The organism is Moorena sp. SIO3B2, from assembly GCF_010692525.1.
Classification (GTDB): Bacteria; Cyanobacteriota; Cyanobacteriia; order Cyanobacteriales; family Coleofasciculaceae; genus Moorena; species Moorena producens.
Window position 1 is genome coordinate 1 of sequence record NZ_JAAHHE010000042.1, and the last position, 44309, is coordinate 44309.

The window sequence follows — 44309 nt, forward strand, 5'->3', positions numbered from 1 at the left end:
TAGATGTTGTTTTTGTTATTTTGATGCAGCGGTTGGGTTGCGTGGTGTGTACTGAGAGGTGACGGGAGTTCAGAGGTGGGATTTTGGGAGCGGGAGTCTGGAGTCTGGAGTCGGGAGTCGGGAGTCGGGAGTCGGGAGTCGGGAGTCGGGAGTCGGGAGTCGGGAGTCGGGAGTCGGAAGTCGGGAGTCGGGAGTCGGGAGTCGGGAGTCGGGAGTCGGGAGTCGGGAGTCGGGAGTCGGGAGTCGGGAAGAGAGAATAGTCTTTAATCCTCAGGTGGGCAGTGCCTAGCAACCTACATTGCCAGCTTGGTGAATCTGTCTGCGACCCTGCCCACCCTACAGGAACTTAATCCTCAGGTGGGCAGTGCCTGTGTTATGGAAGTTCTCAATTCGGTGAGGTACTTTAGTCCTGGGTTTTAAGGAGTAGGGAGCAGGGAGTAGGGAGTAGGGGTAAGAATGTGGAGAGTGGGGGGAGTGGTAAAAAATCCTGTGTACCTCATGATTATGAGAATTGCTATATATTAAGTTGAGTTAATATAGCACTACGCATTAAGGTGTTTGACATTGTCTTGATGCAGTCGCTCATGGGGGAAACCCCCAAGACCGTAATGGTGCGTTTTCCGTTGGCGAATTAAATTCGCCACGGGTCGCACCTCTGCATCGCTCCTAAACTCTGAAACTCAGTCATAGCTTACTTCTGACTTCTGACTTCTGACTTCTTACTTGCGCGTAGCGCTATAACTTCGTTTATGACCGCTTGTTTGTTGTAATTTTTTATTAAATGAAGTGTGGATTAAACTACCGATAGGATGTAAGCATTCAGCTATCAGCGTGTCGCGTATCAGCTATCAGCTAATGGGCTACTTGAGGTGCTTTTGAATAAAACAAGTAAGCATTGGTTTAATCTCTGTTACATCACCTGAAGGTTCCATAGCCTGAGCTTTTAGCTGACGGCTGACGGCTGACGGCTGACGGCTGCATGCTTACGATAGGATAACGTTTATGGTCACACTATAGGGTTTTCATTCCCTATTTCGTGAGCGCTGCCCTATAACCCGTCGCCGAGTCTGAAACCACATAGAAATACCTGTAATTGCTAAGGTTAATAAACCAAAGGCATTGAGAAACGGATAAATCATTTGTAAGTTAATGGCACCAAATTTTCCTTTGTGCAGATCCAAAAGCCAAATAAATTCACTACTTTTATCAGTAAGAGCTGCCACCTGAAACAAGGAACCGGTAATCACAGTCAACAACACTGGCAATACCATAATTGGGGCAAACCAAGCGTGTAATTGACGTAAACGAAATCTATTAATAGCCATAGTAATATATATAGCAATTTTCAGGACGATTGAAGTATAAATATCTGGGTTTTAGGGAGCAGGGAGCAGGGAGCAGGTAATAGGCAAGAGGCAAGAGGCAAGAGGCAAGAGGCAAGAGGCAATAGGTAATAGGTAATAGGTAATAGGTAATAGGCAAGAGGCAATAGGCATGGGGTGCATCTCATATTTGTAAAAAAGTTGCGTAGGGTGCGTTAGGGGGGCCTCATTTTCCGCCTCGTAGCCAGGGTTTGGATAGCTCGCCCCGTAACGCACCACCGTGTCAAACAGCAAAAATGAGATGCACCCTAGGCATGCTAGCAATAGGCAAAAAATAATGTGTACATCATAGCTATGATAAACGCTATATAATAGTAATCTAATAGTAATATAAATTCTATAGGGTACCTAAATGAATTGTGATAATTTTTGATTACCGACTCCCGACTCCCGACTCCCGACTCCCGACTCCCGACTCCCGACTCCCGACTCCCGACTCCCGACTCCCGACTCCCTTTACTCTAGTAATATAATTAGAATAATGGTTGCCAAGTTTTGCCGCTATCTTTGGATTGTAATATCCCATTCTGATCATTAGCAGCGTATAAAAATTCGGGATTAGACGGGGCGATCGCCATATACAAAAATAAGTCTCCTGTTTCTGAGCTTATGGCTTCCCAATTCTTACCCCCATCGGTACTTTTAAAGAATCCTCCGGAGTCTTCGGAAAGAATGTGAAATCCATAAATTACTGTCTTTTCTGCTTCGGATTTCAGAGCCAAACTAGCAACAAGGGACTCTTGAGAATTAGGGACTAAAATCCAGCTTTTTCCACCATCCCTAGTCTCAAATAATCCCAGAGTTGTAGCGGCAAACAGGTGCTCAGGATTGCGCGGGTCAACTACTAAGTTATGGGGATTATCCTCCAGTCCCTGCGCTGGTAATTGATTCCAGGTTTTGCCACCATCTTTTGAAACCAACAAGCCTTGTTTTCCAGAAACCGCCCATCCATAAATTACCTTGGGATTAGCTGGTGCGATCGCTAAAGTCAGAAAGTCTACCCCGAGCAGGGATTGGAGCTGCCAATGTTGCCCTTGATTGTAGCTAGTCAGAAAACCGAGCTTGCCTCCTGATGGTGGATGTAAGCTAGCATAAAAGCGTCCGCTATCCTTAGGATGAGCCACAAAGCTGGTGAAATTAGAACGAGTTTCCCCAACTTGCAGCCATTTCCCTGCTTCAGAACGCTGCAATAAGCCATGATGGGTGGCTACATAGAGGATTTCCGGATTCTCTGGACTAACAGCCATAGCGTGAATATTAGTCTTCTGCCACCAGTTCTCAGGAGCATCACTAAGAATAACGTTGTTATTAGTGACATTATTGGTCACTCCTGTTATGGTTGACTGAGTGATATTGGTTTTAATTGTGGTGGTTTGACAACCCATCACCGTAATAGCAACAATACTGTAAATAAACCAATTTTTAACCATATCGTTTATCTCTACATTCATCTCTACATCAATTGCTTGATTGAAACCAGCACAAGCGACTCTACTACCAGTAATCCAAAGATGAGTTCTCCCCATCCAAGGAGTGGACTGGTAATTTCAATTCTGGTAGTTAACGTTTTACTATCCACTGTTGCTGCTTCGGAAACTGTAGCGGTTGCCACAGGATGAGTTATTGGTACTGATACCGATTCTAGATCAAGCTGGTTTGATGGTGATGGCGTAGTTGCTACTTCTGGGGTTTGTTGAGGTATGTTTGTTTGTGAAAATGTCCGGTGTGGGCAAGCAAAGGTTCTTTAATGTATTATATGTCTGGTGTATAACTCCATTATTTGGGAGTTGTCGCTCAGGAGTGGCGAGCTACAATATCTTAAAATATTAGTTAGACATTCGTTGTCTTTTTGTATCCCTTAGGATACAAGCCATGATCGAAATCCGGCAGACCGAAGCTTATTCCAAGTGGTTCAGTGGCTTGCGCGATCGACAAGCAAGGGCAAGTATTGATATTCGTATTCGTCGTTTGTCGATGGGCAACCCCGGTGATGTGAAACCAGTGGGAAGAGGAGTTTCGGAACTGCGTATTAACTATGGACCTGGCTAGAGAGTGTATTTCGTGCAGCGCGGGAGTACCTTGATAATCCTCCTTGCAGGTGGTGACAAGCGCACCCAAGACCGGGATATCAAGACAGCCCTAGATCTAGCACAAAAGGTATAGGAGATCGTGATGACCAACATCAAAACCCATCCCTGGGATGTGGCAGAACATCTGAAAACCAAAGAAGATATGGCTGCCTATCTTGAAGCTGCTCTTGAAGATGGGGATCCTGCCTTGGTAGTGGCTGCTCTACGGGATATTACTCGTTCCAAAGCAATGACACAAATTTCTCGCGAAACGGATCTCGGACATGAGAGTCTTGATCAGGCGTTGTCGATGAAAGGTAATCCAGAGTTAGCCACTTTTCTCAAGGTAATACAGGCACTTGGTCTACGGTTGCGGGCTACTCCGATATGAAGTATTGGGTAGCTCGATCATTGTGATCTCGTAGTGGACTGATTACTTTTTTGCTATTTACTTGTAAGTTAGTCAGCCCCCCGCATGGTTTTTAACGGGGTGCTGAATCTATTTAGAATACTATAGAGTTTCTCATCTTAATAAGATACAGACACATATTTTTGCCATGTTCTGTGTTCCATAAAATCTCAAACTTATGTACTTGAGCTATTTAAGAAATGCTATATATCCTTTATTAGTTACTCGCTTTACCTTCAGAACTCCTCCTAACAATCCTGCTGCCAAAATACCCACAATAGAAGCAGGCTCAGGAACAGAAGCGGGTTCAGAAATGGATGCGAAAACGCCACTAGCACTGTATGGGAGATTATCAAAACTAGGATCGAGAGAGACTAAAACATTCGGACTAAGATCTTGAATCGCTTTGGTCTGTCCTTGTGTTGTTCCTGGATCTGACTGTGTATCAACTTCAATATGCAAAGGTGTTTCAGGGGAGAAATTGGGTTCACTTAGATTTAATGCCGCAACTAAATCCCAAACGGGATTAGGGTCATTATCACTTTGGATAACAGTTAGGGCAAAGTCTAATAACTCGGCAGCAATTAAGCTCTCAGGTGTTCCAGTTTCTATCCATGCCGCTTGATCTTCACGAGTGAATTCGATTTGGTTTGTTGCATCCAGGGGAGTTAATTCAATTTTCAAGCCATTGTTTCCCGCCTCAAACACTTCTTGAGCAGCTACTGGGTCAATCCAGATGTTAAATTCAGCCACTGTATTGGTTGAAAAAGGCGGATCAGGCAGCACAGGTAGATTTCCGGGCACAAACACTGCACCACCCATGATTTGGACAACAGAGATATTTTCAACAATAGTGGGGTCAAGGCGAAGTGCTTCTGCAATATTAGTGAGTGGACCCGTTGCCAGGATAGCCACAGGAGAAGGTGAATCCTTAACGGTTTCTACAATTAATTCCGCTGCATTCCTTCTTTCAACAGATGGAGCACTATCGGGCAAGGTGACAAAGGGTGACCAAAAGGTATCCGAAGCATCTCGGATGAATGAAGGAAACTCGTTGTTTCCTGCAAGTGGATCAGGTCTGCCGATTCCCACAGGGATGCCTGTGATATTGAGTCGCCCTAGCATCCCCTCGACATTATCGACAAAGATGTTGGGGCGAGCAATCCCTTGGGAAAGAGTGAGTGCTTTAACGTCAAATTGAGGATTGCCTAGCATGTAAGCCCAAGCAGTCATTCCATCCTGGCTGCCATCATCATCAAGAATAACGGCAGTTTTTTGTGTCACCGAGGCAGCAAAGGCGGCCTGGTTAGGAAGACTGAGATTAAGCGCGATCGCTCCTGATAAAGCAGTTGTCACTGCTGCAAAGCTAAGAAAACAGGGATTGCTTTTCATGTGCTTATGTTATGGTGAATAATTACGAACTAGAAGTCTATGAGAAATCCATCCATTTCATGGAATAACTGCTGCTAACAGTAACAGTAAAGATGCGCCCAAGACATTCTACCATTAGCAATATCCCCATAAGTTAAACCTTTCTTAGTCAGGACTTACGCTACAAATTTATCTTTAGGGTCTCCCTAAAGACCCTACTACTGGGACTTGATATTAGGGTTTCCTCGATGAGTGGATCAGGCAAGAGATAATAAGTCTTGACCCTGCAGCTTGCTTATTTCCATGGAAACCACCACTCAAGATATGCGTTCGCTTCCATTGCCCCCTGGTAATGTCTGTTTACCCATTATCGGTGAGACCATCAGCTTTTTAACGGATCGAAATTTCCACAAAAAGCGGTTAGACAAGTATGGGCGCATCTACAAAACCCACATTTTTGGTAGTCCTGCGGTGACGATGACTACTGCAGAAGCGAATCAATTTCTGTTTACTAACGAAAATAAGTATGTTGCTGCTAGCTGGCCCAAAAGCACAGCAACCTTACTTGGAGCGGCCTCACTGACTAACCAAAATGGAGAATTCTACCAGAAGCGCCGCAAGTTAATGTCCCAGGCGTTTCAACCGAGAGCATTAGCTAGTTATATTCCCACCATGGCCAACATTACTAGCAACTATCTTGAGAAATGGGAAGAGATGGGAACCTTAACCTGGTATCCTGAACTGCGGGACTATACCTTTGATATCGCTAGTACCTTGCTGATGGGAACTGATGCAGGTTCCCAAACCGCTTTGGCTCAAGTATTTAAGAACTTTTGTGAGGGATTGTTCACTATCCCAATTTCTCTACCTTGGACAAGGTTTGCTAAAGCATTGCGTGCTCGTCAAGGATTGCTGACCCATATTGAAACCATTGTGCGACAGCGACAGCAACAGAAAAATTCCGGACAGGACGCCTTAGGATTATTGTTACAAGCCCGGGATGACGAGGGGAATTCCTTGAGTTTAGATGACATCCAAGACCAAGTAATTCTGTTGTTGTTTGCAGGCCACGAAACCTTAACCTCTGCGATCGCATCCTTTTGTCTGCTGACAGCGCAGCATCCAGATGTTCTTGCCCATCTCCGTGCTGAACAACAGCAGTTTTCTGGTTCAGAACCCCTAACCATGGAACATCTCAAGCAGATGACGTATCTAGAGCAAGTGCTCAAAGAAGTGCTGCGCATAATTCCGCCTGTTAGTGGTCTGTTTCGGAAGGTTATTCAGTCTTTTGAATTTAACGGTTACTTGATTCCTCAAGGTTGGACTATACTGTGCCAAATTACCGAAACCCACAAAGATGAGGAAATTTATCAATATCATCAACGCTTTGACCCAGATCGGTTTGGCCCAGAGAGGACAGAAGATAAACAAAAAATATTTGGATATATCCCCTTTGGTGGCGGTTTACGGGAATGTTTAGGCAGGGAGTTTGCCAAATTAGAAATGAGGATTTTCGCGGCTCAATTGCTCCGGGATTATGACTGGAAATTAGTGCCCGATCAAGATTTAGAAATGGTGGTGATTCCAACTCCCCATCCCCGGGATGGACTTAAGGTTAAGTTTAGCCGTAGAGTAAACTATTAACTATAGGATTTTTATTGGATAAGAAAATGTCGCCCTGTCTAAGCCATCCTAAGACACTGCTGTAGCTAAATGAACTTGTGTTAACATTTGATACAACTTATGAATCTACAGGTGCTGTTATTGACAGCTTAGATCGGTCTCCTATAGAATAACCCCGTGACTTGCTACGCTTAAACACAGGTGCAACCTTTACTGGCTCAGAACCCATAAATGATTTCTATGTAGTTTGGAGATATCTGTGTTTTGGCGTTAACAATCAACTATCTAAGGAGAAATCCAATGAACCTGAAAAAGTGGCTAACTACTGCAATATCTGTCCTGGTTGTGGTATTTCCCATTGTAATCACATTTTTGATGATCGCAGAGCCTGCACTAGCTCAGCGTAGCGATCGCAACCTCAAGCAAAACATTGCCGATGTTGATGTAGATCAGGTTTTGGCCTCTTTGCTCTGAATGTTGGCTTGGCTTTCAACTTTACCTAAAAATCTATCTAAGGAGAAATCCAATGAACCTGAAAAAGTGGCTAACTACTGCAATATCTGTCCTGGTTGTGGTATTTCCCATTGTCATCACATTTTTGATGATCGCAGAGCCTGCACTAGCTCGTACTCGTAGCGATCGCCACCTCAAGCAAAACATTGCCGATGTTGATGTAGATCAGGTTTTGGCCTCTTTGCTCTGAATGTTGGCTTGGCCGTAAACTTTAGGAAAGCGGAGATCTCGACAGGGGCTCTGCTTTCGTTTTGACCATAGATTTGTTCCAGAATGACCATTATGTTCTCAAATAAAACATGAGCATTGTTAACGACATCATGAAGCGTTTATCGCGGCGGGCAATTCCATTGTCGGCTGATCCGGAGTTTGTGGAAAATGTAGAGGCGACCAATCCTCAAGTGGTTTTGAAAAAATTAGCAGACATCCCCATCCAAACCTGGAACTATAAATCTGAGGATCCTGCAATCCGTCATATGGGGCCAATGGCACAGGATTTTTACGGAGCGTTCGGTCTTGGCAACACGGACAAGCACATATTTCATATGGACGCCATTGGTGTTTGTCTGGCTTCCATCAAGGGGCTAAATCAGCTGATTGAAGAGCAAAACCATCGCATTGCACAAAATCAGGAAAAGCTGGAGAAAAACGCCCGCTTGCTGGAAAAACTTGCCGATTTGGTGTCGGAGCAAAGTGAGGGAATAGACTAATGCTTGATACTGCTTATAATAGATTGAATGTCGGTCATAAGGATGTGTCAATTGATGATAATGGCATCATAATGGCTGCGGTCCAAGCCCTTTATAAAAAATTTCTGGAACAGGAAAAAATTATAGCCCAACAGGAACTATGCCTAAAGGAACAAGAGCAGGCAATCAGTCGGATCAAGTTGCCTGATCAGTTGCGTTGAGAAGCTCGGAGGGTGGGCAACCCTGCTGGTATTTCTGTATGGCTGTTTGATCAGAATGGGGATGGTGTTATAAGTCCTGAAGAATTTTATAATTTGCTCAAAGCCTGGGGAGTTAGCGATGAAGAATTAGAGATTGCTTGCTCTAAGCTAAATCTGAAAGCAGGTAACACTTTGTCTAAGGATCAGTTTAAAGACTTGCTTGAACAATTTCACAAAAGTGATGACCCAGATTCTCCTGGTAATTATCTTTTCGGTTCTTTCTAAGTTCGATAATTTGATATTGTAGATATCGTAGGGTGCGTTAGGCGAAGCCGTAACGCACCATCAATCATCTCAGGGCTGACTTTTTAGGTAAGTGCCATTCAGTCGATTTCTCAAACAAGGTTTCGATCGTCTAGAAATTCAACAGGTTCTTGATCTTTGCCATTTTCCCAGGTTAGTGAGAAAAACCAGATACCACTTTCACCAATACAAAAGCTAGCAGGGGTAAACTCCATTTGAGAGTCTAATGGTGGATTAGCTTGCTCAGAGGTATATTCCGCTGACCAGCTAAATGCTTCCCCTGTCCAGGTTAGCCCTTGGGCATGGAGTTGGTGGGCAAATATACGAACTTCATCCAGATTGGGAATGTAAATGGGAATAATCGGATTGTAGTTGTCGTCAATCTGGAGTTGAACTTTAGTTGCTATCACTTTTTTTCAGCTCCTTATACCAAACTTCTAAAATAAAGCTCTGATTTGCTTTTAAGATACGTTCAATTTCGTTAAGTTCATGTTGTTTGAACCCAACTGACTTAGCAAGTGCGATTGGTTCTAACCAAAATTTTGCCTCATGCTTATCCTTGTTGACATGAATATGAGGTGGTTCAGCTAGATCAGCCATATAGAACGAAAACTTATATCCTTTAACTCGCAAGACAACAGGCATAGCGCAATCATTGTGATCTTGTAGGGTGGGTTAGGCCAAGCCGTAACCCACCATTATTTATTATAAAAAACACACAACATTTATAATCTACTCAATTCAGTGATCCCAAAACAGTAGCAGCCGATCACACGAACTGCCAACAATAGTAAGCCCATTAGGTTAGCTTCCGCCTTTGCTGATGTCCGACAGACTATCACTCAGGTATGGGAAAATTCTCTGATGGGCTAGTTTTGGTGAACTTGTGGTGCCAGGGTTGGGTTGTTGCGATCCCCATTAGTTTCTTAATTTCCCTCCCGTTACACTAGCTAACTTTTTGAGTTCACAGACCCTGAAGTTTCAGAACTAATCTTACCTTTTATAGCAATTATCTATCCCATAAGGTACAAATTGATCCCCCGTTTCCCTTAATAAGGGGGACTTTGAGTTTGAAAAGTGTACCTCATAAATGCTAGAACCTCTATATAGCACTACGCATTAAAGTTAGGACATTGATACAAGCAGCAAAAGTGCGACCCGTGGCGAATTTAATTCTTAATGGTAAGAGCGCACCTAAGCTGTTGTAGTCAACTGTTGCTAGCATGCCTATTGCTAGCATGCCTTGCGCGTAGCGCTATAACAACCAACCAAAAGTTTTTTTTCGGTAAACTTAAGCTAAACTTCAAAGGTAAACTTCCGGATAAATAATCGATGCTCAAATTCTACTACAATCCCCTCTCCCCAAATGCTCGTCGTGTCTGGCTCACGTTACTAGAAAAAAACCTTACCTTTGAAACAGTATTACTTAAATTAGATGGCGATCAATTTAAACCAGAGTTTTTAGAAATTAATCCCTTTCATCACATTCCCGTTCTGGAAGATAACGGTTTGCGGTTAGTAGAATCCTTGGCAATTATGGACTACTTGGAAGCCAAATATCCCACACCTGCACTGCTGCCAACTTCACCAGAGGCATTAGCCAAGGTACGGATGGTACAATTGTTGACTGCTAATGAGCTATTTTCCCCAGTAATTCAACTAATCTGTCAAAAGGAAGATTCACCACAATTTAAACTAGCCAAGCGGAAGCTAGATAGAGTACTCAAATTTTTATCAGACTTGCTAGGAAACAGCCCTTACTTTGCTTCGGACCAGTTAACCTTAGGAGATATCGTTGCGGTCGCAGCAATATCGTTATTGCCGAAGTTAGAGATTAATCTTACTGATTATCCTAACATGGATCAGTGGTTTAAAAGATTGATGCAACGGGAACCATGGCAGAAGACAGACATGAGTGCAGAGGATTTTGAAGAATTCAAGCGCCGAATAAAAGTTCTGGTAAAACTGCGTGCTCGTGAACTGATTGGGGGAAATAAGACAAAGTAAATGTAAGCTATCAGCGGTCAGCGGTCAGCTATCAGCTATCAGCTATCAGCTATCAGCTCACAGCTTTTGAATAAAACAGGTAAGGGACTTGCATGTAAAAAAAATACCAATTAAAGTAGGGTGGGCAAAGTTATCTTATCTATAAGACTCATTTGAACCAAAATGTTTTTGCCCACCCTACAAGCTAAAATCTGGTATTTTATTTTTTGGCTACTCCCTAAGCATTGGTTTAATTTCTGTTACGTCAGCTGACGGCTGACGGCTGAAGGCTGTTCGCGTAGCGTGCGCGTAGCGCTTAAGCTGAATCCTTACCCACTAACACTTATCCCCTTGACTCTCCACTAAACTAGAGAGTTTATCCTTTAACTGTAGGGTGAGGGTCAATCATGAAACAACAAAACTTTCGTTTACAAGGAATGAGCTGCGCTGGTTGCGCCAGACGCATTGAAACGGTGATTCAAGCCGTTCCAGGTGTGGTAGAGTGCAGCGTCAATTTTGGTACAGAAGAAGCTAGTATTACCTACAATACCGAGGAAACTAACCCCCAAAAAACTAACCAGCAACTAACTAGACTGATTCAACAGACAGTCAGTGATGCTGGCTACCAAGCTTTCCCGATCGAGGATATCAGTGATCAGCCTGATGATCTCGAATGGCAACGTCAAGCGGAAACCCTTGACCTAAAACGAAAATTCATTGTCGGTGCTGTGCTCAGTACTGTCTTAGTGATTGGTTCACTACCGATGATGACAGGATTATCTATCCCCTGGATTCCATCTTGGTTACATCATCCTTGGCTACAGCTGGTATTAACCACACCGGTTCTGTTTTGGTGTGGACAGTCCTTTTTAACTGGAGCATGGAAAGCCTGGAAACACAAAACAGCAGATATGAATACCCTAGTCACCCTTGGGACTAGTGCTGCCTATGTCTATTCTCTGTTTCCCACTGTGTTGCCCCCGGTTGTTTTGAAATCTTTCCTACCCCAAGGGGTAACTCTCCCTGTGTACTATGAAACCACTGCTGTAGTGATTACCCTGATTTTGCTAGGGCGATTGCTGGAACACCGGGCTAAAGGACAGACATCTGAAGCAATTCGTAAATTGATGGGATTACAAGCTAAAACCGCTCGTGTGATTCGCCATGGTCAAGCCCAGGATATTCCCTTGGCTCAGGTGCAAGTTGGGGATGTGGTATTAGTGCGTCCAGGAGAAACTATTCCGGTAGACGGCATAGTTATAGAAGGGGCTTCTAGTGTAGATGAGGCCATGGTGACAGGAGAAAGTGTTGCGGTCAAGAAACAGCCGGGGGATGAAGTGATTGGAGCAACGATTAATAAAACTGGTAGCTTCCAGTTCCAGGCGACTCGGGTCGGGAAAGATACCGTACTGGCACAGATTGTTAAGTTAGTACACCAGGCTCAAGGGTCTAAAGCACCGATTGAAACCTTAGCAGATCAGGTGACAGGTTGGTTTGTGCCGGTAGTGATTGCGATCGCAATGGTCACCTTTGGAGTTTGGTGGATGACCACAGGAAATCCTACCCTAGCGATGATTAATATGGTGGCGGTGTTAGTCATTGCTTGTCCCTGTGCTTTAGGTCTAGCTACTCCAACGGCAGTGATGGTAGGGACTGGTAAAGGCGCAGAAAACGGGATTTTAATTAAAAATGCCGAAAGTCTGGAATTGATTCATCAACTGCAAACCATCGTCCTAGATAAAACCGGAACCCTAACGGAAGGGAAACCTACGGTAACGGATTTTATTACAGTTGGAGGCATCTATGACTCCTCCTCAGAACTGGGCAGCTTTACCGGCAGCAATGAAATCAACTTGTTGCAACTAGCGGCAGTGGTAGAGAGTCATTCGGAACATCCCTTAGCTGAAGCAGTGGTGCGCTATGCCCAATCTCAGGGAATAGGATTGCAGTTACCAACACCAGAGAATTTTACTGCTGTTGCTGGCAGTGGGGTACAGGCAATTGTTGATCATGATCATCCCCTCTTCTCTTCCGAACCGACAGATGATGGGCTCAAGGGCAAGAGATTGGTGCAGATTGGGACAAAACGATGGATGGAAGAATTAGGGATTGACACAGATGTGACGGTGCAACCGGATCGGTCTTTAGCAGACTATCAGGGGGATTGGGAGGCGAGCCGTAAAACGGTAGTTTGGATCGCAGTTGATGGTAAAGTTGAAGGCATTGTGGGCATTGCTGATGCCCTAAAACCTGCTTCAGCTGAGGTGGTGAAAGCCTTGAAGCGGTTGGGATTAGAGGTAGTAATGCTAACCGGAGATAATCAACAAACTGCTGATGCGATCGCAAACGAGGTTGGCATCCATCGGGTATTTGCTCAAGTCCGACCAGATCAAAAAGCTAGCATCATCTCTACTCTCCAAAAAGAAGGCAAAACTGTAGCAATGGTAGGGGATGGGATTAATGATGCCCCAGCTCTGGCTCAAGCAGACGTGGGCATTGCCATTGGTACAGGTACTGATGTTGCGATCGCAGCTTCTGATCTGACCCTAATCTCCGGGGATTTACAAGGCATCATTACAGCCATTCAACTAAGTCGTGCTACCTTCCGCACTATTCGCACTAACCTCTTTTTTGCCTTTATCTACAATGTATTAGGAATTCCGATTGCGGCTGGTGTGTTATTCCCGATCTTTGGCTGGTTACTCAATCCCATTATTGCTGGTGCAGCGATGGCATTTAGTTCAGTATCTGTGGTAACTAATGCGTTGCGATTACGGAATTTTCAACCTATTTCTGGGTTATGAAACAATACAAGTAAGTAAGTATTCAGCTATCAGCTATCAGCTATCAGCTGATGCACTACGCGCACGGTACTTGAGGTGCTATCAGGGGCTTTAACTGGACGGGGTCGGATCAGTAAGACTAGCAGAGATTTTCAAGCAGCCGTACCAGCCCGTAAGCTTGTTTACTACCTCCCCTTGATTAGCTGACGGCTGACAGCTGACGGCTGAATGCTTACACAAGTAATCTAACCAGTTGTTTCTGTGAGCTACTGTCTCAATCCCAACTGCCCTAAGCCTTACAATCCTGATGCCAACAAGTTTTGCCAAACTTGCGGCACTAAACTCTTGTTAGGACAGCAATACCGAGCTATTAAGCTGATTGCAGCAGGAGGCTTTGGCAGAACCCTTTTGGCCATCGACGAGGGAAAAGCCTCTAAATCCTACTGTGTGATTAAGCAGTTTTACCCCCAAGGTAATAATCAAGCTAATAATCAAGGTAACAATAAAGGTAACAATTATCCTACCAGAGCTGCTCGATTATTTCACCAGGAAGCCTTGCGCTTGGAACAGTTGGGCAAACACCCCCAGATTCCTGAACTCTTCGCCCATTTTCAACAAGATCATCACTGGTACATAGTTCAGGAATTTATCCATGGGGAAAATTTAGCTCAAGAGTTGGCAGCAACTGAACCATTCCGAGAAAGTCAGATTCGTAGACTCCTGAGTCAGTTGTTACCAGTGCTCAACTTTATCCACCAAGGTAAGGTAATTCATCGGGATATCAAGCCAGAGAATATCATTCGTCGTGGTATCCTCCGCCCCAGTGCTGGCCAAGGCATTATCACTCCCCCAGACCTGGTATTGGTAGATTTTGGTGCAGCCAAGTATGCCACACGCACTACCTTAGCCAAAACTGGCACAACTATTGGTAGTGCTGGTTATGCGGCCCCGGAACAAATCTTTGGTAAAGCAGTATTTGCCAGTGACATCTATAGTTTAGGGGTCACCTGCATTCATTTATTGACCCAAACTCAGCCATTTAATTTATACGATCCGATGGAAAATGGCTTTGTCTGGCGGGATTTTTTGCTCCATAATCCCGTCAGTAGACAATTGAGTCGGATTCTCGACAAAATGATTCAGAGTTCCATCAAGCTCAGGTATCAATCCGCGATCGCAGTGATGGACGATTTAGGAATCACCCAAGAAACCGAAGCTGGTCTGACCTGGGGGCAATTCCACCGTAATCAACAAACTCCCCAATCTACTGGTAAAACTGGTAAAACTGGTAAAACTGGTAAAACTAATGTAACAAGCAACTCTCGGCCACCAAGAGGTAATCCCAGGATTATCGTTTTTGCAGCAACCACTCTCAACGGTCATTCCGATGAAATTTATTCTGTAGCCTTTAGCCCTGATGGACGTACCCTAGCCAGTGGATGTAGGGACAAAACTATCAAGTTGTGGGAGTTGAAAACAGCCTGGGAAATCCTTACCTTTGGAGGTTGGTTTTCTAAGCATTCCGCTGAAGTGCGTGCTGTGGCATTTAGTCCTCAGGGAAAAAGTCTTGCCAGTGGTAGCGCTGACGAGACCATCAAACTCTGGAATGTGCGTAATGGTAAGGAGATTTTCACCTTCACAGGGCATTCCGGTGACGTGAATTCCATTGCCTTTCACCCCCAAGGATACCACCTTGCCAGTGGCGCTAGTGATCGCACCATTAAGCTTTGGGATGTTCGTACCCTAAAGCAGCTCACTACTCTGACCGGACATTCATCATTGATTAATTCAGTAGCCTTTAGGCCAGATGGCCAAATCCTTGCTAGTGGTAGTGCTGACGCTACCATCAAGCTGTGGGATGCCTTAAGTGGTCAGGAAATTCACACCTTTGAAGGGCATTCAGACCAGGTGCTTGCGATCGCGTTCACTCCCAATGGACAGACCCTAGCCAGTGCTAGTGCTGACGGTACTATCAAGCTTTGGGATATTAGCACTGCCCAGGAAATCACCACCCTTCACGGACATAATGGTTGGGTTTATGCGATCGCATTTGACCGTAGTGGCCAAATCCTCGCTAGTGGTAGTGCAGATACTACTATAAAGCTATGGGATGTTGATACAACTCAAGAAATTGGCACTCTCAACGGTCATTCAGACACCATTCATGCTCTTGCTTTTGGTCCGAATAACAGAACTCTTGCCAGTGGTAGTTTCGACAACACCATCAAAATTTGGCGCTAGGTACCTAGGGGGCAACAGGCAATAGGCAATAGGCAATAGGCAATAGGCAATAGGATGATTAAAAACTAATAATTATACTTACGGTCAACAGAATAACAAAGGAAAATTTTAAATACCGATGCAACTAAAAGATCAACAAAACTATTATTCTCCAGAAGACTATTTAAAACTAGAAGAAACAGCAGAATACAAGAGTGAATATCGGGATGGAGAAATTATACCAATGACTGGTGGCACTACCAATCATAATCAAATTGCCCTTAATATTGCTACCCTTTTCAAACTCGGATTAAAGGGAAAACAGTACAAAGTTTACATTGGTGATGTGCGTTTGTGGATACCTCGTTACCGTCAGTATACCTATCCAGATGTTATGGTAATTCAGGGTGAACCAGTTTACACAGGTAAGGGTACAACTACAGTAACAAACCCGATGTTAATTGTCGAAGTTTTATCAAACTATACTAAAAACTATGACCAAGGTGATAAGTTTTTATACTATCGTTCTATTTCAGAGTTCAAAGAATATATTCTAATCGAACAAAGTGAGTATCGTCTACTGCAATATAATAAAACTGCTACCAATCAATGGCAGTTCACTGAGTATGAATCAGAAAATTCCGTTATTTCTCTTAACTCCTTAGAGTTAAGCGTTTCTTTTCAAGATATTTACGAGGGGGTAAATTTTCAACTTACTCAAGATTAATTTTTGGATTAATCATTAAATTTGCTCCCTCCTCTACCATTTAACTATTCAAGCTACCCTACACCGAAAATCAAAAGCGAACAATATTTAAACGTCATAATGAGTAGTAATTTTTTTAGCATCAAAGAAAAGTTCTTTGATCTGTGGGCACCAAACTATGACATCCTGTTCACCACAGTATTTTACCAAGCACTCCATAAACGGCTGTTAGAGTTTGTAGAACTCACAAATCAGCCCAATGTATTAGATCTTGGCTGTGGCACAGGTCGTTTACTGAATCGTCTTGCTCAAGAGTTTCCCAATCTTCGAGGCACTGGGGTAGATTTATCTACTAAAATGCTCGCTCAAGCCCGACAAAAAAACCAGCATCGGCAGCGAATAATCTATCAAAAAATCCGGGAACGTGAGAACCCTGCGTCTAAAGACCGGGGATGAAACGGACGCGACGGGGTTTACCCCGCCGTATCCATTCAATTCAATTAAGCTATAATAGGAGCAATTAGGTGATAGTAACATGTATAGAACAATCCCAGTTAAGGGGACATTTACAGATGAAGAAAATGCTTTCTGGGTGTTTCAATGCGAACAGGCCAATAGCCTAATCAATTGTGCGATATATTACGCCAAGCAAAAACACTATAGTTGGTTACGTGAACAACCTGAGGGCTATACGACTTACTGGCGTGATGACGTCCTTAAGTTTGGTTGGAAGACCTACAGATGCGCAGTTAAATATCCTGAATTAGACAAGGCTCTTAAGATGAGTCCTCATTATAAGGCTATGGCTGCCCAGTCAGCTCAACAAACGTTGAAGTCTGTAGGGGAGTCGATGACTAGTTACAACCAATTAGTTAGGCAATATTATAAAGGCGAAGTTGACAGGCCAAGGCTTCCTAGATATCGCCAAAAAGGTGGCTTAGCTGCTGTTACTTTTCCAAAGCAAGCATTAACTTACAAAAAAGGGCTGTTCTATCCATCGGTTAGCAAAGAGTCTAAACCCGAGTTACTCTGCGAGATAACATTGGAACCGCCAGAATTTATAGATCCCGACTGGGTCAAAGAGGTAACTATTCGCCCCTACCTAGGGCAGCTTTGGCTCGATTGGGTTATTGACGATGGGAGGCAGTCGTACGAACACAATCCTAATCTTGATTATTCGCAGGCTTGGAGCTTCGACCATGGGGGCGACAACTGGCTCACCGGCGTCTCTACTCAGGGCAAAAGTCTCATAATCGACGGTCGTAAACTCAAGTCGATGAATCAAGGGTACGCCCGCTTGGTAGCAAAGTACAAGACCGGAAAGCCTGAATTTTTCTGGGACGCTAACCTCGATCGGGTTCAAAGAAAGCGTAATAATCAAATGCGCGATGCAATCAACAAGGCGGCCAGATTTATTATTAATCGGTGCTTAAATGATAGAGTTGGTAATATCATTTTTGGCTGGAATGAGCGGCAAAAAGATTCAATCAACATTGGGCGACGAAGCAATCAAATCTTTGTTGCAATTCCCACCAAAAGATTGATAGAGAGGTTGAAGCAACTTTGCCCCGAGTATGGCATCAAGCTAACAATCACTGAAGAATCTTATACCAGTAAAGCGTCTTACTTAGACGAGGATCCATTACCGAAACATGGTGAAAAACCCAAAGGATGGAAGCCCTCAGGAAAACGGGTAAGACGTGGTTTGTATGAAACAGCCAAGGGATATCTGATTAACGCAGATACTAACGGAGCGGCAAATATCGCGCGAAAAGTAGCCACACAGTTAGGTCTTGATCTGGCCAAGGTGGGTAGCGGGAGCTTGACACTCCCACATCGGTACGATCTTTTTAACTCTCTAAAAAAATCATACCGAACAAGAAGCGAAGCAGCACGGGTTCACCCTGCTGCGTAGCAACCTTGTAGAATCCCCCGTGCTTCAGCCGGGGGAGATGTCAAAGAAAAGGCAATGCTGAATTTCTACCCTTTGCTGACAAAGAATTTGAAGCAGTATTTAATACCATCAGCTTTTTACACTACCTAAATCCTCAACAAGTTTTCTTAGAAGTTAGTCGGGTATTGGAACCCAAAGGACATTATTACCTAGTAGATTATACTGTTAGAAAGCGAAAAAAATCTTTACCAATTTCCCCTAACCAGATTCGTTTCTATAGCCCACAGCAACGGGAAGAATTTGGCCAGATAGCCGGTTTGTCATGTTTAGGGCATTACCATCTCCTCGGACCCGTTGTGCTAAGTATCTTTGAAAAACCTTCATAACTATAATAATAATTCCCTCTCTTCACACCTCCGATCACCTACCACACCTCCTTCTCTTTCCCGATTCCCGACTCCCGACTCCCGACTCCCGACTCCCTAACCAAAGCGCTATAGTTACTGAATCACCTCACAGCACTCTGTCACAGATGCCCGTTTTTCCATAGCAGCCACCAGTGCTTCATAAGATTCCCAGTGTTCAGTAATCATACTAGTCGCTTGACGCTCAGCCCATCGTGCTTTCACTGAGTACTCACTACCAGAAAAACCTAACCCTTCCAAAGCCTCTCGGAGTTTGTCGCAGTCTTCAGCTCCTCCCTCAACATTCTCATAGACTATAGTTTCCGCAGCAATGCCTGCCATCCAAACCGTGCAAAATCGATCTAAGGTTAATCGCATTTCCCGAATACTAGAAGCCTTAGCGGATAGTGCTTCAGTATCAAAGGTCACACCACCATTACCCAGTTGTCCCTGCTTCAAAGCTTCCCAAGCACTTAAGGTATAACCAGTGATTGGAATACCAAGTAAGTAAGCCACCAGAAAATGACCCGCTTCATGGCGAATTATGCGTCCGCGATGTTCAGGATTGTTACTCGCCAATACATCTAACAGCAGCGTTAACCCTTTCCCTTGGAAGCTGAAGCCATCTAGGGTAACAAGACTCAAGACACCAAAAGTAGTTACCGCAGGGATTGCCGGAGAAATATTCAACAGTGGTCCTAGCAAAACCGAAAGGGTCATGCCAAAAACACCAATAGCAATTAAATTCAGCGCAATTTGTTGCATTTGTTCTTGGTTACTTGTTACTTCATTGTTAGTTATATCATGTTTGTTTGAACAATTGTAAATAGTAGGTAATAGGGAACAGCGAACAGGGAACAGCGAACAGCGAACAGGGAACAGCGAACAGCGAACAGCGAACAGGGAACAGCGAACAGCGAACAGGAAAGCGATAAATATTAGGAAGATTACATGCTATTTATGAACATTTTTTTTATATAATCTTTATATAAATATGATATAAATTTTTAATTATTAATTGCAACTTTTACTGTGGTTACAAGTATCGAAGCCTTTCATACTTCATATTTCAACCTTGGCCAAAAGGCCAAGCGTTCGCTGAAAGCGGGACTCCGTCCATGGCGTTAAAACAGATAACTTACCCTACGGTAATGCCTTGGCGAACAACCTTTTTTAATTAATAATTTAGGATGTATAATTCAGAATTTTTAATTCTACATTTTTGAATTTTCAATTAATAATTTATAATTACACATTCTGCATTCTGACAGAAAACCTTCATACTTCGTCCTCAAATTTTGGTGTTTCCGATGGAGGAGAAGGAGCAGGAGTAGGTTTCTTACCTTTGTAGAACGTTTCCAAGCTCTTGGTATCGCCCACAAACCTCCAGTGCCAAGGCTCATAACTAATTCCTTGGGGATTGTCTCTAGGAAAAGACAACTCAAAGCTGTAGAAAGCCGCATTCTTTTCCAACCACTTAAAAGCTGCCGTATTCTCAAACTCAGGATTCAGGTTGGTAGCTGGTGCCATGGCATCCCCAATATCGATCGCATAACCAGTGTGATGCTCACTGTAGCCAGGGGGAGCACTTACTTCAGCCCGTTTACTAGCTACCTGTCCTCGCTGTTCCTTTACTTGAAAAAACAGGTACTTTTGCTGGTCCACAGAACGGAAACCCGAAATTGGCACTAGGATTACCCCCTGTCTTCTTGCTGCTGCTGCCATTGCTTTGTATTTCCGAGCTGCAGCAGCCTCCAATTTAATCCGACCATCACGGGTAATTGGTTGCAGTTGTGAGCTTAGCACTTCAGAGTAGGGTAAGTGTCCCAGAATGTTATCAGCATTATTCCCCTGTGAACTAGCTTCTGTCTGACTTTGAGTCGATGTTGCTTTACCCGACGGGGTAAGATTGGACTGAGCTTCAGGAGTTGGTTCCATTGGAATCAGGCTAAAGGCGATTCCTCCTATTGCTAATAGTCCAATAATTAGTAAGGTGACCTGCCAACGAGACCGGGGTTTTATATCTTGTCTATCCCTTACTGCCTCGGGAATATCATCTACTGTTACCTCTGTTACCTCTGAAAGGTTTGCTGGTTCGCCCGGGAGACCTGCGTTATTCAATAGTCCACTCCTGCACTGACATCCAAATTATTACATTTATTTATGACATACTTATAGTTACTGCAAATCCCAGCAGTGTCAGCGAAGCAACTGGATTACTTGACCAATCGTTCCAGAATTGTTATAGTAAAGATACGAGTTAAGCAAAGGTGATGGCAAGGCACAAAACCTTTGACCCAGAAGATGTTCTAGAAAAAGCCATGGAAACCTTTTGGCTTTATGGCTATGAAGGAACCTCAATGCAGGACTTGGTCAAAAGCATGGGGATTAACCGAGGCAGTCTATACGACACCTTTGGTGACAAACGTTCCCTATTCATGGCTGCGATCGCTCATTACAATGATACCTGTGTAAAAAATGCGATCGCATCCCTAGAAGCACCCACAGCCTCAAAGCAAGCCATTATCGACTTTTTCTACAACCTGATCGAAGGGGCTGTAGACGATAAAGACCATCGAGGCTGCTTGCTCACCAACACCGCTGTTGAACTGTGTCCCCACGATCCACAGACTAAATCCCGGATTGCTGCTAATCTGCGCTCAGTGGAAAACGCCTTTAAAAAAGCCTTATCCACAGCAAGGGAGCAAGGGGAAATCACAACCAACCATGACCTTCAGGCATTAGCCCAATATTTCACCAGTAGTATACAAGGGTTGCGGGTTATCTCCAAAGTCAACCCAGACCCAGAAACCCTAAGAGCTATTGTCAAGGTCATACTTTCCGTTCTCGATTGACAGAGTAAATTGAGACAGTAAATTGACAGAGTAATTTTTTTTGCTCTTAATTGGAACGATTGTTCAAATATAACCTAACTAGGAGTAAATCATGACCTTAAGCCAAGACTTGATTAACCTAAATACCCAGCTTCGCGCTCAGCAACCAGAAGAAGCCAAACTCATCATGGCAAAAGCAGGAGAAGACCTCGCTAATTCTGGCATTGTAGACAATAGCCTCAATGTTGGCGACAAATCCCCTAACTTTACCCTGCCTAATGCTGTAGGTAAACTGGTAGAATTGCAAGACCTACTAGCCACCGGAGCCGTAGTAATTTCCTTCTACCGGGGTCAGTGGTGTCCTTACTGCAACTTAGAATTACGAGCATTGCAGCAATTCTTACCAGAAATTCAGAAATTAGGTGCAACCCTAGTCGCTATTTCCCCTCAAACTCCCGATAATTCCCTGTCCACTACAGAGAAAAACCACCTAACCTTTGAAGTACTAAGCGATGTTGGGAATAAGATTGCCAAAGAGTTTGGTCTAGTCTTTACCGTACCAGAAGAACTCCGACCAGTTTACCAAAACTTTGGCATTGATTTACCTGCCCACAACGGTGATGAAACCTTTGAATTACCCATTGCCGCCACCTATGTAATTAATCCCGATGGAACCATCACCCATGCCTTAGTTGACCTAGATTACACCAAGCGACTTGACCCAGAAGAGATTGTCAGCGCATTACAAACCCTGGCTGTAGCGGTATAAGTAGCTCAATAAAAATCGTAAGCATTAAGCCGTCAGCCGTCAGCCGTCAGCTAAAAGCTCAAGTAACTCAGATTAAACCAATGCTTACCTGTTTTATTCAAAAGCACCTCAAGTAGCGTGGGCGTAGCGCATTAGCACCTCAAGTAGCACCTCAATTAGCCTGGCCTACGGTCAATGACTCATAGCTGATAGCTGATAGCACCTCAAGTAGCGTGGGCGTAGCGCTTAAGCTGATAGCTGATAGCACCTCAAGTAGCGTGGGCGTAGCGCTTAAGCTGATACGCGACGCGCTGATAGCTGATAACTGTCAGTCAACACTCAACAATCATTCCTAGTTTAGGAGGAATTAAACTATGTCAGAAACAGCCAAATATATTACCCTAAATGACGATAACTTTGAAACCGAAATCCTCAACAGTTCCATTCCAGTCATAGTAGATTTTTGGGCACCATGGTGTGGACCTTGTCGGGTAATGAATCCAATCGTCACTGAATTAGCCACAGAATTTGATGGGGTTGTCAAAGTAGGCAAATTAAATGTTGATGACTACGAACAACTAGCCAGCCACTATCACATTGAAGCAATTCCTTCCCTATTTTTATTCAACCAAGGTAAAGTAGTTGAGCGGTTGGAAGGTCTTGTGCGTAAACCGACTCTAGTTGACAAAATTAATGCCCTAACTAATCTCATTTATGTTTAAGGATGTGATAACGATTCTCGGATAATGGGTAATCGGTAATGGGTAATCGGGAAAACTTTATTGGTAATAGCTAATTGCCCATTACAAATTACCTTTATAGAGTCAAAAATTGTGGCACGCACTTAGATAAAATCAGGGAGAAATTCAGGGAGGAATTTAGATCAGCGCGTTGCTCATACTGTTGAGCATACTTATCAGGTAAATTTAATTTATTACCACTACTCCCTACTCCCTACTCCCTACTCCCTAAAATCCAGAAATAAAGTCCATCACCCAATTGAGAGTTCCTATAAAATAATCATGATTGATCTATATACCTTTTCCACGCCTAACGGACGCAAACCTGCTATCATGCTCGAAGAAGTAGGACTTCCCTACACCGTTCACACAATTAACATAGCAAAGGGAGAACAGTTTACTCCCGAATATGTAGCAATCAATCCCAATAGTAAAATTCCTGCTATCATTGACCAGGATACTGGTATAAAAGTTTTCGAGTCAGGAGCAATCCTAATTTATTTAGCAGAAAAGACAGGCAAGTTGTTGCCAACCGATACAGCAGCAAGAATACAAGTGATTGAATGGTTGATGTTCCAGATGGCAAGCGTTGGACCAATGTTTGGTCAACTGAGTCACTTCCGACGCTTTGCTCCAGAACAGATTCCCTATGCTATCGATCGCTATGAAAAAGAAACCCTACGTCTGTTTGGTGTCTTAGATCAGCAATTAGCAAAACAAGAATTCATTGTTGGAGATTACTCCATTGCCGACATAGCTACCTATCCTTGGGTAGCTGCCTATGACTATTTGGGAGTCACCCTAGATAACCATCCCCACCTCAAACGCTGGGTCGAGACAATGCAGCAGCGACCCGCTGTGGAACGGGGCATGGCAGTCTGAACGTTTGTTGAAAGTTGAAAGTTGAAAGTTGAAAGTTCAAACTTCAAACTTCAAAGTTCAAACTTCACAGTCATGAATCCTAGGTGGGCAGTGCCTATCAAGCCTATTAACAGCTGATCTGATCTGTCTGGTGCACTGCCCACCCTACATGAACTTACTGAAACTCAAGGATCTACTTTTATTGAACAATTGAAAAGTAATAATTATGATTTAAAACTATTTGAAAGAGGGGATTATAAGCTATAAACCTGGCTGACCATAGAAGATATTATGGTATTGATTCCAACCGTTTTAAATAACCTTTTCCGCACCCTGATTATGAAAGTTGTTAGGATCCGGTAGACCACTATAGCTATAGTAGGAGAGTTGACCGTTGGGCTTTAGAGCGACTAGGCTTAGAAACTTTCCTCAACATTGCCTCAACATTTTCCGGACTCAAAGGGGATGTTGAGAATTTAGAGTAATCCAGCAGAGCTAATTTATAAAGTAAATATAAAGAGCTCAAATCCTTTGACAGACATGGATTTCCGGGAACAGGGCGTGCACAAGCGCCCGAATTATTGAAAGCCTTTCAGCGCCATGGTTATAGCTTCTTTTACCAATCAGCTCTGACCGCTGTGATAATTCAGCTAATTTCGTTCAAAATTAAGAGCTGATAAACTTTGCTTACAAATCTTAAAAAACTAGGTGTGGTTTATTACCCTGTAGATGTAGGAAAGCGCCAGTAAAATCCAGTTTTTGGGCTAATTTACAGTGCTTTTCACAGAAAAGAAACAAGTAGTTAATCATGGGTACTTTCAATTTAGGCACTTTCAGCGGCAATCCCATCAGCCGCAATCGGTACACACTCACTACCTCAGACGCCACTGATGTGTTTAAGTTTAGGGTCTCAAACAACCGTCAAATTAACCTAAATCTACACAATATCAGTGCGGGAGATGATGCTAACCTCAGACTCTACCGGGACACTAACAACAATGGCATCTTTGACTTGGGCGACCAACAAGTGGCTAGCTCTTTACAGGGTGGCAATGCTAACGATGTTATCAACTACAGTGCTACCAGTGGCACTTACTTTGCCCAGGTAAAACGCTACGCTCCTAGTAGCAATGGAATTGTTTCCTATAATTTAGAGTTGTCTGGAACTAGCAAACCAAATACCTATCAGCCCTTGAGCCCGAACCAAGTCTTTTCCCTCAACAGTAACTTAGAGGCAGACCACATTATCTACCTTGACTTTGATGGTCATACTACCACAGGTACCTCATGGAACAAGAACTTCGGGAGTTCCATTGTGACCCCTGCCTATGACACGGATGGGAATACTTCCAATTTCTCCACTGCTGAGAGAGAGACTATTTGGCGCATTTGGCAACGGGTGGCAGAAGACTTTAGTCCCTTTGATGTGAATGTGACTACTGCCCAACCTTCCGATGACCAACTCAAAAAAACCAGCGGTAGTGATTCCCAATGGGGCATTCGCGTTGTCATTGGGGGAGATGGTTCCTGGTATCAAAAAGGTACCGGTGGTTTGGCTTATATGGATTCATTCAACTGGGACAGTGATACCCCCGCCTTTATTTTTTCAGAGAATCGCGCTGGAGGCAGTGAGAAATCGGTGGCTGAAGCTATTAGCCATGAGGTAGGTCATACCTTGGGTTTGTCTCATGAGGGTGATTCCACCAACGACTACTACTATGGTCATGGCAATGGCAGTGTCGAAACCGGGTGGGCTCCTATTATGGGAGAGGGCAACGATCGAAATCTCAGTCAATGGAGCAAAGGTGAGTATACCGGTGCCAGCAACCAAGAAGATGACCTAGACATCATCACTGGGCAAAATGGTTTTGGCTATCGCCGGGACGATTATAGTAACCAGCTAACCAGTGCAGCAGCGCTATCGATCAATGATGGTCAGGTGGAAAATTATGGCATCATTGAAAAAAATAACGACATTGACTGGTTTGAGTTCAATTCAACAACGGGCAACATAGCCCTAGATATTAAGCCTTTTGAGCGAGGACCTAATTTAGACATTCTGGCTAAGCTATATAATGCTTCCGGTCAACTGATTAGCTCTTCTAATCCCATCGGTTCTCTGTCCGCTAGCTTTAATCTTGATCTCAGTCCAGGGCAGTATTATCTAAGCATTGATGGTACGGGTCAAGGAAACTTAGCTACCGGATACAGTGATTACGGCAGCTTAGGACAATACTCTATTACTGGCACGGTTGCTTAGACTCTGCAATCTAATGCTTTAGAAACGTTCCTCAACATCTTCTGATCTCAAAGGGGATGTTGAGAATTTAGACGAGTTTAACCCTTCCTCACCCAATTCCGAAATTCTGCTACCAACTGCAAATAATCTTTGGTGTCCACCTCTGCTAAAAATCCCTCAATTTCCCCTATAGGTAAACCAGGAAAAGCCAAACTTTATTGACTATATTCTCGATCTCGTAACTGATAAATCTCAAAAGATTCACCATCATAATGCCAAACTTCTGAAACCCCTAACTCGGCATATATAGCGCTACGCTTAGCGTCAGAAGTGAGAAGTCAGAATTCAAAAGTAAGCTAGGACTAGGTTTCGGAGTTTATAAATGTCCTAATCTTAATGCGTAGTGCTATACTGCCAAACGGTTCATAGAACTACTGGTAATATCAATTTATACTACATCTGGAGCTGGAGCGGTTTCTAAGTTAATCCTTTTTTTGCCCTTAATTATGCTAATATTTTGGATATAAAAGTTTTTAGGTAACTTCGGAATAGGGAATAGGGAATAGGGAATAGGGAATAGGGAATAGGGAATAGAGCAGTTGGCATTCAACCTAAGTATTGATTATTGCCAATATATAAGTGGACTGTATCTTTTTTGTCCAATTTTATTAATTAACTTATCTGCCAATGGCTATATGACCTACATTCAATGTTCTTAACCCTACTCCCTACTTCCTACTCCCTACTCCCTAAAACCCAGAACAAAAGTACCTCAACCAATTGAGAACTGCTATATTACTTCAGCGTCTGCTTAAAGGTATCCTCAAACTGATCTTTAGTAAGATTTCCAGCTTCTAGGTCTTCACAGAGGGTTTGAATTTTTTCTGTAAGCTGCTGATATTCATCTGGGTCTGCAAGTAGGGCTTTTTGCTTTTTCTTAAGGGGACGAAACAACCAAGGCTCGATAAATCCGGACTTCGGTTCTTGCCATAACCCTTTTCCTTGGCGTTCCGCATCTGCCTCTGCCAACAGAAGGGAAATAGCCATCTCACGAGGGCACTTACTAAAATAATCGTAATAAATCAGTGCTAATCCTTCTTTTACTAAACTATGCTGAATAAACGTGCCATCCAATAAGTAAACTTCGCCAATTCTACGATTGTAGCGAGTGTCGATGTCGGTAATTCTCAATTTAACTTTATTCCTGTTTTCTTCTACCAACTGTTTGACCCAGTCTTTCCCTTCGTTGCCCCACTTAAATTGACTTTGATAGAACGCATTGTCCTGATTTTTATCCTCAAGTTTTTTGTAACCCCACCCCTTAGGAGTTTCTGGTGCATCAATGTAAACGAACCGCACTGTAATGTCTTCTCCGGAGGCATCAATCACATCAATAGTGTCAGCATCGGAAACTTTCTTAACAGCGTAGGTTTCTAGGGACTCAAAGTATGGCGGTACTTGAGGAGCAACTGACCCTACTTTACTTAAAATTTCACTAATCAAGTCTGTCATGGCGTTAATTGTATCAGGACTGAGGTAGGAGTAGTGGATGAACAGGCAATCAGTGCCTCAAACCCACAGCCGATTCTACTCTAGATTTTAGACTAACCATAGCAAAACACTTACTAGCTGTCCATTCCCTTCAATCATCCTACAACAAAAGCAACGCCAGATGAGGGAGGTCACTTATTTCCCTGTCCGCTCCACCAGTGACCTTCAAGACAGGTGTTACCGGATTGATATACAATAAGAGATTGTGATAATTGTTAAAAACAACACCAAATAGAGAACCGTTGCTGGTGATCAGGCATTTCTTGATCTCAAACGCAGTTGAAACCCCTTGTGTACAAGCGGCGGGGATAAAAACAACTTAGGGGCGTTATTTTCCTTGTCTACGAAATTTGTGGCGAGGAATCATAAACGTCAAAAGCTAGTTTACTAGATCAGGATTTTATAGCAGTGTTTGGTGGTGAAAAAAACCCTAGCTGCTTCCCCCTGAGAGACTGCATCAAGGCTTAAGTATAGTCAAAGTCAGCCCTGGGAGTTTTGCTCCGGAGCCAACGGTACTATGTTTTAAATTATATGAAGACTTGATCTCCTAGCTTGTTTTCTTCCTGCTTTAACTGAGGGAGAGTTCAAGTTCGCACTAGCAGGTTTTTAATCAAGGCTGTTAACTAACTGCTGCTTCCGTTTTTTTACCATTTTATCAATGGGTGATTCTGCTGTTTCTAAAACGTTTATCTATAGTTCTGTAAAGTACTCAACTGTAAGACCCACTATTGGAGGAAAAACTATGATTCGAGAGTTCATGAAGAGAAATTTTCGACACTTTAATGCAGCTGTGTGTGTTGAGGCGGCTGAAGGATGGGTGAAACACCTGGAATCTGGTAATAAAATGTTTCTGACTATGGCTGGTGCCATGAGTACAGGAGAGCTGGGTATCTCTCTGGCTGAAATGATTCGCCAAGACAAGGTACATGCCATTTGCTGTACCGGAGCGAATCTTGAAGAGGATATCTTCAATCTGGTTGCCCACTCTCAATATAAGAGAGTACCGGATTATCGTTCACTGAAACCAGAAGAGGAAAAGGTTCTTTTTGAGTCCGGTATGAATCGAGTTACTGATACCTGTATCCCTGAAGAAGAAGCGATGAGGAAAATTGATCGGCATATGGTGAAACTGTGGCAAGCAGCTGATCAATCTGGCAAAAGCTTTTTCCCATACGAGTTCATTTATCAACTTATTGAAAGTCAAGAGCTTAAAGACTCTTATGAAATTGATCCTTGTGACTCATGGGTGATGGCAGCATGGCAGAAACAAATTCCTATTTTTGTTCCTGGATGGGAGGATTCAACTCTGGGAAATTCCTTTGTTTCTGAAGTTATCAAAGGCAATATCAGTCGCTTGAATGTTGTGCGGAGCGGTCTGGAGCTGATGGTATTTCTTGTGAATTGGTATCAGGAAAATACTAGAGATTTTTCCATGGGGTTCTTTCAAATTGGGGGTGGAATTGCTGGAGATTTTCCCATCTGCGTTGTGCCACTGATCCACCAGGATCTCAAGGAAGACTGTAAGTTGTGGAGTTACTTCGCCCAAATTAGCGATTGTACCACCTCATACGGTTCCTACAGTGGCGCACTACCTAGTGAAAAGATTAGTTGGGGCAAACTTGATACGGACACCCCTAGTTACGTGATTGAATCGGATGCATCAATTGTAGCTCCGCTGATTTTTACTTACGTCCTGGGTCACTAATATCATGTCCGGTTGAATACTTACACCCTTGGCCCAATCGAAGGCATGTGGCACAAGTAAAGGAATAAGGTTTAATCGGAGATGGTTTTTTATCACTAATTATCCGGACATGATATAACCCTAGAAGTGATTATTTATGGTAGTTGTGTCATAATCATTGAGCGGTCAGCTTATTTTATTCAAAGGTGCGCTTTCCGCATCTAATTATTAAATTCGCCACGGGTCGCACCTAAAAGCACCGATTGCGCTACGCGCACGCTGCGCGAACAGTACCGTGGCCACAGGCCAATCGCTGAATGCTGAATGCTGATAGCTGAATGCTGATAGCTGACCTTCTCAGGTGGTTTGCACTATGGAAATTCCCGTAGATAGGGCTATTGAGCTAACACCTGCCCGGAATCTTCCCCATGGCAATTTCCTTATGCCCACGGCCCTAATAAATTGTATGATAATAGTTTTGGGAAATCTTTAGTCAAGATAGTACACAAAATAGTAAAGAGGAAGTTATATGGCTCGATATAGAGGCCCGCGTCTGCGGGTCGTTCGCCGTCTGGGTGATTTGCCCGGTTTAAGTCGTAAAACGCCGCGCCGTGCCTATCCCCCAGGTCAACATGGTCAAAACCGTCGGAAACGCTCAGAATATGCGATCCGTCTCGAAGAAAAGCAGAAACTGCGCTATAACTACGGAGTGACTGAAAAGCAGTTAATTCGCTATGTCCGTAAAGCTCGTCGAGCCACCGGTTCCACTGGACAAGCTTTGCTGCAACTGCTAGAAATGCGACTGGATAACACAGTCTTCCGCATGGGTATGGGAGGTACCATCCCAGCGGCTCGTCAGCTCGTGAGTCACGGTCATGTTACAGTAAATGGTACAGTAGTCAATATTCCTAGCTATCAGTGTCGCCCTGGCGATGTGATTGCGGTTAGAAACCGTGATCAATCCCGCCGTCTAGTAGAACGTAACTTGGAATTTCCTGGCTTAGCAAACCTTCCTAGCCATTTAGAGTTTGATAAGAACACCTTCACCGGGAAGGTGAATGGGATTATTGATCGGGAATGGGTGGCATTACAAATTAACGAGCTACTGGTGGTTGAGTACTACTCCAGGAAAGTCTAACCCGAGTTGAAGGTTGACAACGGTTGAAAGTTAACAGGTTGAAGGTTGACAACGGTTGAAAGTTAACAGGTTGAAGGTTGACAACGGTTGAAAGTTAACAGGTTGAAGGTTGACAACGGTTGAAAGTTAACAGGTTGTTCGCCTGTGGCGTTCCTGTAGGGTAGGTTGAAGGTTATAACCTGGAACCTGCTAACCTGTAACCTGTAACCTGCTAACCTGCTAACCTGTAACCTGGAACCTTCAACCTGACTAACCTGCAACCTTCAACCTGACTAACCTGCAACCTTCAACTTGACTAACCTTCAACCTTCAACTTGACTAACCTTCAACCTTCAACTTGACTAACCTTCAACCTGCTAACCTGCTAACCTGCAACCTAAAAAACTATCCGCCGATTTGTGACATCGTCCTTGTATATGAACCATCGATACCAGAGTCTCTCTCCTTGAAATTGATTTCTGGTTTAATCATCAGCAACTGTCTGACCTGCTCTCTTAAGTCAGCGGTATCAACGCCGCTGCGTAGAGCAGTTTTTAAGTCAACTTGACCTTGTTCATTAAGTAGGCAGGGACGCAGCCAACCATCAGCAGATAGACGCATCCGATTGCAGCGATCGCAAAAACATTCTGACATCTGACTAATAAATCCCAGGGTGCCCTTGGCACCAGGAATCTGGAACACATCAGCTGGGCCATTACCCCGGACACTGGATTCTATCAAACCCCAGCGTAAGTGAATCCGTTGCCGTAATTCTTCCGAAGGTACCCACGCCCGCTGACCAAATAGCTGGGAGTTCCCGATGGGCATAAACTCGATAAATCTAACGTGCCAGGAGCGGTGAATGGTTAGAGCAGCTAAATCCAGCACTTCCTGGTCATTAACTCCTGGAATTACCACCACATTCAGCTTTAACGGGTCAAATCCAACCTGATGGGCAGCTTTTATCCCTTCCCAAGTCTGTTCCCAGCGCGAACGTCCCCGATTGCCGATAATTTTGTCAAATGTCTCTCGATTGAGGGAGTCCAGACTAATATTAATCCGCCGTAAACCCGCCTGGTAGAGTTCCTTTGCCATACCAGCCAGTAAAAAGGCATTGGTAGTCATCGCTAAATCTTGTGTTTCCGGTAAAGATGCGATCGCTCTGACTAACTCCACTACACCTGGACGCAATAGGGGTTCACCTCCCGTGAGGCGAAACTTTCTAAATCCGACCGGGATAAACACCTCCTTGACCAGAGTCAGCAGTTCTTGATCAGTGAGTAATTCTTGCCGTAGGATATAGTCAAGCTCTGCTCCTTGAGGCATACAGTACTGACAACGGAAGTTGCAGCGGTCAATCAAGCTAATCCGGAGATAGTCTACAGTATTCATATATTGCACCGGATCATGGGGTTTCAAAGGGTTTTGTTGACACTCCCCGGCCTAAAGGCGCGGGGATTCTTCAATCAACGACCCGACTTGCTGAACCTGGCCGGAACCAAGAACAGTAGAGGTCAGATCTCCTGAAGCCTTCGGGTCTATGACCCAAGTTCCGACGTGCCCCGTCGTACTTATGGCTCGATTTCGGATATTGATAGCGGCATTATGGTCTCTGTCAAGTTCACACCCACATTTACAGGCATGAGTTCTAGTAGATAAGGATTTCTTGACAGTTTCGCCACACTCAGAGCAGTTTTGACTGGTATAGGCGGGGTTTACTGCGACAGTTACCCTGCCTAACTTAGTCCCAAAGTGCTCCAACCATTTCCTGAATTGATACCAACCAGCGTCATTAATAGACTTAGCAAGGCAGTGGTTTTTAACCAGGTTTTTAACTCTTAAATCTTCGTAGGCGACCAGGTCGTTAGACCGGATTACGCAACGTGCCAGTCTCTTAGCATGTTCTTCACGTTGCCTACTTATTTTAAGGTGCTGCCTGCCTAATCTGTTAACCGCTTTCCTGCGATTGGATGAGCCTTTCTTTTTTCGAGAAACTCGACGTTGATAAAACTTTAAGCGTTTCTCCCCTTTTCTATAAAATCGGGGATTTGGTTCGGAGTGACCATTGGAATCTGTATAGAACTCTTTAAGTCCTACATCCAGCCCAATCATCTCACCTGTGTACTCTATTTCCTCTTTTACGTTAACTGCAACGCAAAATTGAACGTAGTACCCATCAGCTCGCTTAACTATCCGAACTCGGTTGATTTGCTTTTTGTCGAAGCGCCATAAATCCCAGGTACCTTTGAGCTTAAGCTTTCCGATCCCCTTCTTGTCCGTGAACGTTATTGATTTCTTGTCAGGGGATAATTTCCATCCTGACTTCTTATATTCGACAGACCGAGCATGTTTTTGGAACTTGGGAAAACCCTTTTTACCTGGGACTTTTTTCTTGCAATTATCGTAGAAGCGAACAATCGATGACCATGCCCTCTCAGAGGCAGCCTGACGGGCAGTAGAGTTCAATTCATTAGCAAAGGGAAACTCTTTAGCCAGGATTTTAGAATACCTACTAAAGTCACTTTTCCCTGTCCCTTTATTGTCTAACCATAGACGAATGCAGCTATTACGAATGAATTTAACCGTCCGGAGCGCCTCGTCTATTGCTGAATATTGGGACTCTTTACCTTTCGCTTTAAACTCTAGTATAATCATTGACCTTGACCTTGACCTTCGGTCACGCTACCCGAACGGTCACGCTACCCGAACGAATCTCGACCTCTTTCGATATATATTTATACTAACAGAATCGTATAAAACTTTCAAGTATCAATCAAGATTCTCTTCTACGCGACTTTAGTCGCTAGTCACTTTCATCCCCGGTCTTTAGACGCGGGGCTTTCAGTGTTGGGAACTCGAGTAAGCACTTACACAGAATTAATCGCCTACTCCAAATCTCTGTAACCTTTACCCTGCAAGGCTTTGAGTTTTGGAAAATGTGTAATTAATTTTGTGTACCTGCTTAATAGGTTATACCTATTCCGGAATATGTCCCTCAGCCCTTGTAGCTAATGCTATGCAGCATCTCTTTCCAAGAATCCAGTGATACTGCAACTGTTAGGGTGCATTCCTTTTCTTGCAAAGCCTATTCTGTGTCCCTCAAGGGAGTGTCACAATTGGTTACTCATGGTGTCCTCCCCTACCTAAAATCGATAAGAAACTACCAGTATTCCAGATTTAGGGGAAATGACCGACAAACCAGATTTTCTTCTATACGCACAACACGGATGGGCGGATAACTCTAAAGCGATGGCACGCCTTGCCCAATCCTTAGCCACATCCCGCACTGCCATCATTACTCCCGATCTCGGTTGGTTCAAAACTTGGCTCTGGATAGAACCCCTAATCAACCAACTCGAACACATTGTCTTAGATACCATTGTCACTTATCCCCAGACACCAATCCGAATTATTGGTCATTCCATGGGTGGCTTAATTTGGCTAGAACTCCTCAGCCGTCACCGAGACTGGTGGTCACAAGTAGAATCCTTAGTGTTGATTGGTTCTCCTATTGGTGGTGCAGATGTAGCTAGAATTATTGACCCCTTGGGCATTGGTATTGGTATCGCAAAGGATTTAGGTATCAACCGCCGACAACTAGCAGAGTCCATTGGCGCAGTGATTCCCACATTAGTAATAGCTGGTGATAGTGATCACGGTAGCGACGGCACGATTACAATAGAGACAACCAAGTTTTCTCGTAGTCAATTCGTTTGTTTACCTAATGTGCATCATGCTGCTCTCAAAAATCATCCTTTAGTCGCAGCAGAAATCCAGAAATTTTGGGCGAATCCAGTTATCACACAACCTCCTCCACCAGGAGACTTTATTACTAGCTTAATTCAACAATTACACTCAGTCCCAGGTATGACTGATGGTCATGGTAGAGATTTTCACCGAGCCAAGACCTATATAACATTTAAAAATGGCATTTCCATTCGGACTTGGAAGAATCCTTTACTAATACACCATGTATTTGTGGCTAGCCCTGAAGGAGACTGTCTCTACAGTGGTTTTGTAGGTTGGATACATAATCAAGCCTTATATCAAACCCTTGGGACTTTGACATGCTCCCTCGTTAAATCGGAGATTATAACGAGGGATTCCTAAACCTCACGACTTAGGTTTACTGCTTTTGCGGCACTTATCTAGGTTGTTACCAACCCCTGACAGAACGCCTACACAGTCAATTTCCTCCACGGTCTGCCCGACCGCAGCGATACCTCGTTGACAAATCACTTGGGCGGCTGCAACATCTCGGTGAATTTCATAACTACATTCAGGGCATTTGTGGAGTCGTTCAGATAAATCTTTCTTGCCTGTATGTGCCCCACAATTGGGGCAAATTTGACTCGTATACCTATAATCGACCTTGCCAAAATATATACCCCGTTTCCAACACACCCAAGCCAGAATATTGAAGAACTGACCAAAACCTGCATCAAGAGTATGCTTACTCAGCATTCCTTTTGCCCAGGTTCTAAAGTCTAAGTCTATGTCCTTCGGACAGGCTTCGCCAACAACAAATATCATGCCCGCTTGGTCACACAAATGATCAGCTAACTTAAAGTGGAAGTCTTTTCGGGTATCTGTGATTTTTTGATGTAGTCTAGCAATTTTATGATTGAGTTTATGTCGATTCGCTGAACCCAATTTCTTTAACTTCAGTCTACGTTGCAGTAATTTCAACTCGCCGTGTAGTTTTGTTAAAAACTTTGGACGTTCAATTAACTCACCATCAGAAGTTGCTAAGAACTTATCTAACCCAACATCAATCCCCAGTGGATGCCCCCATACTGGTGTATCAGGAACACTTACGTCACTCTGCAAAGCAATCATTGCAAAATAACCACTGGCTCGTCTAACCACTCTCACTTGCTTGATTTTGAACCCCTCAGGTATTGGTCGTGATAATCGCATCTTGACCATCCCAATTTGAGGTAATTTAATCAAATCATTGACTACGGGATTAGCCTTAAACTGAGGGAAGACAAAAGACCGCATTCGATACTTATTTTTGAATCGTGGGAACCCATGTCCCTGATTCTTCATGCTTGTAAATGCTTTGTCCAGTGTCTTAAGCACTTGTTGTAGGACTTGTGCGTTAACACGCTTCAGTTCGGGGTTAGACTTTTTAGCCTTGGTTAAACCTGCTGACTGTTCTTTGTATCCCGGATAAGGTGCATTCGCTGGGATGATGTATTCTTGCTGTAACGAACAAGAATTTATCGAACACTTTCTACTGTTATACCAGTCCTTTCTCTCCCTTAAGGCATAATTCCAAACCTTTCTTGTGACCGCTAACATTTCTTCAATGATTGCGATCTGATCTTTTGTCGGGACTAGCTTGTACTCGTAGGTTAGTGTCAACATTAGCCTATTTTAACATGATTCTATCAAAACCAGATATTCTGAGTAGAATTAGATACACCAATACTTTCAACCGTAACGCTATCCCGTTGTTAATTTATTAGTCGTGATTCATCTCACCGCTATAATCTTTGATTTAGCGGTGAGATGAATCACGACATTTTCTGATAGCAAAGGGAACAGGGAGTAGGGAGTAGGTGCGATTCGTTAGCTAGAAACCTTACCCGATCAGGGTATGGGGGATTTGCTGCCCTTGACACATGAGCCCTTACAACTTGATAACCATGCAGGTGTTAGCCCAGCCGGAGCGGAATCCGAGTGACAGCCTTACCCCTATTAGTAAGACATAACTTGCTTACTGATAAAGCGGGGTCAAGTAGTGAAGCACTGCCAGCTATCATGTGGTGTTAGTAACAGGCTTCGACTCATGGGTACACACCGAAGGTATGTTTAAATCATCGTCATGCTCACGTGGCGCAATAGGCAGCAATCGCCACAGACAAAAGTCAATGGGATTTTGACTAAAAGTTCTACTCCTTTTAGAGATTCCACTATACTATCCTCGGTGAACAGTACCGCCCTAAAAGTCCAATCAATGGTTATCAGGAACGAAGTAACCTCTGTATTTGCTCTGATGAAGGTCGATACTAGAGTAGGTAGTTAGCCGCAAGGGATAGGTCGGCAAGATTGACCTCAGAAGCCAAAGTCACCGGGTAATGCCTAGAATATGCTGACGGACTCACATTTTAGGAAAAGAAATAGTTGTAAGTACCAATTGATATGTCCCTACCTCAATCTGGATATACCTTACCGGTATTCGCCTGTGCCTCAGCAATAGCCGCCCTCCATCAGTTACGCAACGGCCAACCCTTGGAAACGGTTTCAGTGGACTTAATTAACCCTCCTGAAACCGTAGACATTCCCATTGAGCAAGTGGCTAGGATTCGAGAAGGGGTAGCGCTAGCTATTACTCACTCTAACCCTGGTGATAACCTTGACCTTACCCGTAATACCCCAATTTGGGCAGTCGTAGAATGGGGTTCCTCGGAGCAAACTGAATCGATACAGTTATTAGGGGGTGAAGGAATTGGACGACAAATCAATGCCGGAGGCAAACCAGCCATCTATGCTTATGCCGAGAAACTATTGCACCATAACTTGAGTTGTCTGCTAGCACCGTCAGAGAAAATTCAGGTGACGATTATCTTGCCGGAAGGGCGGAAGTTGGCACAGCGTACTTCTAATTCTGCCTTTGGTGTAGTAGAAGGACTTTCCCTACTAGGAACTACTGGCATTTCCCAGCCTCTGAGTGCTCCTGGTCAATTAGCTGCTTACCAGGAGGAATTAAAAGCAAAAGCCAGCAAATTGCTAAAAGAGCAAGCCTCCTCACATTCGACAACACTAGTGTTCTGTGTCGGAGAAAATGGCTTAGATTTGGCGCGAGGCTTGGGGATTAATCCCGAGCGGCTGGTTAAAACAGCCAATTGGCTCGGACCGTTGTTGGTAGCAGCTGGATACTCCCAGGTGCCAGAACTTTTGTTATTTGGCTATCATGGTAAGTTAATTAAACTGGCAGGAGGAATTTTTCATACTCACCACCACCTAGCTGATGGACGACTGGAAATACTCACCGCTCACTGTGCGCAGTTAGGAGTACCAACCCCACTGATCAGGCAAGTATTTGGCAGTCAAACCACTGAAGCTGCTCTCAATTGTCTGCGTCAATGGGATCAGACTCAGGGCACTGATTGGGTAAATCAGGTTTATCATGCGATCGCATTGACCATTGACCAACGCTGCTTTGACTACATCCGCAAACACAGTGAGCAGCATATCCAGGTGGGCTCTGTATTGTTCGATCGCGGACGCAAAATTATTGTTACCAGTCCCACAGGTTGGACATTGATTTCAAATTTGTGATAAATTTTTATAAATCTTAATATATTGGCGGGCGGATCTTGTAGCCGAACCCAATGTATGATAAATTAACCTGATTATCAGCTGAAACTTCGCATTTCAGGACATATAGACTGAAACCCTGAAAAATCTTCTGACTAGAAGTCACGAGATTGTCAACAGACATACCACTGCCAGGCAGGTCTATGAAGTGCGTGTGGGAGTGGAAACTGAAATAACCGTAAACAGATTGAGTTCTGTATCGTCGATGAGAGTCTACGACTCAGACTAACTGGTTAATGCCAGCGCTACCATCCACATCAAAGTGTTGGGGCGTTGAAGGATTAATTTACGGAAACCATCAGCTTTCAACCTATCTGTTCATAGCAATCAATTTATGCTGCCCAGAAGCACACCTAGGCAGCGACCTGTTCGTACATTCACACAACTAAACATGACGAACACAGCAGTAACCCTAAGGACCAACAAACTATCTTACCAGAAAGAGGCATTGGCTGTAGCCTCTCTAGCAGAGCAGTTGAATCGCCAGATGATTGTGATTCTGGACTTCGGCTCTCAATACTCGGAACTGATTGCTCGTCGCATTCGCGAGACTAACGTTTACTCCGAGGTGCTATCCTATCAGACCACAGCTCAACAGCTACAGCAGCTTCATCCCCAGGGCATCATTCTCTCTGGAGGTCCCAATTCCGTCTATGACGATGGAGCCCCCCTATGTGACCCAGAAATTTGGAATCTCGGTATACCCGTGCTAGGGGTTTGCTATGGGATGCAGTTGATGGTGCAACAACTAGGCGGAACAGTTACCAGAGCCAAGAAAGCTGAGTATGGTAAAGCCGCCTTACTCATTGATCACCCCACTGAGTTACTGAGCAATGTGCGAGACCACTCAACCATGTGGATGAGCCACGGAGATTCCTGTGTGACTTTGCCAGATGGCTTTGAAGTCCTTGCCCATACTCAGAATACCCCTTGTGCGACCATCGCTAACTATCATAAAAAACTTTATGGCGTGCAATTCCATCCAGAGGTTGTGCATTCAACCGATGGTCTTGCCCTAATCCGTAACTTTGTTTACAACATCTGCGAGTGTGAACCCACTTGGACCACTGCTGCTTTTATTGAGGAAGCGATTCGAGAAGTGCGTGCCAAGGTTGGGGAAAAACGGGTTCTGTTGGCTTTGTCTGGTGGAGTAGATTCCTCTACCCTTGCCTTCTTACTCCATCGCGCAATTGGGGATAAACTAACTTGTATGTTTATTGACCAAGGCTTCATGCGCAAAGGCGAGCCAGAGCAGTTAGTGAAGCTATTTCAGGAAGAATTTTGTATTCGAGTAGAGTATGTGAACGCTCGCGATCGCTTTTTGGCTCGCCTTGCTGGTGTCACTGACCCAGAAGAAAAGCGTCGCCACATCGGTCACGAATTCATTCGCGTCTTTGAAGAAGAATCCCAACGTCTTGGTCCATTTGATTATTTAGCTCAGGGTACCCTCTATCCGGATGTAATTGAATCAGCCCATACCAACGTTGATCCCAAAACCGGTGAGCGGGTAGCTGTGAAAATCAAGAGCCATCACAATGTCGGAGGCTTACCCAAAAACCTACGCTTCAAGCTGGTAGAACCATTACGCAAGCTATTTAAAGACGAAGTGCGCCAACTTGGTCGTGACCTCCACTTGCCAGAATCGATTGTGCGCCGACATCCCTTCCCCGGACCAGGATTGGCGATTCGCATCATTGGTGAAGTGACCCCAGAACGGTTGAATATTCTGCGGGATGCTGATTTCATCGTTCGAGATGAAATTCACCGACAGGGGATGTATAACGACTTTTGGCAAGCCTTTGCCGTGTTGCTCCCAATACGCAGTGTGGGAGTAATGGGGGACAAGCGCACTTACGCTCATCCGATTGTATTGCGCTTTGTTTCGAGTGAAGATGGTATGACCGCTGACTGGTCACGAGTACCTTATGACTTACTTGAAACTATTTCCAACCGAATTGTTAATGAAGTCAAGGGAGTTAATCGGGTAGTATATGATATTACCTCCAAACCTCCTGGAACCATAGAGTGGGAATAGTTTCTTCAAAGCGTGATTAGTGATTAGTGATTAGTGATTAGTGATTAGCCATTGTTCATTGGTCAGATGACGTAAGCGCTGAGCCAAAGGCTCACGCTACGCGAACAGGTTATTTTATTCAAAAACATCGATTGCGCTACGCGCACGCTGCGCGAACAGTAGCGTTGCCACAGGCCAATGGCTCATAGCTGATAGCTGATAGCTGAATGCTTACCAGATGAGTGACAGCTCCCACACTGACTCTTTGAGTTCAGTGTGGGCAACAAGCGCCAATCCAGCTATTGCGCGCGGAGGCGCTGGGCTTTAAGAACGGACTGCCCTCTCTTGATGCAAAGCGCGAGTGGGGGAAACCACGGCAGTCGCTCATGGGGGGGACCCCCAAGACCGCGCTGCCTCCCCAAGACCGCGCTGCATCGCTGCCGCTCTGTTTTCTTGGTCTTTTGTTTAATAATGTTTGACCAACTTTCCAGCATTTATGGCCTTTGGCCACGCTACGCGAACGGCTTTGAAAGTCAGTATTTCCAGTATAACACATCGATTGGTCTAAAGTGAAAGACTCTGTGCAAAATTCATCCCTGGAGACGAAACCTTAGATAGGGTCGCTTTATTACAAAAGATTTAACCCTTTTACCCATAACCGACTAACCATAAAAGCGACCCGATCTTACGGTAACTTTAAACACTCATGCTGCGCATGTTCGTTGTGGGGCTTCTTTTGCCGGAAGCTATAGTGATTTCAATTTATATTGAGAAAACTATTTATTGCTATAAAAGGGTTTCATACGAAAAAGTGTTCCATTGTTATTTGAAATGACTATAATCACTAAACAACATAAAACCGAAGTTTCCAGTTTAGTGGAACTTCGGTTGATACACTATGGCAAAAGCAATAATAAATAATTTTCAACTCTTCCTAGCCCAGACATAAACGTATTACTTGTGCTATCCGAAGCGGTACGCTCAGGCAATGTGACTCCAGAAGATCCTGCGAAATCAAGTACACCGTCATAGCTAGAGAGACCAACCTGTTCTAAAACTAGGGGCTTCACCTCAACTAGGGTAATATCAGGTTCACTCAAGATTAAGGCAATTTTAGATGCCAGATCCAAGGTTACTGTACTTGGAGCGCCTTCCTGACTTTCCGCACGGGCATTTCCCTGGACAAATCCGATCAGGTCAATCGTGACACTTTCGAGAGTCCCCAAAGCCTCATCGAATTTGGGGAGAATGAAAAATTTATCAACAGTTGTCGGTCGCCATTCAATGGTCTGAGTATGGGTGATACTAGCTGCATTAGCTGCACCAGTAGTCGCCAGCATACCAGCCAAAGTAGTCGCAGTAGTTGCTAGAAATACTTTCAGACGGGAATAGGTTTTTGCTGTGGATTGAGTCATGGTACTAACGAGTGATTAAGGTCTTCTGGTCATATCTCTGTAAAAGTCACTCCAACTTCGGATTTAGCTGGAGACAGGACTTACGCAAAGACACCAGATATGGAGTAGATTCTGATCAGACTAAATTCATAACTAAAGAAGGTTTTTTAAGTTCTTTAGTTAAATATGAATATAAACTTTGGGGCTTAATTTTATAAACTGTACATTTAGTCAAGTAAGCTAGTCTTTTCAGAAAATTCCACACCAAAATAGCACAAGCAATATGGTTTCTTTGGATTCGAGATTTACGACACTGACAAGATTGTCTGCCAGTCAATGTCTTGATGCAGTCGCTCATGGGGGAAACCACGGCAGTCGCTCATGGGGGGAACCCCCAAGACCGCGCTGCCTCCCCAAGACCGCGCTGCATCGCTTGTTTAAGTTCCCGGTGAAACTCCTCTATTTTCCAACGGTAAGAACAAGTGGATTTTACCTGTTCAATATCTGAGGCAGTTAGTTCATTTGTGGCAATGTATTCCGTTCTATTGGTAGAAATAGTAACCCGAAACAACTTCACCTTTTTCTGGTCAGGAAACTTTTTTAGTTTAATCAATTTCCCTGGTTTGACATCTAACTCACGACCCTCCAATGAGTCAATTCTTTGGGATTTTTCCTTACCTCCTGTTTCATCCACCAATCGATTCTTTTTTAAGGGACAGTAGTAGATTTTTTCCCAGTTATCAATTAAGGCCATTAGTCTTTGAGTGGCATACCAACTATCCATTAATACTCTTTTAAAGGGGAGTTTCTTATGAAACAATTTATGAGTATGTCTTCTACATGGTCTAGTTTGGTTTTTCCATCCTGTTCTGGAGCATATATCCGGTAATCTATCACCCAAAACTTACCGGTTTTACTATTAACGTATATACAATTTACTACTCCTATTCCTCGAACCACACTATGAGTATTTCCACTGTATTGTTTTCGCACCAATTCTATTTTATGGGAATGGTTTTTATCCAAAACTGTATCGTCAAATACTAGATAGCCATTTTCATCTACTTCAATATATTCTTTGACATTTAACCACAACGTCTTAGGATTAATTTTTTCGTTTTTTAAATATCGGTTAATTTGATCATGACTTATTTTTGGTAGATGCTCTGCCAAATTAGTTATGGTGTAATTGTTTTGGCTACTCAACAAATATTGACAGTAATCTAGCTTGTCCAATCTTTATTCCCATTATTTTTTTAGTTGGTTTCTCCCTTGATCTTATCATTTACTTTATCTGTTTTTCCCCTTTAGGGATTAATTTGGTTTTTCCTCGAATTGACACGCTATATATAGCGTAATTGCGTAAGTCCTGTGGAGAGCTAATTTGTCTCTCTTTGAACTAAGCAAATCTAGCGATGGCATAAATTGCCTGATTTCCGACAAAAAGCTGAAAATTTATTTAGGAATTACCGGAGTTGTACGGGTTTGTAATTATAGATGGTGTTAAGCGGTTAAGTAGTAGGATTAAATTCAATTTAACTGTTAATAAAATGTAACTTAATACAAGGCAAAAATAAACATAAAGGGATTCAATGCCTTGACAATTATTGACAACGTTAACTTTATTTATTTCCAGGTACTTACCACTGCGACTCTGTTGAGCTTGCCAAACCAGCTCAAAAAAGTTCTACAAGCTGACCATAATAGTGATGCAATTGGACGAGTAAACCGTAGCTTTATGGGATAGCCATAGGGTTAGTCATGGTGGATAAATCAGTCAATTACATTTTTTTTATCTAAAATCATCATCAAAAAATAGGCAATTTCTCAATAATCGCTGGTTGATAAATTGGATCAGCAAATTATCAGGCAGGGCTACCCACCAGTCCACGCTCTATAGCCTTTTGTCGAATCAAATCTGGTAAGGGGGGGATTTTGTCATCCCCTCGCAAGCGGGACAGTAAATACGCCCAAAAACAAATCCCTAATTTGCGACAGGTCTTTTTCAGACCAATCATGGTATCTCTGGCTTGAAGTCCGGCCTCAGAGCGAGTGCCACCACTGATTTTTCGACGGGTCACAAATTCTCGGATGTCAGAAAAGGCGGCATTATTGTGCAGAGGAATATTGGGAAAGTCGAGCACCCGGAGCAATTGCTCCTTGTTTTGTCTAAATTGGTTCAATGCGTTGCTCAGAGTGGGGTGGTGCAGATAACACCGACCAAAGATTTCATCAAAGCGAACAGATAGGTACTCCTTTTGCTCGGCACTCGGGTGATCTTGATAGGCAAATAAGCTGTTGGTAGTACTCCCATAGAAGGGTTTGGACTTCCTCAATGTTCTCTCGAAACTCAGCGGTACTCCCCTCTAATTTGCGGATGATTCGTTCAGCATGAACCCAACACAACCCATGAATGAGAATATTGAACTGTCTGGCTCCATCCTGCATGAATCAACAATTTTCGGTTAATGCCACTCTCGATTAATCCACCCAGCAGAGCGGCTTCGGTGACCCTCTGTGCCACTTTGGTCTGCACAATGCCAATCGACTCTAAATAGTCCTGCCATTGCTCAGGGCTATTCCCTAGCACCGTTGAACCAAAGCTCAATCGGTTCATATGCTTGTCGGCTAACTGATAGGAAGCTAAATATTGGTGGGCATCCTGATTGAGTACATAAATCGGGGCATTGCCTTGTAATACTGATAAGAAGTTGCGTCGAGTCTTGCGGGGGGTGCTCGCAAAGAAAGTAAACCATTCATTACCAATCACCGTGCAATACCCATTTTTCCCACTGTGTCGTGCTCCGGTATCATCCGTGTGAACATACTCTGAGCATTTTAATCCTGCCCCTAAAACCGATGCCTGAGAGAGTGTGAAACACATCTATCTTTGCCCTGAGGTATGAATTGATTTGACCGACCGATATCTCGATACCCCATTCCAGTAGCTGCTCATGAATCTTTGGTTGCGTCACTCGATTGTGATAGTACTGGTGCAAGATATATCCCACTAGTTGCGGGCCATAATGTCCAGAATTGCTGATAAGCTGTTGCGCATTTAAACTGTGATAACAGCATTGCCTTTGTTTTTTATTTTTCGTACCCATTTTATAATTAACCCTCCTTCATTTAAAAGATGATTTAACAAACATTCTAATTCTTCAATTGATTTGAAAACTCGATTGGCAATATATTCTTTTGCTGAATGCCAAACCAATTCAATTAAGTTATAATCAGGACTATACT

At 43.7% G+C, this 44309-nt stretch carries 39 protein-coding genes and 4 pseudogenes; 26 read left to right on the plus strand and 17 right to left on the minus strand.

Going from position 1 to position 44309, the window contains the following annotated elements; genetic code table 11:
- The 3 genes from F6K38_RS12800 to F6K38_RS12810 all read right to left on the minus strand — a co-directional run.
- Positions 1–292, minus strand: a 292-nt coding sequence (locus tag F6K38_RS12800) for a hypothetical protein (RefSeq protein WP_287356696.1), incomplete at its 3' end; no start/stop codon positions are given.
- A 730-nt stretch (positions 293–1022) separates the two neighbouring features.
- Positions 1023–1325, minus strand: a complete 303-nt coding sequence (locus tag F6K38_RS12805; protein ID WP_008181974.1) for a hypothetical protein — start codon at positions 1323–1325, stop codon at positions 1023–1025.
- 530 nt (positions 1326–1855) lie between these two features.
- The gene (locus F6K38_RS12810; protein WP_287267362.1) at positions 1856–2908 is read right to left on the minus strand and encodes a F510_1955 family glycosylhydrolase; all 1053 of its coding nucleotides are present in this window, start codon (positions 2906–2908) and stop codon (positions 1856–1858) included.
- 346 nt (positions 2909–3254) lie between these two features.
- Here F6K38_RS12810 and F6K38_RS12815 point away from each other — a divergent pair.
- Positions 3255–3545 (plus strand): annotated as a pseudogene (locus tag F6K38_RS12815) (type II toxin-antitoxin system RelE/ParE family toxin).
- A 9-nt stretch (positions 3546–3554) separates the two neighbouring features.
- Complete coding sequence (locus F6K38_RS12820) at positions 3555–3842, plus strand: addiction module antidote protein (RefSeq protein ID WP_008181971.1); 288 nt, start codon at positions 3555–3557, stop codon at positions 3840–3842.
- 207 nt (positions 3843–4049) lie between these two features.
- On the opposite strand, the gene F6K38_RS12825 is transcribed toward F6K38_RS12820, so the two are convergent.
- Entirely contained in the window at positions 4050–5252 is a 1203-nt protein-coding gene (locus F6K38_RS12825; protein ID WP_008181969.1) for a nucleoside hydrolase, read from the minus strand.
- 282 nt (positions 5253–5534) lie between these two features.
- On the opposite strand from F6K38_RS12825, the gene F6K38_RS12830 reads away from it, so the two are divergent.
- From F6K38_RS12830 to F6K38_RS12855, 6 genes are all read left to right on the plus strand, one after another.
- Positions 5535–6875 (plus strand): cytochrome P450, encoded by a 1341-nt coding sequence (locus F6K38_RS12830; RefSeq protein ID WP_008181967.1) that lies wholly within the window; start codon positions 5535–5537, stop codon positions 6873–6875.
- A 279-nt stretch (positions 6876–7154) separates the two neighbouring features.
- Positions 7155–7328, plus strand: coding sequence for a hypothetical protein (locus tag F6K38_RS12835; RefSeq protein ID WP_271968735.1), 174 nt, complete (start codon positions 7155–7157; stop codon positions 7326–7328).
- A 52-nt stretch (positions 7329–7380) separates the two neighbouring features.
- Complete coding sequence (locus F6K38_RS12840) at positions 7381–7557, plus strand: hypothetical protein (RefSeq protein ID WP_154659679.1); 177 nt, start codon at positions 7381–7383, stop codon at positions 7555–7557.
- A 109-nt stretch (positions 7558–7666) separates the two neighbouring features.
- On the plus strand, positions 7667–8077 hold the full coding sequence (locus F6K38_RS12845) for a tail fiber domain-containing protein (protein WP_008179841.1): 411 nt from the start codon (positions 7667–7669) through the stop codon (positions 8075–8077).
- Positions 8077–8277: a hypothetical protein gene (locus F6K38_RS12850; protein WP_008179844.1), complete on the plus strand. Its 201-nt coding sequence runs from the start codon at positions 8077–8079 to the stop codon at positions 8275–8277. Before F6K38_RS12845 ends, F6K38_RS12850 begins: the two co-directional genes overlap by 1 nt.
- A gap of 12 nt (positions 8278–8289) precedes the next feature.
- A complete protein-coding gene (locus F6K38_RS12855; protein WP_008179845.1) occupies positions 8290–8541 on the plus strand; it encodes an EF-hand domain-containing protein in 252 nt (83 codons plus the stop codon).
- Positions 8542–8651: 110 nt separating this feature from the next.
- Here the strand turns inward: F6K38_RS12855 and F6K38_RS12860 are convergent, their stop codons facing one another.
- Together F6K38_RS12860 and F6K38_RS12865 are read right to left on the minus strand one after the other, a co-directional pair.
- On the minus strand, positions 8652–8969 hold the full coding sequence (locus F6K38_RS12860) for a hypothetical protein (RefSeq protein WP_008179846.1): 318 nt from the start codon (positions 8967–8969) through the stop codon (positions 8652–8654).
- The gene (locus tag F6K38_RS12865) at positions 8956–9204 is read right to left on the minus strand and encodes a DUF4160 domain-containing protein (protein WP_044492297.1); all 249 of its coding nucleotides are present in this window, start codon (positions 9202–9204) and stop codon (positions 8956–8958) included. The genes F6K38_RS12860 and F6K38_RS12865 overlap by 14 nt, the downstream gene beginning before the upstream one ends.
- Positions 9205–9891: 687 nt before the next feature.
- Between F6K38_RS12865 and F6K38_RS12870 the strand changes: the two genes are divergently transcribed.
- The 7 genes and pseudogenes from F6K38_RS12870 to F6K38_RS12900 all read left to right on the plus strand — a co-directional run.
- A complete protein-coding gene (locus F6K38_RS12870; RefSeq protein ID WP_008179848.1) occupies positions 9892–10566 on the plus strand; it encodes a glutathione S-transferase family protein in 675 nt (224 codons plus the stop codon).
- A 386-nt stretch (positions 10567–10952) separates the two neighbouring features.
- Positions 10953–13349: a heavy metal translocating P-type ATPase gene (locus F6K38_RS12875; RefSeq protein WP_008179849.1), complete on the plus strand. Its 2397-nt coding sequence runs from the start codon at positions 10953–10955 to the stop codon at positions 13347–13349.
- Positions 13350–13589: 240 nt separating this feature from the next.
- Positions 13590–15569 (plus strand): WD40 domain-containing protein, encoded by a 1980-nt coding sequence (locus tag F6K38_RS12880; protein ID WP_287251286.1) that lies wholly within the window; start codon positions 13590–13592, stop codon positions 15567–15569.
- A 118-nt stretch (positions 15570–15687) separates the two neighbouring features.
- Positions 15688–16275, plus strand: coding sequence for a Uma2 family endonuclease (locus tag F6K38_RS12885; protein ID WP_287251285.1), 588 nt, complete (start codon positions 15688–15690; stop codon positions 16273–16275).
- A 99-nt stretch (positions 16276–16374) separates the two neighbouring features.
- Positions 16375–16710 (plus strand): class I SAM-dependent DNA methyltransferase, encoded by a 336-nt coding sequence (locus F6K38_RS12890; protein WP_287251283.1) that lies wholly within the window; start codon positions 16375–16377, stop codon positions 16708–16710.
- 79 nt (positions 16711–16789) lie between these two features.
- A complete protein-coding gene (locus F6K38_RS12895) occupies positions 16790–18169 on the plus strand; it encodes an RNA-guided endonuclease InsQ/TnpB family protein (RefSeq protein ID WP_287251281.1) in 1380 nt (459 codons plus the stop codon).
- A gap of 47 nt (positions 18170–18216) precedes the next feature.
- Positions 18217–18534, plus strand: a pseudogene (locus F6K38_RS12900) (methyltransferase domain-containing protein); the annotation flags it as partial.
- Between the two features lie 114 nt (positions 18535–18648).
- Here F6K38_RS12900 and F6K38_RS12905 read toward each other — a convergent pair.
- Positions 18649–19317, minus strand: coding sequence for an ATP-dependent Zn protease (locus F6K38_RS12905; protein ID WP_287251280.1), 669 nt, complete (start codon positions 19315–19317; stop codon positions 18649–18651).
- A gap of 513 nt (positions 19318–19830) precedes the next feature.
- Complete coding sequence (locus tag F6K38_RS12910) at positions 19831–20673, minus strand: M15 family metallopeptidase (protein WP_287356698.1); 843 nt, start codon at positions 20671–20673, stop codon at positions 19831–19833.
- A gap of 152 nt (positions 20674–20825) precedes the next feature.
- Here F6K38_RS12910 and F6K38_RS12915 point away from each other — a divergent pair, with 152 nt between their 5' ends.
- The 5 genes from F6K38_RS12915 to F6K38_RS12935 all read left to right on the plus strand — a co-directional run bounded on the left by F6K38_RS12915 (position 20826) and on the right by F6K38_RS12935 (position 25995).
- Positions 20826–21407 (plus strand): TetR/AcrR family transcriptional regulator, encoded by a 582-nt coding sequence (locus tag F6K38_RS12915; RefSeq protein WP_008179862.1) that lies wholly within the window; start codon positions 20826–20828, stop codon positions 21405–21407.
- Between the two features lie 91 nt (positions 21408–21498).
- Entirely contained in the window at positions 21499–22155 is a 657-nt protein-coding gene (locus F6K38_RS12920; RefSeq protein ID WP_008179864.1) for a peroxiredoxin-like family protein, read from the plus strand.
- Positions 22156–22508: 353 nt separating this feature from the next.
- Positions 22509–22856, plus strand: a complete 348-nt coding sequence (trxA, locus tag F6K38_RS12925) for a thioredoxin (RefSeq protein ID WP_008179866.1) — start codon at positions 22509–22511, stop codon at positions 22854–22856.
- A 300-nt stretch (positions 22857–23156) separates the two neighbouring features.
- On the plus strand, positions 23157–23756 hold the full coding sequence (locus F6K38_RS12930; protein WP_008179868.1) for a glutathione binding-like protein: 600 nt from the start codon (positions 23157–23159) through the stop codon (positions 23754–23756).
- Positions 23757–24543: 787 nt separating this feature from the next.
- On the plus strand, positions 24544–25995 hold the full coding sequence (locus tag F6K38_RS12935) for a pre-peptidase C-terminal domain-containing protein (protein ID WP_008179870.1): 1452 nt from the start codon (positions 24544–24546) through the stop codon (positions 25993–25995).
- Between the two features lie 774 nt (positions 25996–26769).
- Here the strand turns inward: F6K38_RS12935 and F6K38_RS12940 are convergent.
- A complete protein-coding gene (locus F6K38_RS12940) occupies positions 26770–27486 on the minus strand; it encodes a thermonuclease family protein (protein ID WP_008179877.1) in 717 nt (238 codons plus the stop codon).
- 781 nt (positions 27487–28267) lie between these two features.
- On the opposite strand from F6K38_RS12940, the gene F6K38_RS12945 reads away from it, so the two are divergent.
- Positions 28268–29230: a deoxyhypusine synthase family protein gene (locus F6K38_RS12945; protein ID WP_287251123.1), complete on the plus strand. Its 963-nt coding sequence runs from the start codon at positions 28268–28270 to the stop codon at positions 29228–29230.
- A gap of 508 nt (positions 29231–29738) precedes the next feature.
- Positions 29739–30347 carry a 30S ribosomal protein S4 gene (gene rpsD / locus F6K38_RS12950; RefSeq protein WP_008179879.1) on the plus strand — a complete coding sequence of 203 codons (609 nt, stop codon included), beginning with the start codon at positions 29739–29741 and terminating at the stop codon, positions 30345–30347.
- Between the two features lie 384 nt (positions 30348–30731).
- On the opposite strand, the gene moaA is transcribed toward rpsD, so the two are convergent.
- Complete coding sequence (gene moaA / locus F6K38_RS12955; protein ID WP_008179882.1) at positions 30732–31718, minus strand: GTP 3',8-cyclase MoaA; 987 nt, start codon at positions 31716–31718, stop codon at positions 30732–30734.
- Positions 31719–31769: 51 nt separating this feature from the next.
- Complete coding sequence (locus F6K38_RS12960; protein ID WP_008179885.1) at positions 31770–32981, minus strand: RNA-guided endonuclease InsQ/TnpB family protein; 1212 nt, start codon at positions 32979–32981, stop codon at positions 31770–31772.
- A gap of 531 nt (positions 32982–33512) precedes the next feature.
- Here F6K38_RS12960 and F6K38_RS12965 point away from each other — a divergent pair.
- Complete coding sequence (locus tag F6K38_RS12965; protein ID WP_008179887.1) at positions 33513–34436, plus strand: alpha/beta hydrolase; 924 nt, start codon at positions 33513–33515, stop codon at positions 34434–34436.
- A gap of 3 nt (positions 34437–34439) precedes the next feature.
- Here F6K38_RS12965 and F6K38_RS12970 read toward each other — a convergent pair whose 3' ends face one another.
- Complete coding sequence (locus tag F6K38_RS12970) at positions 34440–35699, minus strand: RNA-guided endonuclease InsQ/TnpB family protein (RefSeq protein ID WP_008179890.1); 1260 nt, start codon at positions 35697–35699, stop codon at positions 34440–34442.
- A 777-nt stretch (positions 35700–36476) separates the two neighbouring features.
- Between F6K38_RS12970 and cbiD the strand changes: the two genes are divergently transcribed.
- A complete protein-coding gene (gene cbiD / locus F6K38_RS12975; RefSeq protein ID WP_008179892.1) occupies positions 36477–37616 on the plus strand; it encodes a cobalt-precorrin-5B (C(1))-methyltransferase CbiD in 1140 nt (379 codons plus the stop codon).
- 430 nt (positions 37617–38046) lie between these two features.
- The gene (guaA, locus tag F6K38_RS12980; RefSeq protein WP_008179893.1) at positions 38047–39690 is read left to right on the plus strand and encodes a glutamine-hydrolyzing GMP synthase; all 1644 of its coding nucleotides are present in this window, start codon (positions 38047–38049) and stop codon (positions 39688–39690) included.
- Positions 39691–40565: 875 nt separating this feature from the next.
- On the opposite strand, the gene F6K38_RS12985 is transcribed toward guaA, so the two are convergent.
- Together F6K38_RS12985 and F6K38_RS12990 are read right to left on the minus strand one after the other, a co-directional pair.
- The gene (locus F6K38_RS12985) at positions 40566–41084 is read right to left on the minus strand and encodes a choice-of-anchor E domain-containing protein (protein ID WP_008179897.1); all 519 of its coding nucleotides are present in this window, start codon (positions 41082–41084) and stop codon (positions 40566–40568) included.
- Positions 41085–41199: 115 nt separating this feature from the next.
- Positions 41200–42299: pseudogene (locus F6K38_RS12990) on the minus strand (IS701 family transposase).
- A 361-nt stretch (positions 42300–42660) separates the two neighbouring features.
- Between F6K38_RS12990 and F6K38_RS12995 the strand changes: the two are divergent.
- The gene (locus tag F6K38_RS12995; RefSeq protein ID WP_154659681.1) at positions 42661–42810 is read left to right on the plus strand and encodes a hypothetical protein; all 150 of its coding nucleotides are present in this window, start codon (positions 42661–42663) and stop codon (positions 42808–42810) included.
- Positions 42811–42928: 118 nt separating this feature from the next.
- Here F6K38_RS12995 and F6K38_RS13000 read toward each other — a convergent pair whose 3' ends face one another.
- The 3 genes and pseudogenes from F6K38_RS13000 to F6K38_RS13010 form a co-directional block, all read right to left on the minus strand.
- Entirely contained in the window at positions 42929–43399 is a 471-nt protein-coding gene (locus F6K38_RS13000; protein ID WP_008179902.1) for an IS66 family transposase, read from the minus strand.
- Positions 43400–43449: 50 nt separating this feature from the next.
- Entirely contained in the window at positions 43450–43947 is a 498-nt protein-coding gene (locus F6K38_RS13005; protein ID WP_048815169.1) for a hypothetical protein, read from the minus strand.
- A gap of 174 nt (positions 43948–44121) precedes the next feature.
- Positions 44122–44309, minus strand: a pseudogene (locus F6K38_RS13010) (IS630 family transposase); the annotation flags it as partial.

Coding starts and splice junctions, on each gene's coding strand:
- F6K38_RS12840 (WP_154659679.1), top strand. CDS start 7,381: ATGAACCTGAAAAAGTGGCTAACTACTGCAATATCTGTCCTGGTTGTG.
- F6K38_RS12830 (WP_008181967.1), top strand. CDS start 5,535: ATGGAAACCACCACTCAAGATATGCGTTCGCTTCCATTGCCCCCTGGT.
- F6K38_RS12865 (WP_044492297.1), bottom strand. CDS start 9,204: ATGCCTGTTGTCTTGCGAGTTAAAGGATATAAGTTTTCGTTCTATATG.
- F6K38_RS12935 (WP_008179870.1), top strand. CDS start 24,544: ATGGGTACTTTCAATTTAGGCACTTTCAGCGGCAATCCCATCAGCCGC.
- F6K38_RS12845 (WP_008179841.1), top strand. CDS start 7,667: ATGAGCATTGTTAACGACATCATGAAGCGTTTATCGCGGCGGGCAATT.
- F6K38_RS12895 (WP_287251281.1), top strand. CDS start 16,790: ATGTATAGAACAATCCCAGTTAAGGGGACATTTACAGATGAAGAAAAT.
- F6K38_RS12965 (WP_008179887.1), top strand. CDS start 33,513: ATGACCGACAAACCAGATTTTCTTCTATACGCACAACACGGATGGGCG.
- F6K38_RS12970 (WP_008179890.1), bottom strand. CDS start 35,699: ATGTTGACACTAACCTACGAGTACAAGCTAGTCCCGACAAAAGATCAG.
- F6K38_RS12875 (WP_008179849.1), top strand. CDS start 10,953: ATGAAACAACAAAACTTTCGTTTACAAGGAATGAGCTGCGCTGGTTGC.
- F6K38_RS12850 (WP_008179844.1), top strand. CDS start 8,077: ATGCTTGATACTGCTTATAATAGATTGAATGTCGGTCATAAGGATGTG.
- F6K38_RS12805 (WP_008181974.1), bottom strand. CDS start 1,325: ATGGCTATTAATAGATTTCGTTTACGTCAATTACACGCTTGGTTTGCC.
- F6K38_RS12905 (WP_287251280.1), bottom strand. CDS start 19,317: ATGCAACAAATTGCGCTGAATTTAATTGCTATTGGTGTTTTTGGCATG.
- F6K38_RS12940 (WP_008179877.1), bottom strand. CDS start 27,486: ATGACAGACTTGATTAGTGAAATTTTAAGTAAAGTAGGGTCAGTTGCT.
- F6K38_RS12810 (WP_287267362.1), bottom strand. CDS start 2,908: ATGGGGAGAACTCATCTTTGGATTACTGGTAGTAGAGTCGCTTGTGCT.
- moaA (WP_008179882.1), bottom strand. CDS start 31,718: ATGAATACTGTAGACTATCTCCGGATTAGCTTGATTGACCGCTGCAAC.
- F6K38_RS12825 (WP_008181969.1), bottom strand. CDS start 5,252: ATGAAAAGCAATCCCTGTTTTCTTAGCTTTGCAGCAGTGACAACTGCT.
- F6K38_RS12945 (WP_287251123.1), top strand. CDS start 28,268: ATGATTCGAGAGTTCATGAAGAGAAATTTTCGACACTTTAATGCAGCT.
- F6K38_RS12920 (WP_008179864.1), top strand. CDS start 21,499: ATGACCTTAAGCCAAGACTTGATTAACCTAAATACCCAGCTTCGCGCT.
- F6K38_RS12820 (WP_008181971.1), top strand. CDS start 3,555: ATGACCAACATCAAAACCCATCCCTGGGATGTGGCAGAACATCTGAAA.
- F6K38_RS12985 (WP_008179897.1), bottom strand. CDS start 41,084: ATGACTCAATCCACAGCAAAAACCTATTCCCGTCTGAAAGTATTTCTA.
- F6K38_RS12835 (WP_271968735.1), top strand. CDS start 7,155: ATGAACCTGAAAAAGTGGCTAACTACTGCAATATCTGTCCTGGTTGTG.
- F6K38_RS12885 (WP_287251285.1), top strand. CDS start 15,688: ATGCAACTAAAAGATCAACAAAACTATTATTCTCCAGAAGACTATTTA.
- cbiD (WP_008179892.1), top strand. CDS start 36,477: ATGTCCCTACCTCAATCTGGATATACCTTACCGGTATTCGCCTGTGCC.
- rpsD (WP_008179879.1), top strand. CDS start 29,739: ATGGCTCGATATAGAGGCCCGCGTCTGCGGGTCGTTCGCCGTCTGGGT.
- trxA (WP_008179866.1), top strand. CDS start 22,509: ATGTCAGAAACAGCCAAATATATTACCCTAAATGACGATAACTTTGAA.
- F6K38_RS12960 (WP_008179885.1), bottom strand. CDS start 32,981: ATGATTATACTAGAGTTTAAAGCGAAAGGTAAAGAGTCCCAATATTCA.
- F6K38_RS12915 (WP_008179862.1), top strand. CDS start 20,826: ATGGCAAGGCACAAAACCTTTGACCCAGAAGATGTTCTAGAAAAAGCC.
- F6K38_RS13005 (WP_048815169.1), bottom strand. CDS start 43,947: ATGTGTTTCACACTCTCTCAGGCATCGGTTTTAGGGGCAGGATTAAAA.
- F6K38_RS12890 (WP_287251283.1), top strand. CDS start 16,375: ATGAGTAGTAATTTTTTTAGCATCAAAGAAAAGTTCTTTGATCTGTGG.
- F6K38_RS12930 (WP_008179868.1), top strand. CDS start 23,157: ATGATTGATCTATATACCTTTTCCACGCCTAACGGACGCAAACCTGCT.
- F6K38_RS12870 (WP_008179848.1), top strand. CDS start 9,892: ATGCTCAAATTCTACTACAATCCCCTCTCCCCAAATGCTCGTCGTGTC.
- guaA (WP_008179893.1), top strand. CDS start 38,047: ATGACGAACACAGCAGTAACCCTAAGGACCAACAAACTATCTTACCAG.